This is a genomic window from Mesorhizobium sp. M0491 (genome assembly GCF_040321265.1).
In the GTDB taxonomy this organism is placed as follows: Bacteria; Pseudomonadota; Alphaproteobacteria; order Rhizobiales; family Rhizobiaceae; genus Mesorhizobium.
This window is the reverse complement of the sequence record NZ_JAMYRE010000020.1, coordinates 1-57,671: the sequence shown is the minus strand read 5'-3', so window position 1 is coordinate 57,671 and position 57,671 is coordinate 1. Positions and strand designations below refer to the sequence as shown.

Here is a 57,671-nt window from a genome sequence, read left to right as displayed (position 1 = left end):
TCGAGCAGCTCAAAGTCCAAGGCCGCACCCTTCCCATCTTCGGTGTCGAGCAGCATCGCTATGTTGTGGTGATGCCGCGAGAGATATTGCGGCGTCGGCGTTTCCTCGGGCCTGTGCGCCTCGGCATGGAGGGCGGTTATCTTTCCCATAAAGTCCGCCGAACCGACTGTGGAATCCGGATTCTCGAAGAAATCTGGAAAATCTTCCGCCGCATAGGAACGGGTCGTCTCTGTCGGTAGGCCATGGGTCGCCACGGGCGCCGAACTCGAGCTGAACCCTCGGAGTGGTGTTGGCCATGCCTTCGTACTCTACCGCGGCCGGCGCGGTCGGATAATGAAAGTTGATCGTCTGTAGATCGCCTGCGTCGATCTTAAGGGACCATTCGCCCTTCGTCGGCTCGCCGAGATGTCCGCCGATTGCTGCGCGCAGCGCCGGCAGCAGCTTCTCTGCGACGTGCATTTCGACATCGCCGACGAGCTCCTCGACAAGCCTGCCGGCCTGTTCTGCTGATCCCGTCCCGCTCGGGATCACGATCGCCGATATAGCCGAGCTCGGCGCGGTCGAACCACAGATCTATGTCCTCTGAGAATCTGCGATCGCGCCGTAAGCTTTGGATAAGGACGTTCCGCTTTTGAAGAGCAAGGTGGGCGTCCTCCTTTGGCACCTCGAAGAGTCGTCTCAAAGTCCCGCAGACCCAGAAGTCCTTCTCTAAGATAGTATTGCCAACGCCGCGGGTCGCGCCCGTTTCGCCGAACAGCGCGGAGCGTTCGTGTGCCGGCAAGAGGGCAACCTTATTCAACCAGGGCACCCACTGCGTTGTTGGCGATGGCGACGAGCGTGGCCGCATCCATGCGGGTGCCCGAATGGCGCCAGCGACAAGTGCTTTCTTGTCGCTCACCGATGGCTGGCGCGCGGCCACCTGCGCGACGTCATGCGCACGCATTGGACCCAGGTGGCGCAGAGCCTGCACGACGGTGCCAGCGGCGCTGCCCGGGGCGATCAGATGCTTCGGGGAGGCGTGACGCAGATCCACAACCCCCTTGCCGAGCACAACGCGGCGGGAAGGGCCATCGGTAAGGCAAGTGCTCCTGGCCGGAACTTGGGTGCAGAGGCCAAGCACGTGCGCAGCGCGAGCGCCCGCGATCTGCACCCGCGAGCCGATCTCGCGAGCGAGCGCCTAGGCGACGTCGCGAGAGCGGGCCCAACCCCAGGCGCGTTATTCCAAAGGAGCAGGGACAACTTGCGGGGGTATTGCCGACTTCCACGTTGGATACTGGCGGCATGGGTCCATTTGCATGTTGCCAACTGAATCACCAAGTGCCCGAGTTGCACGCGGCCAGTGGAATGAGCAAGCTGCGCCGTGTTCATGAATAGGTGGGGGCCGGTATTTTGCCGATGCTCTAATCGATTATAGTTGTGAAGAGCAGTTTCGGCCGTTTACTTGCCCCACAAGTCCCCATAAAAGGAGACAGCATCGATTCGATGTTATCCCTTGTCTTTCGCGTACTCGCGGTCCGTGGCGCCGAGTGGACGATTGAGGACCGCCAGCCCGCTCACCAGCAGGTCTGCACTGGCGGCTTGGGCCCGTTGGTAAGCCACAGGAGTAGGACAATGTCGAAGGATTCGGGCAAGGGCGAAAATCACGGCGGCGGCCCCGGGAAGATCGAGATGACGGTGGTGGTGAACGGCCAGCCCACACAGGTCGAAGCCAATCCCAACCAGCCGCTTCACGTCGTCCGCACCAAAGCGCTTGAAAATACGCAGAACGTCGCCCAACCGGCCGAGAATTGGGAATTCAAGGACGAGGCCGGCACCTTGCTCGACGTCGACAAAAAAGTTGACGATTTCGGTTTCGCGACCACTGTGACCCTGTTCCTCAGCCTGAAGGCGGGCGTCGCAGGTGCCTGAACTCCAAACTGTTGACCCGGAGGTGTCCCGAGCGAAGTTCGATCGTCAGATCGGCTGGTTCCAAACACAAGCAGGTATTTACCGGGCTCAGGGTTGTTTCCTGATCGAGGCGAGCTTCCCGACGGCCTTCTTCATCTTCGTACCGCCGAAGATAAAGCCACAGATCATCGGTGCAGCTGTCGAGATCGACTTCTCCAATTACGACCTCCGACCTCCGTCGGTGGTCTTCGTAGACCCCTTTATACGCCGGCCGATTGCCCGGAAAGATTTGCTGCTCAGGATGCTGAGACGACCGCATCTACCCGGAACCCCACCGGATATGATTTTGGTCCTCATGCAGCAGAACGCTCTGTCGCTGTCGGACTTCATCCAGGCCAACAGTGCGGAACACACGCCATTCCTGTGCATGTCAGGCGTCCGGGAATACCACGACAATCCAGCCCATTCAGGTGATTCATGGCTTCTCCACCGGGGTTCTGGCGAAGGCTGTTTGGCCTTCATCCTGGACAAGATCATCACGTACGGGACCGGTCCCGTGGAGCAGCTTCAGTATCAGTTCCAAATCTCAGTGGGAGCCATGATAGCACCCCTACCCGCCATTCCAGAATGACCGAGCTCAAGGATGTCGGGACAGTCGCTCTTCCCCGAGACTGTCTTTCAAGTGTCCAGGCGCACCTGCGCTCAGTTGGGCGACAGGGCCATGAGGGGATGGCGCTCTGGGTCGGCGTTCAGCAAGACCAACACTTTGGCGTAACAGAGACCGTTATCCCGGCACAGCGTCACATTCGGACGGGCGACGGCGTTTGCGTGATAGTTCCGGCCGAAGAACTACACCGGCTCAATGTCTGGCTCTACAAGAGCAGCCTTAAACTCTTCGCCCAGATCCATAGCCATCCGGGCCGAGCCTACCATTCGACGACCGACGACGCCTACGCGGTCGCTACCACGGTTGGGTGTCTGTCGCTGGTGGTGCCCAATTTCGCCCGCGAGCCTTTCGATCTTGCTCGGGTCGCCGCCTATCGACTTGACGCGAAGGCGAACTGGAATGAGGTCCCATCCGCGGCACTCAGGCGGATGATCGCGATAACGGGTTGAACGATGGCACTCGCTAACTTCATCGACCGCGCCGCCACGGCAGCTTCTCAGGTGCTGGCCGACTTTCATCTATGCGACTTCAAAGCAGCCCTCGAAAAGCAGGTCGTGGCTGTGGCCTTCGACAGCCAAGCCGCTTCGTGTACCGAGGGCCAGGCGACGCTTGACCTTACGGTCAGGTTGCTTGCCAGACTGTATCCGGTTCTGGCCATACTCCCGCTGGATATGGCCGCGAGCTCTCAAGCCCAAGCGCTCGAGCGCTTGGCAAAGTCGATCAATCCAAAAATCAGCATCCGGCGTTCCGGCAAGTATGCGACGGTCTGTGTAGCTGCAGGCGCGGTGCACCCATCACTTCGGTGCCCAACCTTTTTCATGGGATCGCAGGGTTGGGCGGCAAAGCTGTCGTGTACGGACCCGGTGGGCTCTGGCTCGAGCTTGCTGCCCTATGGAGCTGGCGCCGCAAGCTGCTTCGCCGCGGCCAACGTCTTTCGAACCATCTTTGCTTCCCAGCTGACCGGCGCCGAGCTGGACGAGAACATCGACCTCTCTTTATGCACGTACAACAAGAGCAACGCCGGCGATTCCAGCCCCTTAAATTTCCCTGTCGACCTTGGCGAAACGCACCTCGTTGGGCTCGGCGCGATAGGCCATGGCTCGCTCTGGGCGCTGGCGAGGCAATCCGGTCTGTCGGGGCGCCTGCATGTAGTTGATCACGAAGCTATCGAACTCTCAAACCTGCAGCGCTACGTGTTGGCAGGTCAGGCGGAGGTCGGCCTCTCTAAGGCGGCCCTAGCAACCCACGCCCTTCGGTCCACCGCCCTTGAGGTCGAGGCGCACCCTATGAAGTGGGCAGAATATGTTGCGCGCCGGGGCGACTGGGTATTCGACCGAGTGGGTGTGGCGCTTGACACCGCCGCCGACCGTCTAGCTGTCCAAGGTGCTCTGCCCCGATGGATCGCGAACGCCTGGACTCAGGAGCAAGATCTAGGCATCTCGCGGCATGGTTTCGATGACGGCCAGGCTTGCCTTTGCTGCATGTACATGCCGACCGGGAAATCCAAGGACGAACACCAACTGGTCGCGGAGGAACTCGGAATGCCGGAAGCACACGAGGAGGTAAAAGCGCTCCTTCAGACCAATACCGGAGTCCCCAATGAGTTCGTAGCTCGGGTGGCTACGGCGATGGCTGTGCCGTTTGAGCCGCTCGCCGCGTTTGTTGGCCAGCCCCTCCGTTCCTTTTATCAGCAGGTTATCTGCGGCGGCCTAGTGTTCCAGCTTAGCGATGGAAGTCGTCTCGTTCGAACTGTGGTTCCGATGGCCTTTCAATCAGCGCTTGCCGGGATCATGCTTGCCACAGACCTGGTCAAGCATAGTGCGGGTTTTCCGATGAGTCCGACGACCAGCACTCGCGTGAATCTACTGCGCGCCCTTGGTTCTCACCTCCATGATCCGAAAGCCAAAGATTCCAGCGGCCGCTGCATCTGCAGCGATGAGGATTTCGTTGCCGCCTACAGGCTGAAATACGGCTGTGCCGCTGAACAGCTGAGCAACGGGTCCGCCTAAAAAGATCTGAAGTCTTCGTTACCGCGGACGGCGCGCTGTCAAGCGCTCGCCGATGTTTTTGACCACGATCGATTGCCTGATGAGAGTGCGGGGCGGATACTATGACACGCTCGGCCCGCTGCTTTGTCAATGTTAGGCCCAGAACCCACGACAGAGATCCTTGAGCGACGGCTCGCCGTTTAACGTTTTTTGTACTGTTATCTACGTTCGACCATATTCGTCGTCGAAGCGAACGATATCATCCTCGGCGAGATAATCGCCGCTCTGCACTTCAATGATAACCAGGTCAATTCTGCCTGGGTTCTCGAGCCGATGCTTATGGCCGCAGGGGATGTAAGTAGATTCGTTTGTCCCCAGGAACAACTCCTGCTCGCCATTGACGATTTTGGCGGAGCCGCTGACCACGACCCAGTGCTCCGAACGATGATAGTGCATCTGCAGGCTCAACTGGCGACCGGGCTTCACCTCGATGCGTTTGATCTTGAAGCGCTCGCCTTCCTCCAGAACCGTATAGGTACCCCAGGGCCGGTGTACCGTGCTATGGACCAGATGAGCTTCATGTCCCGAAGCCTTGAGGCCCTCGAAGAGCTTCTTAACGTCCTGAACGCGGTCGCGGGATGTGACAAGCAAAGCGTCCGGGGAATCCACGATCACCAGATCGCTTACGCCCACCGTGCCGATGACGCGCTTGTCGGAGCTCACATAGGTGCCGGTCGTGTCGACCATGTGCACATCGCCGCGTATCCTGTTCCCGCTTTCGTCGGGGGCGATCAAATCGGCCATTGCGTTCCAAGATCCGATGTCGTTCCAATCCATGTCGCAGGGAATCACGGCAAGTCTGTTAGTCTTCTCCATGACAGCGTGGTCGAGCGAGATTCGCGGCGCGGAACCGAAATGCTCAGGCGCGAGTTCGATTTTGGCATAGCCTTGGCATTGACTGGCGCGGCCGTTCTCATAGCTGTCGGCGACGGCCTGGAGCACCTCGGGACAATGCAAAACCATCTCGTCGAGCATGGTTTGCGCACTGAAGCAGAAGATGCCGGCGTTCCAGAAGAAGCGTTGAGACGCGACATAGGCTTTGGCTGTCTCCAGATCCGGTTTTTCAACGAAACGGACGACGTTCTCACCATCTGCTTCGATGTAGCCGAATGCCGTGTCCGGTCTGGTTGGGGTGACGCCCAATGTGGCGATCCGCCCGAGCTTCGCATGTTCCATGGCCAGGCCCATGACGTCTAGAAACGCAGGCAGGTTGCTAATCAGGTGATCGGCCGGGAAGACGCACAGGATCGCGTCAGGGCCTTGCGTTGCCCTCGCATGGATCGCGGCTGCAGCCACGGCGGCGGCCGTATCCCGAGCTTCGGGCTCGAGCAGAAAGGTGCGTGGCAGGACCACGGAATCCAGTTCGTCAAATTCGTCCTTGGTCAGGAAGAGGTGGTCCCCGGATGTCACAGCGACGAGTTCCACGACACCTTCTATCGAAGCGGCGCGCAGCACAGTCTGCTGAATGAGAGAATATCCATCCGCCACTTTGAGGAAAGGTTTGGGGTGCGATTGCCTTGAGGCGGGCCATAGCCGCGATCCGGCTCCGCCGCTGATGATCACGGGAATGACTTTCATAACCAACCTCAATTTCGTCTCTGGAGTGATCGCCCGCGTTCTTTCGAGCGTCAGCGTCACGATCGCCGTCGCTCTGGCTTGTCTGCGGCCCCCGCGTAACAGCGAAGTTCTGGCGCGTTGCAGGCGGCGTCAGATGACGACGCTATCGGTAATGTACGACGCCTCCACTGGCGTCGGTGAGAAATGCGCATTCAACTATGCCTTTGGTTGCGTCTGCCGAATTGCGCAGGTGGCGGGTCTTAACTGAGATCAGAGACTTGGCTGCCTTCTATCAAAGTCAAACGACTTGGCTCTTTCAGATCGAATTCAATTACCCGTGGTGCGAAAAGGCGTGCATATCGTGTAAAGGCGCTCGTCGGGGGAAACCGAATTACGGTATCGCAGCGCCCGAGAAGATACATCTCAACGAGGGCGGAAATTCCGCCGTCAATCCCGAGTGCTGCAGTGTGTAAGGGGCCACCTTGATTGGATCCGAAGTGCTTCGGGACAGTGAGCAGATCGGGAAACCTGGCCGACAGAAGATCCAGTATCCGCGCGCTGTCCGTGCATAAGAACAGCCGCACAGGCCTGGGGTGCGGTAACGCCTTAGCCTTGTCAATTGCAGCGCACACTTGCCGAACGGCGAGCTCCGGATCGGCCCAGTAGGGCGCATGCTCCATGATGTCTTCACCGTTACCGTGCCGAACATGAATCCCGATGATGCTGTGCCCCTCAAAACATTCCTGATAAATGGCATCTATGCGCGCTTGAATTTCTGGCCGAGGCTTGACACTCTGGAACACCTGCCGCTCTGCATCCTCATCGCACCGCCACATCAGACAAGCGTCACACACTACTGTGTTCGCTTCGACATCGTGTTCGGCCTGAAAGAGCTCGCCCAACTCATCGCGCTCTTGGAAAATCTGCTCATCTGGCCGGTAAAGGCACTCGATCGCCGGCCTGTTCCACCACTCCGGGAAGAATGGACCAGGGAAGGAAAGGTCGTTGATCCGGTCGTCGGAAATAGCCGGCACGCCAGCGATGTCATTGATCGGCTGGAAGAACACCGGAAACGCATTTGTGAAGGGTTGGTCGAGGTAGCAGGCCCCCCGCCAGTCGATGACTAGAGTTCGTCCCGACCGCTGCGCGTAGCGCCAAGCGGCCGCCAATGACCACAGACAATCACCGAACCCCGTACGCCTCCGAGAGACGACGAACCGGCGCTTTTCCAATCCACTAACATGCATTTTCGGAAATCTCGTTCAGAGAGGAGGTTGCCCGGTTTGGTATCCTTAGTCGACACGTAGACCCTGACGCCGGGCGCTTGGCAGAGGCCGGGCCATAGGGCAGAAGAGCTCACTCAGCACTGCCCACTAATCCCGTGACGCTCGCACAGCTTGAAGCCGATGCCCTCGCTTCCGGTTCAGCCTTCTTTACTGGGCCTCCGCGGCATATGTAAAATCTATTGAGTGGATGCCGGCCATCCATGTGTTGGATGCCATGATGAAGGGCTCGGCTGACGCGGGCCCGGCCAATAGAGCCGAAACAGCCGGGAAACGCTGCGACACTGCCTGCCGAAGCAAATCATTCCGTCGACGCCGTACGCCAAGGTGCAAGGCTGCATACAGCAACCGGTACCGGGCGAGATGAGGTCGACGGCTCGACGCGCCTGGAGCCAGCTGATCGACAGAATCTGCAGTCGGCTCCCAAAGTTCTGCACGACCTGTGCCGGATGCTGTGGTGAGGGCTCGGGGCCACGAACTTTGTCCTCGCCCCGAACGGAAGCTCGCGCCTCCGACTCCGGGCCGGCGATGCGCTCTCGCTGCTCGGTCAGACCATCCATTCTGTGGATGCACTTTATCCAAACAATCGATTTCACTGATCCAAACAATTCCCATTAGAAGACGCTGAAGCAAGAAAGAAAGGCGTCCTCACTCGCTGATAGATGAGCAAATCAGCTGCAAGGTGCTTGGAGTACAGTCGCTCACGGCGTGAGCTGAGCGGCACTCTGACCGCATGTACGAATCCGTCAGGTTAGCGGCGCAACTCTATTTTGCTGTGACTCCAAGCAAGAGCAGGTGTGCTCGGCTGGCGGACTGTCAATGACGAGCCGCGCGCCGCATCTGTCGAAGTGCTCCATAGAGCACGGGGCGGGCCGCACATTGTGTCGGCGTGGCGAGCCGAAGCCGAAACTTTAAAACTTTAATAGAGCAGGAATAGAATGGGTGATAGCAGGAAAGTTGCTCTTATTACGGGCATAACTGGACAGGATGGTGCCTATCTTGCCCGTCTTCTTCTCAAAAAAGGCTACGTCGTTCATGGGATTAAGCGACGTTCCTCTTCCTTCAACACGGGTCGTATCGAAGACCTCTACCAAGACCCGCACGAATCCGATCCGCGCCTAGTCTTGCATTACGGTGATCTCACTGATTCGACTAACCTCATCCGCGTGGTTCAGGAATCTCAGCCAGATGAAATTTACAACTTGGCTGCTCAGAGCCATGTCCAGGTGTCGTTCGAAACACCTGAGTACACAGCGAACGCGGACGGTATCGGTACATTGCGACTTCTTGAGGCGATTCGCCTCCTCGGTCTGACGGACAAGACCCGCTTCTATCAAGCCTCGACTTCAGAGCTATACGGCCTCGTGCAGTCCGTACCGCAGAACGAAACGACGCCCTTTTATCCGCGCAGCCCTTACGCCGCCGCCAAGCTCTACGCCTACTGGATGGTCGTCAATTATCGCGAGGGCTATGGTATGCACGCTTCCAACGGCATTCTTTTTAATCACGAAAGCCCCCTTCGTGGCGAAACTTTTGTGACGCGCAAGATCACACGCGCTGCCGCTGCTATCTACCTGGGCAAGCAGGACAAGCTTTATCTCGGCAATCTCGATGCTCAACGCGATTGGGGCCATGCGCGTGAGTACGTGCGAGGTATGTGGATGATGATGCAGCAGGATCAACCGGATGATTACGTGCTGGCTACGGGTAAAACGACCCCTGTCCGCCAATTCGTCGAGTGGGTCTTCGAAGATGTCGGCGTCGAGATCGAATGGCGTGGCCAGGGAGTCGACGAAAAGGGCTATGATGTAGAGACCGGCAGATGCCTAGTCCAAGTAGACCCACGCTACTTCCGCCCCACGGAAGTCGATCTTCTCCTGGGTGACGCTACCAAGGCGAAGGAGAAGCTCGGTTGGGTGCATGAGACATCCGTGCGCGAGCTTGCCGCGGAAATGGTCCGGGAAGACCTAAAGGTCATGCAGACATCGGTAATAATGAAGGAAGCGTAATGTATGATCTGAAGGGAAAAACCGTGTGGGTCGCGGGCCACAAAGGTATGGTAGGCAGCGCTGTTGTACGCCGCCTCGCGTCTGAACACTGCAAAGTTGTGGCCGCCCCTCGGGAAGAGCTAGATCTCAAGCGACAGACTGAGGTCGAGAACTTCGTGGCAGTGACGAAACCGGACGCTATTGTCATGGCGGCGGCAAAGGTAGGCGGTATTCTCGCGAACTCTACCTATCCGGTCGACTTTCTTTACGACAATCTGGTGATCGAGTCCAATATCTTCGCGGCAGCCCACGATAACAATGTCGACCGCGTCCTCTTCCTCGGCTCGTCTTGCATCTATCCGAAGATGGCACCCCAGCCGATTCCTGAGAACGCGCTCTTGACCGGGCCACTAGAGCGAACCAACGAATGGTACGCCGTCGCCAAGATCACCGGCATCAAACTGGCTCAAGCCTATCGTCAGCAATATGGCCGCGACTACATCTCGGCTATGCCGACGAATCTCTACGGGCCAGGTGACAATTATGACTTGCAGTCAGGCCACGTCATTCCAGCGCTGATCCGGAAAGCGCATGAAGCTAAGCTCATAAGTGATAAGCAAATCACCATCTGGGGCACGGGCACACCACGCCGGGAATTCATGCACGTGGACGACTGCGCCGACGCATTAGTCTTCCTTCTGAAGAACTACTCTGGCCATGACCACGTCAATCTCGGCTACGGACAGGACATCACGATCCTAGAGCTGACCAGAATGATCTGCGGTGTAGTCGGATTTACTGGGGAGATCGTGCATGATAACTCTAAACCCGACGGCACACCGCGAAAGCTGATGAGCGTCGACAAGCTGCGCACTTTGGGATGGGCGGCAAAGATCAGTCTCATGGAAGGCATCGAGAGTGCCTATCATGCATTTCTGAACGGCAGCTACACCGAACGGCGATAGACAATGAGGATTTGCTGCATCTCAGGCCTGTGGCGCTTTTGCGACCCAGAGCATGAATTGGGACGGAGACAACTCGATTGGCGAGCATTCATGTGAGGCAGCGGCGAGGAGGCCCTGCCGGACCTCAGCGCCATCCGCCCGAATCGTCGCCGTGAATGTCACGGTGCGCTGCCCTTGCTGACGCCGACCGCATCAATCCTCACAAAAGCGTAGCCGTCGAGAACCGAACCCGTCAATGGTAACGAGATGTACTTCTGTTTTTATCGCAGGCATTTGTCGGTAGGCATTCCGAACAGGCCAAGGTTTGAGTAAAAACACGGTCAGCAACGTCGGACTAGGTATGAATTTCGGAACAAGTGGATTACGGGGCCTAGCGACAGAATTGGCAGGAGCCGCCTCTGCCCTATATGCAACGGCATTCGCGACATTCCTGTTGGAATCCGGCCTGGCCAGAATTGGCGACGAGATACTCATAGGGCGCGACTTTCGCGCCTCGAGTCCGGCCATCGCCGCCGTCTGTGCGGCGGCGCTGTCCGCGCTCGGCTTCATCGTGGTCGATTGCGGCGCAGTCCCCACCCCTGCCCTGGCACTGTATGCTCAGGCGCGTAAGAGTGGTTGTTTGATGATCACAGGCTCGCACATTCCGGCCGACCGTAATGGAATAAAATTCTATCGACCCGACGGTGAGATCGACAAAGGTGATGAGCGGGAGATAACGCGCATCGCCTTGCAGTTGGAGAAGCGCGGATACGTCCTTGAAGGTGCTGTTGCACGTCGGCAGCACCGGGAGGCCGAATGCAAGGCCTTGTTCATGGCGCGCAATCGAAAGCTTATGGAGATTAATGCTCTAAAGGGCTTAACGGTGGGCGTATATCAGCACAGCACAGTCGCGCGCGATCTCTTGGTTGACATTCTCTCATATCACTGTGCGACGGTCGTAACCCTGGGACGTTCGGAAGTTTTCATTCCTGTCGACACTGAAGCGGTCTCTGACGAGACTGCTCAACAGTTCAAGCTCTGGGCCAAAGAGCATCGGCTTGATGCGGTCGTCTCGGCAGATGGCGATGGTGACCGCCCACTGGTAGCTGACGACCACGGAGACCCCCTTCGCGGTGATTTGTTAGGCCTGATTACGGCGAACTTCCTGCAAGCGAAGGCAGTCGTCACGCCGGTCACATCAAACTCTGGTATCGAGACCGCAGGTTCTTTTAAAGTCGTGCGTACCAAGGTTGGATCGCCATTTGTTATTGCTGCCATGCTCGATTTGGTTGCGTCGGGTCACGAGCGCGTGGTTGGTTTCGAAGCAAACGGTGGTTTGTTGACCGGCACGGACTTTGACCCGAACGGAACTAAACTGCCAGCGCTACCTACACGCGACAGTTTTCTCCCCATCCTGGCGGCACTTTCCCTTGTTAATACAAGTGGGCAGCCACTGTCGGAGATTGGCAGTTCCTTTCAATTGCCGGCGGCGGCGGCGGATCGCTTGGAAAATTTTTCCGTCGAAAGCAGCACTCGCCTCATGACATACCTTCGTACAGCGGAAACTAACATCGCCGCCTTCGTCGGGTCGATTGGAGTGGTAAGCAAGGTTAGCGATGTTGACGGACTTCGTATCACTCTCGCGGATAAGCGTGTCTTGCATTTGCGACCATCCGGAAATGCCCCGGAAATGCGGTGCTACGTCGAAGCCGAAAATCGGGAGGACGCGGAGCTTTTGCTCCAGACTGGATTGAATCGAATTCGTAATTGGACGCAAGGCTAAATAAAAGCCGCCTCCCTGCGTATTCCAGGTGACCCTCGGGGTCGCACAAGCTACTCAAGCGCGATCAGAACGTCCACAGTGTCCCGGCCCCTGTCCGCTTTGAAGCGAACCGGAACGCCCGTGGAAACAGCCGATCCGTACCAGCCACGGAGCATCCGGTAGCTCATGGTCAAGGCAGCGCCTTCCGGTAGCGAACAGCCGGTCCCGCACTGACCGCCTGCGCCGCATGTACGATGGCGTTGGTGTCCAGGCCGTGGTGACGGTATAAGTCCGCAATAGTCCCCGTCTGGCCGAACTGCTCGACCCCGAGCGCCTTCACGCGATGCCCGTTAACCCCACCGAGCCACGCGAGCGTCGCCGGGTGGCCGTCGATCACGGTGACGATGCCGCAGTCACGCGATAGCGGCGCGAGCAGCCGCTCGATATGACTCAGGGCGCCGATCGCGCCACGCTGCCGGGCACGTTCCGCCGCCTGCCAGCCCGCATTAAGCCGGTCCGCGGAGGTGATCGCGAGCAGCCCGACATCGCGCCGGTCCTCCGCCAGAAGACCCGTCGCGGCAATCGCCTCCGGCGCGACGACGCCTTGATAAGCAATGACGACACTCGCGTTGGGCCCAGGCGGACGCAGCCAATAGGCGCCATTGACGATGTCCCGCGCGAGCGCCGGGTTCATGTCGCGCGGCGTCTGCTCGAGCGGCCGGGTTGACAGGCGAAGATAGACCGATCCTCCGGTCTGATCACGCAGCCACGTCGTCTCATCCGGATCCCCCTCGCCATTACGTTGCATGTAATCGAAGGCAAAGCGCATGATCACGGACAGTTCGTCGACGAAGGCCGGTTCGAAGGCGCAAAGCCCATCCTGCGCCATGCCGATCAATGGGGTGCCGATCGACTGGTGTGCTCCGCCCTCGGGCGCTAGCGTCACGCCCGAGGGCGTTGCGACCAGCATGAAGCGCGCATCCTGATAGCAGGCGTAGTTTAGCTGGTCGGCCGATCGGTAGATGAAGGGATCATAGACTGTCCCGATCGGCAGCAGGCGCACGCCATTGATCGAGTGCGAGAGACCGAGCGCCCCGAGCATGATCATCAGGTTCGACTCGGCGATCCCGAGCTCGAGGTGCTGCCCCTTCGGCCCAAATTCCCAGGTAAAGGTCGACGGAATGCGTTCGGCCTTGAAGGTGTCCGCCATGGTCTCCCGGGCGAAAAGGCCGCGCCGGTTGACCCAGCCACCGAGATTGGTCGAGACCGTCACATCGGGCGAGGTGGTGACAATGCGGTCGGCAAGCAGACTGCGCTCGCGTGCGATGTCGTTCAGGATCTGGCCGAACCCCATCTGGGTCGAGAGCGGCTTGCCGGGCTGCCCCGGTGACGGAAGGGTTTCAGGCACCGGCACCGACGGCGCAGACAGCCTCCTATGCCCCTCACTGAAGAACGGCGCCTTTGCGAAGAAGGCGTCAAGTTCCGCTTCCGGCAAGGTGGCGGCCGCCCATTTGTCCCACTCCTCACCCCGCTTTACGCCCATTTGCAGGCGGTAGTCTTCCATCTGCGTGGGCGTCATCTGCCCCGCGTGGTTGTCCTTGTGTCCGGCAAGCGGCAGACCGTAGCCCTTGATGGTGTAACAGATGAAGCAGACGGGACGGTCATGCCTGGACGCCGCCTCGAAGGCTTCGAGGAGGCTCGGCATGTCATGCCCGCCAAGGTTCGTCATCAACGCCTGCAACTCGTCGTCGGAGCGGCGTTCGATCAGAGTGGTGACCGGCCCTTGGTCTCCGATCTCGTCGAGCAGCCGCTTGCGCCAGGCAGCACCCCCTTGGAAGGTCAGCGCCGAATAGAGCTGGTTCGGACAGCGCTCTATCCACTCGAGCAGCTTCTCGCCCCCCGGCTCGGCAAAGGCAGCCTCTTGCAGAGCCCCGTGGCGCAGGACCATCACGTCCCAGCCGAAGTTGCGAAAAATCTGCTCGAAACGCTGCCAGAGGCCCTCCCGGATCACGGCGTCGAGCGACTGGCGATTGTAGTCGACCACCCACCAGCAGTTCCTGAGCCCGTGCTTCCAGCCTTCGATCAGGGCCTCGTAGATGTTGCCCTCATCCATCTCGGCGTCGCCGATCAGGCTGACCATTCGGCCCTCGGCACGCTCCTTCATCCAGCCGTGACCCGAGACGTAGTCCTGCACCAGCGACGAGAACAGCGTCTGAGCAACGCCGAGACCCACCGACCCGGTCGAGAAGTCGACATCGTCGACATCCTTCGTCCGCGAAGGGTAGCTCTGCGCGCCCTTGTAGCCGCGGAAGTTCATGAGCTTTTCGTGGGTCTGGTTGCCCGCCAGATACTGAAGTGCATGGAAGATCGGCGCCGCATGGGGTTTGACCGCCACCCGATCCTGCGGGCGCAGGACCGAACCGTAGAGCGCGGTCATGATGGTACTCAGCGACGCGGACGAGGCCTGATGCCCCCCGACCTTGATCTCATCGCCCTCGCGGACGTGGTTGGCGTGGTGGATCGTCCAGGCTGCGAGCCAGGAGACGCAGCGCTCGATCTCGTGCAGATATTCCAGTTTCCTCGTCATTCAGTTTCCCGCAAATCAGCTGCCGGTCTCACAGGACCCCCGCCCAAATGGTCAAAGATCGAGTTTCAACACACCTGTCGCGCGCGACACGCAGGGGATGAAGCGGTGGCCGCGTGCCTCCTTGGACAGGACGGCATCCTGATGGATCGGCTGTCCCGCCAGCATTGCGCATTCGCAGGTCCCGCACACCCCGTTCTCACACGAGGCCATCAACGGCACACCGGCCGCACGCAAGGCGGCCAGTGCCGTGGTCTCAGCCGAAACCTCAACCACCCTGCCCTCAGCCAGTTCTATGACGAATGGTTCCGGTGGCGCGCCATCAAACTCGGGAGGCTGGAAAGTTTCGAAATGAACAGTACCCTTGGGCCAGTGTTGAGCCGCGCGCCCCACAACCGCCATGAAGCCAGGCGGTCCGCAGTAGTATGTCTGCGCGTCGTCCGAACGGTTCGCCAGCAGCGCGGCGATGTTCTGCCGGGTCTGAGGCTCGTCGTCGAAATGGATCCGCACATTGCCGCCAGGAAGATCGCTCCCGATCGCCGCCAAGAGTGGCGTGAGCGCCCGGCTGCGGGTGAAATAGTGCAACTCGAAGGGCTTGGCCTGCCGGGTGAGCGCGCGCGCCATGGCCAGAATCGGGGTGATCCCGATTCCCCCTGCCAGCAGCAAAGTCGGCCCCTCGCCTGGCTTGAGCGCAAAATGGTTGCGTGGCGCGGAGACAGGCAGTGTGGAGCCGACGGCAATGGTTTCGTGGATCCACGCCGAGCCGCCACGGCCGTCATTCTCGCGCTTCACCGCGATGGTGTAGCGGCCAAGCTCGGTCGGGTCGCCGCAAAGTGAATACTGACGCACCTTCCCTTCAGGCAGATGGACGTCGACGTGAGAACCCGCTTCGAACGCCGGCAGCACAGGTTTGCGTGGGTGTTTCAGGTCGATGACCAGCACGTCGCCCGGCTCCTTGCGGGCGGCGGTCACGGTCAGCTTCATGATGATGCGCGGCGAGGCCATGGCGTTTCACTCGTCGATGGGCAAGATCAGATCACCGGGGCGGATCACGCCCCCGACCTCGATTGTGCAGTTCAGGCCGGAGCGGTTCAGAAGCCCCTCGTAGAGACCCGGAAGCCCGAGCAACTCCTCGATATACTTGCACGGCACATTCATCCGGGCGGCCCTGAGAATCGTTTCCCCGACCCGGAAGCGTTTGCCGACAAGATGGCTAAGCGGAACGCCTCGTGTCGTCAGATTGCGCCGGTGATCTTCGGGTGCGAGCTTGGCCTTGAAGCCCGGAATTCTGGGTTCGCCCTGCGCGATGGCGTCCAAGACTTCAGCTTCGATCAGCGTCACTTCGCGAACGTCAGGACGCGCGGAATAGGTCCCCGTCCCCAGGTAGTAGCGGTCTCCGACAATGCCTTGGCCGGCAATAAGCTGCGCCTGCGCCAGCTCCTCCATTTCATAGGAGGCGGCAGGCGCGATATGGACGTGAAGCAGCTTTCCTCGCCAGGTCATCATCGCTCTCGGAAATTCGTCTCGTGGAAACCTGCTGCATAACTGGCCTGATCAACAGCGCCAGTTGCATGGCATTTTCCCGGTCCAGTTGGCTGTTTGGAAAGAAATACGGGGGGCCCTCGGACCGTTTTCAGCGCCAGCTTTCGGCGTCGCCCCGTCTCAGTTGTTCCGCGCCGGCATCGCGTCTTGCACCTGCTTGACAACCTCTCGCAGGACCTCAACGCCCTTCCCGATCTGCCGAATGCTCAAGGCGGCATAGCCCATGACAAGTCCGACGCGATCGGTGCGGCCTTCGTCCGATGGCCGTTCGTAGAGCGGCGAGATCAAGTGTAGCCCCAGGCCAGCGTCGCGGGCGGATTCGACCAAGGCCGTTTCCCGCGATCGTGGCAGGTCATTGAACCAAACGGCGACGTGCAGTCCCGCATCAGCTCCCTGGACAGTGATGCGATCCCCGAAGCTGTGCTGCAAGGCACCCAACAACGTTTCCCGACGCTCGCCGTTCAGCCTGCGCACACGGCGCACATGGCTTTCGTAGCCGCCGCTCTCGATCAACGATGCCAGCGCTTCCTGTTCAGCGACCGGCGAATGCCGGTCTGCGAATTGTTTGGCGGTTGCGAAGACCTCCTGCAATTCGGGCGGGAGGACGAGGTAGCCGATGCGCAGCATCGGCGAGAGCGTTTTGGAGATCGTGCCGAGATAGATGACAGCCCCGTGGTCCTCGAGACTGTGCAGCGGAGGGACCGGATTGATGTCGTAGCGATATTCGCTGTCGTAGTCGTCCTCGATCACATAGGCGTTGTTGTGCTGCGCCCATTCCAGAAGCTGATGGCGGCGCGCGATCGGCATGACGCCGCCCAGCGGAAACTGATGCGACGGCGTCACATAAGCCAGTCGTGCTCCGATCCCCGCCAGCAACTCGGTCCTCATCCCGTCTTCGTCGACGATGACCGGGATGGGTGAAGCACCCGTACTGGCAAAGACCTGACGCGCCATCCTGTAGCACGGATCCTCGATGATGAAGCGGTCGGCGGGATCGAGAAGCAGGCGCGCGCACAGATCAAGGCCCTGCTGCGAACCGCTGACGATGATGATCTGGTCGAGGTCGCAGCTCAGGGTCCGGGCGCGCCAGAGATATCCCTGAAGCGCCTGGCGGAGCCGGCGCGAGCCGCGAGGATCGTCATAGGCAAGACGCAGCGGGCGCTGCCCCATCGCCTCGTTCATCGCGCGTTTCCAGACCAATGAAGGGAAATCCGACGGCGCCAGGTCGCCATAGCGGAACTCGACCTTCAGCCCAGTCGGCAGATAATCTGGCCAGGGTGACGTCGCGCGCAGCCGCTCGCCATATGCGGACAGGTGGATCGGGCCGACCCGTTGCGCGTGAGTGCGCCCCGTCCCATGGCCCATCAACGAAGACGCAACGCGAGGTCGTGCGCCTTGACGGACTTCGATGAAACCCTCCGCAGCCAGTTGCTCATAGGCGACCGTCACCGTGGTTCGCGAAACGCCGAGGTCATTTGCCAGGGCCCGGGAGGATGGCAACTGACTGCCGGTTTCGTAGACGCCGCCGAGGATTTGCTCGCGAAGGGCTTCGTATATCTGGCGTGCACCCATCGCGTGCGAGCGCGCTGCAGACCCGGCACTTGAAGACTGGACCATCTCTTTCATCGCCAACTGGATATTTCACATTGGCCAGGTTGCCGTCAATCTTTCGGAACCCCAAGAGAGATCGCAGAGGCCGAATGACCAGCTCCCATCAATCCGAAACCGATGCTCCCACGGGGTCGCTCAACCGCACCAGCCCCGGATTTGCCACCCGGGCGATCCATCATGGCTACGATCCGGCCGGCTTTTCCAATGCCGTCCAGCCGCCAGTGTTCCTGACGTCAACCTATGGGTTCGAAAGCGTGGCAGCAAACGATGCCGCCGCCGCCCTTGGTGGAAGGCTCTATGCGCGCGAATACAATCCCACGACCGAGATCCTCGAGCAGCGGCTCGCGAATCTGGAAGGAGCCGAGGCGGGGCTGGTTGTTGCCTCGGGGATGGCGGCCTTCGGCACTCTGATCCTGTCGCTCCTGTCCCAGGGCGATGAACTCATCGTCCACAAGACGCTTTATGCGAACACGCTTGCCATGGTCGAACAGGCGGTCCCCCGCTTCGGCATCAAGGTCGTCGCGGTCGATCTGTCAAATCCCCACAATCTCGATGCTGCGATCACCGAGCGGACGCGGCTGGTTTTCTTCGAGACGCCGGTGAATCCGCTGAGCCGCATCCTCGACATAGCGGCAATTGCCGAGCGCGCTCACGCGCGCGGTGTAAGGGTTGCAGTCGACAGCACCTTCGCCTCGCCCGCGCTCCAGCGACCGCTTGAGCACGGGGCGGACATCGTGCTCCATTCGATGACCAAGTACATCAATGGTCATGGCGATGCCCTTGGCGGGGCGCTTCTCGGCGACGCCCAAACGCTCCGTACGCTGCATGAAACGGGCCTGCGCTACATCACCGGCGCAGCGCTCTCGCCCATGTCAGCTTTCCTAATCCTGCGCGGTCTCAAGACGCTGACGCTGCGTATGGAACGGCACAGCGCCACAGCCCTTGCGGTGGCTCGGGCGCTGGAAGCGCACCCGGCGGTGGCATTTGTGAGTTATCCGTTCCTCGACTCGCACCCTGATCAGGTGACGGCGCGAAAACAGATGTCCAACGGATCGGGCATGTTGGCCTTTGGCCTCCACGCTGGATACGAAGGAGCGCGCCGGATGATGGACCGGCTCAACCTGATCATTCGCGCCGTCAGCCTCGGCGATGCCGACAGCCTCATCTATCATCCAGCAAGCCTCACCCGTGCTCGGCAGCCGATCCGCAAGGATGCCCATTTGGCCGATGGAGTCGGCGAGGATCTCATGCGTCTCTCGGTGGGGCTTGAAGACGCTGATGACCTGATCGCCGATCTGCGGCGGGCTTTGGACGTCTTGTAATGACCTGGCGTGCGGCCACCTCTGCGCTCACACATAGATCTGGAGCCTTGCCATGGCATTCCTGAGCGGTCTTTCCGCGTTCCCCATCACCCCGACCAATCGTGACGGCCGCGTCGATAGCGTTGCCCTGCGCAGGCTGATTGCTCGGCTTGGCATTGCTCAGGTCGATTCCATCGGTCTTCTCGGCAGCACCGGCACATACATCTATCTGTCGCGCGAGCAACGGCGGCGGGCGCTCTCCGAGACCTTGGACCAAACGGCGGGGCAAATGCCGGTCGTGGTGGGTGTGGGCGCGCTGCGCACCGATGAAGCCGTGGGGCTCGCGCAAGACGCCAAGGCCCTTGGAGCAGCTGCGGGGTTGCTTGCCGCCGCCTCCTACACCCCGCTTACTGATGACGAGGTGTTCGATCATTTCTCCACTGTGGCGCGCGAAAGTGGCCTGCCGATCGTCGTCTACGACAATCCAGGAACGACGCATTTCCATTTCAGTCCACCCCTTGTCAGCCGCCTGGCAAAGGTGGCTGGGATTGTCGCCATCAAGAATCCGACAGACAAAAGCGATGCGATCAAGAACCACCTGACCGCCCAGAGGCGCACACTGCCGGAAGGGTTCTCGATTGGTTACAGCGGCGACTGGAACGCCGCCGAGGCCATGATCGCCGGCGCCGACACATGGTACAGCGTCCTCGCGGGCATCCTGCCCGAGGTCTGCATGACGATCGTCACAGCGGCGCAACAGGGCGATGCGGCCGAAGCGCGACGGATCAATGCCGCGCTGGTCCCGATCTGGAGCCTCTTCAAGGAGTTCTCGAGCCTTCGCGTCGTCTATGCACTCGCTGAATTGCTCGACGTTTGCAGTGCCGAACCCCCGCGTCCCATCCTGCCTCTGCCCCCAGCAGCGAAGCGCCAGATCGCCGCCGCGTTGAAAGGTTTGCCATCGGATGCCAGCCGGTGAACAGCAAACCCCGTTCGGCAAGTGAAAGGAAGTGCATGTATTTACCCGCTCATTTCGAGAACTGATCGAAAACAACGCAGTCGGCGTGCTGATAGCCATGGCTGGAGCGGTCTCGACGCCAATCACACCCCCTTCGAACTCGACAATCGACTGCGGAGGTACAGACTGCGCAGGGCACTCCGCCCATGCCGCACCGTTCGCCTTCAAACTAGGAATCGGTGGTTTATCCATTGGAATGGCATCGAGCCGGCGCTTTACTTCCGGCCCGGTGCGCGCATTGAAGCCGGTGCCAATGCCGCCGGCGAACACCAGATTTCCGTCCTCGACATTCGCCAGAGCACGCTTCCCGACCGCCGTAACTGTTGCCGGGTTCGCAGCCGATGACGATGAACTCATCACTCAGCACGCATTTTGTCTCACCCATTCTTGGCGCCGGCCGGATCGATATGGACTGACACGCAGCTTGGAGACGATGCCGTCGAGGCCGAACTGGCAGACTTGCGCGAGAATGTCGCTGCCGCCGCTGATCTCGTCGCTCAGAACGATGCCGTTTGGGCGGCGTCTCAGCAGGTTAACTAGCGCTTTGCGCCGATCGACGAGTGGCCGATCGCGAAGACCCTCGCCGTCGATCTTGAGCAGGTCGAAGCCGGCAAGCATGGTCCTGACGTCTCCTGCCGCGGCCAAGAGCCCGCTGAAGACTGGGAATGCGCGACAAGCCTTCTGGTCAACGACGAACGCCTCACCGTCTATTATCGCGTCCGAGGCGCCGAGCTCGGCCACCGCCCGGGACGATAGCCGGAAACCTGAGGGTCCAGTCGTGGAGGTTGCGGGTCGAGGTAGGCCCCCATCGATAGTAGTCCCATTTCATTTCGTGTAGCCAATCAGGGCCCTGCCGGACGTGGCCGACCAGCGGTCGATGTTCGCGACGACCCGAATGTCCAGTCTCGTGTAACCCAGCCTAAAGCGGCCTGTCCGCCCCAAAAAATGACATTCAGTTGCCTCCAGCCTTTCGACACGACCCACTTCACGATCTCGTAACTCGCCAACCTAGCGGCTTGTTGCTTGAGCTGCGCGTTCCTAGGGTGTGGTCGCTAGGCCTCAGCAACAAGAGCTCGGTTGCCAGGCGGGCGGAGGCTCAACGAGATAGCCAGCTCAGGACAAGGAGAGCAAGCAATGGTCGCTTTTACCCTCAATGGCGAGGCGCGAACACTCGACGTCGATCCAGAGATGCCGCTGCTCTGGGCGGTCCGTGACGTCATCGGACTCACGGGAACGAAATTCGGTTGCGGGCTTGCCCAGTGCGGCGCTTGCACGGTTCACGTTAACGGCATGCCGACGCGCTCGTGCCAGACCGCAGTCGGCGACATCGAAGGAGCCTCGATCATCACCATTGAGGGTGTGTCGGGCAAGATAGGCGAAACGGTCCAGGCCGTGTGGGCCGAGTTCGACGTACCTCAATGCGGCTATTGCCAGTCTGGACAGATCATGTCGGCCGTGGCCCTCCTTACAGAAACGCCTAAGCCGACGGACGATGATATTGATTCGGCGATGAGCGGCAATCTCTGCCGCTGCGCCACCTATCATCGCATCCGCGCGGCCATCCACGAGACCGCCAACCGGCTGGAGACTTGAGGCATGTCGCAGTTTCTCTCGAAGCATAACTCCGTGCGGCCCACGCGCCGCCGGTTCCTCGTCGGCGCGGGCGTCACCACCGCTGGCCTCGCCGTGGGCTACCGGCTAGTGCTGGCGGCGTCCGACATCGCACAAACGACTACTGCAAAGGTTCAGGCGAACCCCTTCCAGACCTATGTCGAGATCACAAAGGAGAACCGAATCATCATCTACTCCTCGCAGTTCGAGATGGGACAAGGCTCCTATTTCGGCATCGCCACCCTGGTTATGGAAGAGCTCGACGGCGACTGGGCGCAGGTGGACGTGGTCGGCGGATATGGCAATACCGCGCTCTACGGCAATCTCGCCTGGGGCGGGGCCGCACAGGCAACTGGTGGCTCCACGTCGATGAGTTCGTCGTGGGAACGCTACCGCAAGGCGGGTGCTGCCGCACGGGCCTTGCTGGTGGCGGCCGCGGCGCAGCGGTGGGATGTGCCAGCCGGCGAGATCAAAGTCGCTTCCGGGGTCGTGTCGCACGCCTCAGGGATGCAGGCGCGCTACGGTGACCTGGCTGAAGCCGCAGCGGGAATGCCGGTTCCCGACGACGTGCCGCTAAAGCCGCGCGACAAGTGGGCCCAGATCGGATCGTACAGCCTCAAGCGCTACGATTCCGCCGGCAAGACCAACGGCGCGCAGACCTACACGATCGACCTCATGATGGAGGGACTCCAGACGGCCGTTATGATCCATCCGCCGAAGTTCGGCGCCGAGATCGAGAGCTTCGACGCAACCAAGGCCAAGGCACTCGACGGCATTGTCGATGTCGTCCAGACGCCGCGAGGCATTGCCGTGGTTGGCAGGGACACCTGGACGGCGCTCAAGGGCCGCGACCTCGTGGAGGTGACCTGGAACGAGGAGAAGGCCGAAGGGCGCGGCACGGCAGAGATCATGGCCGAATACAACAAGGCAGCAGACGATCTGGGCGCGGCCACCGCGCGCGACGACGGTAACACTCCCGCAGCGTTCGCCAGTGCTGAGAAAATCATCGAGGGGCACTACGAATTCCCCTATCTTGTCCATGCTTCGATCGAGCCACTCAACGCGGCCGCCCGAATCAACGAAGACGGCACCATCGACGTCTGGGGCGGACACCAGATGCCCGACCTCTATCAGGCGGCTGCCGCTCAGGTAGGCGGCACCACGCCGGACAAGGTGAGGCTGCACGTGATGAAGACCGGCGGCAGTTTCGGCCGCCGCGCGGTCTTGGATGCAGATGTCATTATCGAAGCTGTTTCCACAGCGCGTGCACTGGGACGCGGCAAGCCAGTGAAGGTGCAGTGGACCCGCGAGAATGACATGCGGGGTGGGCGGTACCGGCCGGCCTATGTGCACGCAGTCAAGGCGGGGCTCGACAAGAAAGGCAATGTCGTCGCTCTCCATGACCACATCGTGGGCCAATCGGTCTTGGGCGGTTCGACCTCTGCGGCGATGATCAAGAACGGCATCGATCCGACCTCCGTAGAGGGCGCCACCAACCTGCCCTATGCGATCCCGAACCTGAAGGTCGAGCTGACCACCACGGACGTGAACATCCCGGTGCTCTGGTGGCGTTCGGTAGGCTCCACCCACACCGCTTACGCGGTGGAAACCCTGATCGATGAGCTCGCCGCCGCTGCGAACCGTGATCCGGTCGACTTCCGCTTGTCAATGCTCGGTCACCATCCACGGCATGCCGCCGTGCTTAAAGTGGCTGCTGAGAAGGCAGGCTGGGACAAGCCTCTGCCGGAAGGCCGTTTCCGCGGCGTGGCCCTGCATGAAAGCCTCTCGACCTATGTCGCCGATGTGGTGGAGATCACCCTCAACGATGAAAATGGTTTCAAGGTCGACCGCGTCGTCTGCGCGGTAGATTGCGGCACCGCGATAAATCCTGACCAGATTCGCGCTCAGATGGAGGGCGGTATCGGCTTCGGGCTAGGCGCGATCCTCCAGGAGGAGCTGACCCTGAATGGCGGTGTCGTAGACCAAGAGAACTACGATACCTATACACCGCTCAGGATCGAGCAGATGCCGCGAGTCGAGGTGCACATTGTGCCGTCCGAGGAGCCGCCCACGGGAGTTGGTGAGCCAGGTGTGCCGCCGATCGGCCCGGCCGTCGCCAACGCGCTACGGGCGGCGACGGGCAAGACTATCCGCAAGCTGCCGATTATAAAGAACATGTCAGGAATGACACCATGAAACAGCCGCGATGAAGATCGCGCCGTTTTCGAACGCCTCCTGACAGGCGCTCATTTCCATGGGTCAAATTCCGGCGGCTGCCCGCTCCAATATCCGGTTTGGAGACGGCACCCCGTGTTCTGAACGACCACAGACGGGCCTTGGCGCCGGTTCCACTGAAGAACCGCTTTCGAGACGCAAATGCGTCCACTCCATTGAAGAGCACAACCGTATAGCACCAGGAATGCTAGCTACCTCCATCGCTTCGGAGACCCAGGAACCCTCAGAAAACCGAACCTCCCGAGCTCAGAGGCGCTCGTGATCACAATCGGGCTGGTGCGTGGATCATTGTTCAAGGGTTTGCCGATAGGCAGGCGAGATGGCCGATCGACATGATCTTCGCCCGATGCCCTACAAACACAATGCCAGCCGCTGTCACGGAGTCGCGAAGACGAAGGCAATGAGGGTCGACGCCGATACTCATCATTTAGTTGACAGAGCGCTTGGAATGCCATGCGCTTCACATCGGAGTAGCCATCCGGGAAGCCTGAAGCGCTTTGAAACGCATGTGCTGCGGCTACTATTCATAGCGTGGATGACTTTGATCAAAACAATCGATTTCATCACTCTTCCGGAATCGTGCATGGACAAAAAAAGAGCCTCACGCACCAATCACACGCTGCTCTATCGCGTGACGAAAGCTGCCTTAGGAATAATCCAAAGGAGAAAATCTTCGATGCGCCCTGACGTGCAGTGGAGGTCGTGCCGAGAAAGTGAGTTGCAACTGGCCGACAATGTCGGGCGGTGCGACCATGGTCGCTTCGGAGAATGAAATCGGGCCAGTTCACGGGGGCGGTACTGTTATTCGTCGACGGCCGCCCTTCCCAAGAACAGGCGGCATCGCAAGTTGGTTCTGCCGATGAAAACGACAGCGCCGGATACATGTCAGCAGCCGCTCAGGATTGGATGATCCAGCCAAGCTCTCGGCGTGATGGCACTGTAGGTGTCACAGTCGAAGCATCTCATTGATCGTTTATGAGGCTTTCTTCGATGCCGCTGATGCCTGACGGGCGGTCGCAGCTGCAGGCGACAACACGGCCTATTTAGTTGGAAACAGTCGAGGTAGGCCAATTTGGCTTCCCCGTTACTATTTGGAGAAAGAAATGCTGTGTCTAGGAATCAGCGGCGGACTTGACCAAGTCCATGAAAACCGATTCGAGCGTCCGAACGCCTTTATGCACGATGGCGCCGCGGTGCTCGTCCGAGACGGAAAGGTGATAGCCGCCGTAGAAGAGGAACGCCTCAATCGAATCAAGCACTCGAACAAGCTGCCAAGTGGTTCGATTCAATACTGTCTCTCGACGGCCGGGGTTCAGCTCAGCGACATTGATCGTGTCGCGGTCTACGCCAGCGAGCCCTATGCCAACGCCATGCTTGAAGGTATGTCCGCTTCCCAACCGGACATTCTCTCCACTCCGTTGGATGCTAAAATGTTGGTGCAGAACCTGTTAGCGCGTGAGTTCGGCACTAAGTTGGACAGTTCGCGTATTTCATTCGTAGGTCATCATCAGGCGCACGCCGTGAGCGCCTTTGCAATGTCGGGCTTCGAACAAAGTCTCATTCTAGCGATTGATGGCTGTGGTGATTTCCTGTCGGGCCTTGTGGCGGTAGGGTCTGGCACAGAAATTACGCAAATCGAGGCTTTCCCGGAGGACAATTCTCTTGGGCTGTTTTATCTCGAGACGATCCGCTGTCTCGGCTACGGCATGTTCGACGAGTATAAGGTAATGGGACTCGCGCCCTATGGCGACCCCGCTCCCTATCGCGAGCTCTTCGAGCAGTTCTACGAGCTCTCCGCCAACGGTGGCTACCGTGTTCACCTCGACCGCATCGGTCCGGCGTTGCTCCGCAACATCGAGATCAGGCGAAAGGGAATGCCTTTCACCCAGCAGCATCGAGATGTGAGTGCGTCACTGCAGGAAGCGCTTGAGCGGATCGTGTTCCACATTCTCCGGCACCACCGTGAGGCCACCGGCATGAAGCGGTTGTGTCTGGCGGGAGGGGTAGCCCACAACTGCACGATGAACGGCAAGCTGCTGTATTCAGGGCTTTTCGAAGACATCTTCGTGCAACCCGCGTCTCACGACGCTGGCTGCGCATTGGGAGCTGCGCTGATAGTCTCTAACGAGATGGGCCGCCCCGCGCCGCGTGAGCGACTGCAGGAGGTCTATTGGGGTCCTGATCTCGGGAGCGACCGCGCCGTGGAACAGGAACTGAATGCATGGTCCGGACATCTCGAGGTTGAACGCTCTTATGACGTAGCGAGCAGTGCAGCCCACTGGATCACCAACGGCGCCGTGATCGGCTGGGTGCAGGGTCGTTCGGAGTTTGGGCCACGTGCGCTGGGCAACCGCAGCATTCTTGCCGACCCTCGGCCCGCTGCAAACAAGGACCGGATCAATGCCATGGTCAAGAAGCGCGAAGGCTATAGGCCTTTCGCACCATCTGTGCTGGAAGAGGATGCGAGCGAATTTTTCGACCTCCCGGACGGTAAGCACGAATTTCCATTCATGAATTTCGTCGTTCGCGTGCGTGACTCAAAGCGCGCCTTGTTGGGTGCCATTACGCACGTCGACGGTACGGCTCGGCTGCAAACAGTATCGCGCGATGCCAACCCCGCTTACTGGGAGGTCATCAATGCGTTCAAGAAGCGGACAGGCACTCCAATTCTGCTCAATACGTCCTTTAACAACAATGCTGAACCGATCGTGGATACGGTTGCAGACGCGATTGCCACATTTTTGACGACAGAGCTGGATGGACTTGTGGTCGGGCCCTTCTTGGTAAAAAAACGGGCTGCAACGCTGCAGGATTGGACTGCGCTTGCGATTTCATTGCCTCCCTCAGTCTCCCTCCATCAAACCCGTGCTTACACAGCGCGAGATCATCAGGAGACTGTCTGCGAGATTATTCCGAACCACTCCAGCATTGACAGTGTGCGAATTTCAAACGACCTGTTTAATCTGCTGATGCGGATTGAGGGCGAAGCCGTGTTAAGCGATCACCTCAATATAATTGCGCCGGATCAGGCGAAGCATGAAGCTTTGCTGGAGGACCTGCGAAGACTGTGGGAGCAGCGCCTGGTTCGGCTGCATCCCTCACAAGCTGCTCGGATGGATCATGGGTCCGATAAAACGCCGGACCAGCCTAATAGGCTATCAATGTGATAGAGATGCCGCTCAAGCTCGACCCCGCCTGCGAGCTCACCGCTGTGATTAGGGGGGCCGAGGTCGCCCTGGTCAGTATGCTTAGGAATGCTATTGAATGGGTCGTGTGCCTGGGTTGGAAAGGCGGGTCTGGCCTCACCGGACTTCTGTGTCGAGAGGTCCAGCCCGCAAAACTTTAGAAACTGGCGATGATGACCTAAGCGGCGAAGGCCGCCGGCTTCGGCAATGACGGTCAATGCCTCGATCGGTCCGATGCCGGGATTTGTCGCAGGAGCTGATAATCCTGGCTGTGCCGCAGCAGATCGTCGGCCTGTGCTTCGATCTCATTATGTTGCCGGATCAGGCTGCGTGCTTCGTCAATGACCATCTGGAACATGCGAATGGCAGGCGCATCAAGTCATCCAGTGGCAGCGGCAATCCGATCGATGGGCGCGCCGTCTCGAAAATGTCCATCAGAATCTGTGTCTTGCTGACCTTGCGGCCGACGGCATCCCAAGCTGCTGCCACAAACTCCTCCTTCGTCAGCGCCGTGATGCTTGCTGGGGTCGGAAAGGCATGGAGGAAGGCAAAGAACCGATCGCTGCGGCTGTTCCCCCGGAAGCGATCGATCTCGGGAAAATACAGCGGCTGGTAGTGTGTCAGCATGCGGTGCTGGATCTCGGTCTTGGCCCTGGCGATCGCTTCATGTGTCTTCGACAGTTCATGCACTTCGTTGATGCCGGCTCGCAGCGGATCATGGTAGACCTGCGTCGCCTGTATCCTGAGCATGTGTAGGATCACCTGGGCATCGATCTTCTTGCCGAATATGACGCCGAAGGCCTTAAGAAGCCCAGGCATCGTTCGCTGACGAGAAGGTCACGTGTCGACAGCAGCACCCGCACGACACAGGTGCCGTGGCTCTTGATGCGAACCTGCTTAAACCATCCGGTCCGTCCGATCTGAGCAAGGCCCGCCGCTCGTGGCGGCCCGATTTGTCCGGCATCATCGAGAGGGCGGCGCTTGACACGATCGGAAGTCCGCGCTTCCTTAACTCGTTCCAGAGCCAGATCGCAAGCGGTCACGGCTCCATGCCGATCCGCTCCGTCTCCGCAGCTCCACAGTCCCGCCCGCATCTCCCAGTCGCGCCCGGGTAGCCATTGCGCTGCAAGGCGGGTCTGATCGCTACGGCGGCGCCGCCACCATCTCCATCAGTCGGTTCGGCGACAAAGCCAATCATCTCCCGTAAGAGAAGTGCTTTCGGGCAAGTTCCGCAGGTTCAAGGAGATCGTTGACGGGGCCGCACTTGGAGCTGCGTCGAGCGCATGGTCGAGCTTGCCGCCCAAGGTACGTGGCTTCGAAACGCGTGCGATTGCGCCTCATAAACCGCTGCGCGGCTGGTCGCGGACATACGAGGGGGCGCAGGCGCCTGAAACGAACCCGTCGATCACGACGGAGCAATCCTGCCGCCTGACCAGGCGCGTGGAAAAGTATCACAACGGTGACCACAGCGTCGCTTCAGGCCGTCAAAAGCTATTGCCGTGCGTCAAGGCGGGCTAGGTGACCCGTCGGAAGCCGGCACCAGCGGCTTTGTCGGGACAAGACACATGCTATTGGGATTTGGCCGCCGCAGCCGCGAGCATCGCTTCTCCCATCGCAATGGCCCCTTGGGCACGCAGCATTTCACCAGGGTTCTGAATGTCGCGCAAGTCTTTGTTCTGGCTGAGTTTTGATTTTCCAACCAGGCCGGTGATCTCGATCTCCAGGGCGACGATTGCCTTAACCATCGTGTCGATGAAGTCCTTCGGCGCGTCGCCCATCTTCCACGGGGCAGGCTGCGAGGCTTCTTGCATATGAGTGAGCTTCGCCACGTTACGGCGTACATATCGCTCATCATCCCGGACAGTGATGCGTCCGTGGGCGTGGACGACGAGATAGTTCCACGTCGGCACCTGCTTGTGGAGTTCGTGCTTGCTTGGATACCAGTTCGGCGAGATGTAAGCGTCGGCCGCACGGAAGATTACGAGAACCTCATCGCCATTGGCGACTTCCTCCCAGACTGGGTTCTTGCGAGCGACATGGCAATTGAGAACGCCCTTGTCTCCCTTCGAGCGGTCAAGCTCGAAGGGGAGGTGGTTCGCGTCCAGTGTGCCTTTGCTTTGGGTGACGAGGATACCAAGCGGGTGTTTCTCGATAAGCTCGAACAGGGCGTTCTGATCAGGGACGGCAAAATGAGGCGGAACGTACAACGGTTTATCTCCTGTCGCGAATGGCGGTTGCTAGTAATCGGCGGAGCCTTACGGAACGGGCTCCTGAATCTTCGCTGCCGTCGACGAGTGCCCCGGATCTCGGTGTCCACCACGCTCAAGCACCGCCATCGAGAAATGGGCGGGCACATCAGATGCCGCCGCGTATGAGTGCGGTTGGTCAGTGACAAGCCGCGCACTCTCGCCTTCGCTTAAAATGACCACATGGGCACCTACCACAACGCTCAGGGCACCCTGACTGACCGAGATCAGCTCGCGCGTATCCAGACTATGAGCGTCCGCGGAAAACACGTCGCCCGGCATCATGACCCAGCTCCACAATTCGAACATCGTGCGCCCCGAGGTCGATGAATGAAGTTGTGCAGAGCTTCCCTTGGCGCTTGTCCAAAGCCTCCTCGTCTCTGTCCGCTCAATAGGGAGGCGAACTATGGAAGGATCGTCATTCAGCAAATCGGCCACGGAGAGCGAAAACGCCGCCGCCAATCGGCAAAGTATGCCGATACTGGGGTTCGCCCTACCCTGCTCCAGCGCGACCACGGTTCCCTTGGACAGGCCGCTCAGTTTTGCCAGTCGATCCAGGGTCAGATTTTGGTCGCGCCTCAAGTCTCGGATTCGAACCGCTATCGCTTTGCCAAGCACCTGCTCGGAACCCATCGCTGTCGTAACATCGGTCATTATATTGACTTAGGACCTCGGCTCACCTATTGCGGTCAGTATAATGACCGGGGCGAAATTGCAACTGCCCGTTAGGAAGGAAATAACCGATGCGTTTTGAGACGAAGGCGATCCACTGCGGCCGAGGGGTCGACGCGTCCACGGGGGCCGTATCCATGCCGCTGCACACCAGCACGACGTTCGAACGCGGTGTCAACGGGTCATTTCCGTCCGGCTTCGAATACACAAGGGATGGAAATCCTACACGCAATGCGTTCGAGGCGGCCATGGCGACGCTTGAGGGAGGGGAAGACGGCATCGCCTTCGCTTCGGGCATGGCCGCAATCGCTGCAGTATTCGAGAGCCATCCGTCGGCGGGTCGGATCGTTCTGCCGGATGACATGTATTTCGGCATTCGTTCGCTGATCGAAGAGACCGACATTGGGTCTCGCTTCGACTTTGCCCCAGTCGACATGCGCGATTTGGACGCTTTGCGCGCCGCGGTGACATCGAAGCGGACTGGCCTCGTCTGGATCGAGACGCCGTCAAACCCGATGATCCGCGTTGTCGACATTGCGGCCATCTGCGCAATCGCGCACGAGGCAAACGCCTTGGCGGTGGTGGACAATACGTGGGCCACCCCAGTGCTTCAACTGCCACTCGAAATCGGGGCAGACGCGGTGATGCACTCGGCGACAAAGTACATTGGCGGCCACTCGGATTTGATGGCCGGTGTCGTCATTGTCCCAAACGCGTCACCCCTCGGTCGCCCATTGCGGATGGTCCAGAAACACAAGGGCAGCGTCGCAGCGCCCTTCGACTGTTGGCTGGCGTTGCGGGGTCTGCAGACATTGCCGGTCCGCATGCGCGCCCATTGCGAAGGCGCCCAGAAAGTGGCCGAGGCCCTGGCGTCTCATCCCCGCGTCGAAAAAGTGCTCTTTCCTGGTCTGCAAACTGATCCGGGACACGATCTTGCTACGCGGCAAATGAGCCATTACGGAGCGATGCTATCTTTTATCGTCGAGGGCGGAGCCGATGCTGCAATGGCCGTGGCCGGCCGCCTGAAGATTGTTGTCCGGGCGACAAGCCTTGGCGGGACGCATTCTCTGATTGAGCATCGCGCATCCGTTGAAGGTGCGAAGTCCAAAGCGCCAGGTGGATTGCTGCGAATTTCTGTAGGGCTTGAACATCCTCAGGACATTATCGATGACCTGATGCAGGCCCTAGGCGAAACCTGCAAAGCGGGAGTCCAATGACGGGTGCAAGACTCTGGCGCCGCTTTATGTGGCGGCTGGCGCAGCCGACGATCGGCAGAACAATGTTCCTGCTGAGTAGAACGCACGTCCTCTGGTGAACCGCTACCGCCGTGTCGCATCGTCTCGGGCGCGTGGTCGCATGGGTGATGAACGTCTTCGGGTTTCTGGACGATGGCCACGCGCCCGACCGGAAGCGGAAATACCCAGATTTTGCCGTTGACCTGCTGATGCTCAACCTCGTCGGAGATCGCGGTCAACAGATGGGATGGATGTGCTGGCACTACGGCAGTTTGACAAGCCGGCCATCGGGGCGCTAGCACCGTCCAAAGCCAAGAGTCGCAGGGCAGAACTGACCGCACCAAGCGGGCTGCGGGACCCATCAGCTAACGGCCAGGTTGGTACCTCAACGCGCATCAGCACCGTGGATGCCACATTGTCCTTGTTGCGAGCGCGATCTCGGAACTTCGTTGTGACGCAGTCAGTGCACAGAGCCGCACCGCTGCAAGCAAATGAGCGGAAGAACGACACCCAGTGGAGGCGAGAAGTGATGCGGCGTCAAGATCCTCCGCGCTTTGCGGCAAACACACTGATCCCTCTTCACAACCCGGTCTTTCGTTCTATCTGGACAGCCACGCAGATATCCAGCCTTGGCTGGCTGGTGCAGAGCGTGGCTATAAGCTGGCTCATGGCCACGATTTCAGCCTCCGATCTGATGGTTGCGCTCGTACAGGCTGCATCGACACTGCCCGCGTTCTTCTTGTCGATCCTTGCTGGAGCCATTGCAGACAGCTTCAGCCGCCGTGGCGTGATGCTTGCCGGACACTGCCTGATCGCACTGGCATCCACGGCGCTGGCACTCTCTGTGGGACTGGGCTTTGCTAGTCCATGGCTGATCCTGGGACTGAGTTTCTTGGCCGGATGCGGCTTTGCCTTGAACGATCCAGCCTGGCACGCCTCGGTCGGCGATATCCTGGAAAAGCGCGACATACCCGCTGCAGTGACGCTGATGTCGGTGGGGTACAACGTGGTTCGGAGCATAGGACCGGCGCTGGGCGGTGTAATCTTAGCTTTGCTGGGCCCCCTTACGGCTTTCGCCCTCGCTGCGCTAAGTGACCTGGTCCCGTTGAGCGCTGTTTTGCGCTCACAGTGGCAAGTTCGCTCTTCGCCTCTTCCGCGCGAGCGGATGACTACGGCCATTCATGATGGCATGCGATTCACGGCGATATCCTCAGAGATCAGAGTGGCGATCGTGCGTGCAACCCTGTTCGGGCTATCAAGCATCTCGATCCTTGCTTTGCTCCCCCTCCTGGTTCGCGACCAACTGGCGGGAGGGCCAATTGTGTACGGCGTGCTATTGGCCGGCTTCGGCACAGGCGCCTTCATCGCCGGCATTGGCAGCAGCTACTTGAGACGCATCACGTCCCAGAACCGATTGATCACGCTCGCATCCGTTGCTTGCGCAACGTGCTGCCTTTTGATGGCCCTCACATCGTCGGTGGCTGTGGCGGCGATCGCGCTTGCAATCGGTGGCGCTGGCTGGGTTGTCACCTGGACCGGAACCGACGTGTGTGTGCAGTTGGCAAGCCCAAGGTGGGTCGTTGGTCGCACTCTGTCCATCTATTACGCCCTGACCTACGGCGGCATGGCAGCGGGTAGCTGGATCTGGGGTGCTGTCGCGCAGTACTATTCGCTGACGTGGGCTTTGGAAGGTGCTGCAGCGGCACTGTTGCTGGTCGCGGCTGTGGGAAAGCTATTGCCGGTGCGGCTATGGGAGGAATCGGATCAAGCGGCCGTCGACTTCAGGCCACCAGAACTGGCCCTCCCTTTGAAGCCCAGGAGCGGTCCGATCGTGATCAAGATGGAGTACTCGATACTCGAGGAGAGTATCGATGAATTTCTGAGCTGCATGCGCGAAAGGCGGCGCGTTCAGAGCCGCGCCGGTGCGCGGGACTGGACCCTCCAGCGCGACCTTCAGAAGTCGACGCTTTGGACCGAGACATTCCGCACGCCGACATGGACGGACTATCTTCGTCTAAACCATCGACTAACGGTGAATGACAGGGACATAGGCGAGCGCCTTGCCGCTCTGCACATGGGTGATTCTCCGCCTCGCATCTCACTTTCAATCGAGCGGTCGACAAGCCCCGCCCCCGGCAGCCAAGTCCAGCCTGTGCCTTTTGTATCGCGCCCGTGAGAAAATCAAGACTTGTCTGGGCTTGGACACGGAACGAGCTACTCCTTAATTTGTTGAGCCTGCCCGGATTGCAAATCGTTCCGGCCGGTTAGGCGAGCATGAGGATTCGCGTGGCAATTATGTCCATCACGGGTCCCATGTTCAGCCCGAGACCCCCCTCTCTGCCGCCAGATCGGCTTGAGCACGGATTCAGGTCGCCTGTCCTTTGCATAGCGGCGGGCAACGAATAGCAAGGGGGCGGAGGGTATCCCCGTCTGCGAAGCGGGCAGAGGAGGAATCCGCAAGGCGGGTTGCTGGGGAGACGAGCCGCGCGCCTCTTTCCGCCTAGTTTTCTCCCTTACAAAGTCCCCCCGGGACGGACTGCCAGTTCACGCCAGGGCCAACAGCATGCTCGCACGGGCGACCGCCGCGTCTGCCGGTCCTGCGAGTAGAATAAGATCGGGAAGTGCGGCTTCATCCTCGATGCCAGAACTCGCGTCGCCGTACCGCGGCCGCCAGAGCCCCTTGCGCTGTCACGAGTCAGCCCACCTTTCTAGCTGGCAGCCCATCGGGAGCCGATCCGCAGCACCTGTCGGCGCGCCTTCCGTGTCAACGCAGAACATGATGCATATTCCCAGCGCTTTTTGACGGAGCGAACTACAAAATGCAGAACACTGACTCTCCGCCAAATGAATGCTGCGAGCAAGCAGCAGGCGGAGGAACTCCGTCTGGGCTGAGTATGTGTTTCAACGCGGACAAATAAATTATAGCCAGTTCACGAAACGCCGGGCCCGCTCCTCTGGCGTCCGATCGTCCAGGAAATCCCCTCGGCGCGCACCACGCCAGACACCTCCTTGCCGATATGATGCTCAAGCACCGGCCGCCAAGGCACCAGCGTGAACTCGCGCGATTTCTCGATGACACCGTATTTTCCGCCGGCGAGCTCGACGCAGCAGCGCAGCGTTCCGTCTATTCGATTGCCATGCTGCGCTTCAGAATACGAGAGCCCGAGTTCGTCCGAGAGCTGACTGGCAACACGGTTCAGCTCTCGTTGGCGCAGCATTGAAAGCATGTTGGCGCGATAGATGACCCGATCCTGCGCATCATGGGCAAGACCTTGCGCGATCAGCCACTGCTGTCGGCGGGCCTGGACCTGACGTACTTCGCGACCGAAGCCAGAGTCGCGCAAGGACTCAGGGTGGGCTGATACCAGCTCCTGGTCGATCCAGGTGGCGCCGTCGAAGCCTACTTGGCTCTCCAGCGGCATTGATGAGAGCTTGTCGACGACAACAGGCTGGGCCCTCGCTCGCTGACGCTCATAATCCGCGACGCGGTTGAGATGGTCGGGCGCGACTGTCCATGTGCCGTCCGGCTCGCGCTCGACGCCACCGGTCGCACGGCGGATCGCCTCCAGTCGCCGCACGTGCGTTTCGGCAAAGCGTTCAGTGGCCGAGGGGTCATGCTTGAGATGGATATCGATGCTGTAGCGCCCGTCGTTGACCGTGGCGATGCCGGCAATTGTGCGGTCGACTTTTCTTGGCCCGGTGTCCCTCGGCTTGACCCGCACTATGCAGCCCTCTGGTGTCGGTTGGGTGGCCTCGCCTTTGCCGATATCAAAATAGTGGCTTTTGCCGTCCACGCCGTCGACGACGAGGTAATGGCGGTCAGTGATTTCGTCGGCCAGCCCGCGCCCGACGACACGTCCGACCACGGTTTGAGCCGACCCGTCGCATCGATCGTGAATAAGATGGTCGGCGGCACTGCGGACGAGCCCCTTGCCGGTCAGCTCGCGATGGATGGTCTTGACGATGTCGCCGCGCGCACCGATGCGGCGTAGCGTGGCTTCGAGCTCATCCTCCAGGCGCCAGCGACCGGCAGGCATCTCCTCGGCGAGGCCCATCCGCTCGAGCTTGCGCAGGCGGCCCTGGTGCAGCGTCTGGCGAAAGGTGTCTCGGCCGGCCGGTGAGACACACCCCTCATCGTCGCGCATGCGCATCAGCTGCCGGTCGATGCTGGTGAAGCGTTCCTGATCCATCTCCTGGCGCAAGCGCTGCTCGATCTCGCGGTCGGTGCGCGGGCCAAGGTCGAGGCTAACCAGTTCGGCTGCGCGCTCGCGCAAGCCAGAGGAGATGTAGTCCCGCGCTATGACGAGGTTTTCGCCGTGATCATCCCTGCCGCGCACGATGATGTGGGTGTGAGGATGGCCGGTGTTGAAATGGTCGACGGCCACCCAGTCTAGCCTGGTGCCGAGGTCTTCTTCCATTTGCGCCATGAGGCGCCGGGTGAGCGGCTTCAGGTCATCATACTCGATTCCGTCTTCAGGGGCGACGATGAAGCGGAACTGATGACGGTCACCGTTCGAGCGATCGAGAAAGGCCCTGCCGTCCGCGTGGTCATTGTCGGCAGCGTAGAGCTCGCCACGCTCGCCTTCCCGGGTGACGCCGTCGCGCTGGAGGTAGCGGAGGTGCGCACGAGCCCCGTCTACTCCCTTGCCGGCCAGCTTGACGATGCGTGCCTTGACGACTGCGCGCCGCTGCCGAAACGCCGCGTGGCGGTCGCGCGCTCTAAGAACTGTCGCAGCAGCCCCGCCGCGCCCCACCCGGCTTCCGATGAAGCGGCTGCCGCGTCCGCTCCTGCCGCCTGCTCGGTTGACCGCGGCCTGCACCTGGCCAGCGTAGCGTTTGCCCGCCTTCGAGCCGCGCGACCCAATTTTGCCGAGCTTCGGCGTGAATTCGTCATCCTGCATGCGGCCTCCGATGAACGAGCAGCAATTTCAGAGGCTTGCGCGCCAGACCCTCCTGGACCCGGGGGCAACCTCCTGGGAAAAAGATGTGCAGACAAAGACTTGGCCGCCTCCAGGAGGCGCTGCCTTTATCTTGCCTTCCGCGCACCTGCCCCCCTGGCCCCCGCCCGGACCACGGTAGCCGCTGCCCTCACCTGCGATCCGGCCGGCCTGATCTTGCTCGCTCCGATCCGAGCGGCACCAGGAGTTGGCCATTCGGGCCGGTCACGGAAACACCGTTTCGGAGAAAAAACAGCGACTGCCCGGACGGGATTCCCGGCGCGCTTTTGGAACGGGATTTGCCGGTGAGCGCGTCCATATCGGCGGCCGAAATGCCCGCCGCCTTGATCTCTTCCAGATACGAAACCGTCTCGCTGGGCAGCGGTCGCCCGCGCTGCAAATGCTGCTCGTAGCGCTTCGGCCCGGCGTTATAGGCTGCAAACAGGCCTGGAAATCCGAAGCGGTCATACATGGCGCGCAGATAGGCAGTGCCTGCCAGAATGTTGTCGCGAGGGTCGTGTGGGACGGCTCCCAGGCCAAGCTCTGCGCGCAACTCCTCGTAGGTGGCTGGCATCACCTGCATGAGGCCAATGGCGCCGGCGCTCGACGTGACCGGCCGCCCATTGAGCGTCGTCTGCCCCCGGCTTTCGGCATCCATGACGGCATAAATCCAGGTCTGTGGAATGCTGAAACGCCGGCTTGCTTCGGCTACGAAGGGCTGCCATCTTGCAAGCTGCGGACTATGGGAGATGACGACCGGCTTCGTGTTGGTCGCGGCGGAACAGGAGCATGGTGCGAGACACGCCATGCTCAGCATAAGGAGGGTCACTCGGTCCATAGCGGCACGAGCCTCCCGATGATGTTTTCGGCCGGCACCGGCCCGAAATAGCGGCTGTCGAACGAGCGATCTTTATCGCTGCCGAGCAGGAAAACCTCGGCGGCGGCGAGTTTTCGGCATGCATTCCACCAAGGCAGCGGACGGTGCTGCGTGTCGGTTGCAAGCCGGCGCGCGGCTATCTCGCCGCCGATGATGATGGCGTCGCCAAAGGTGCAGACATGCTCGCCGGGCAGCGCCGCAAGGCGCTTAACCAGCGGCACGTTGCTGGGCAGATAGAAGCGTTCGGCGGCGAGATCGGCAACCGGTCTTGGTGGGCGGACGAGTACGAGATCACCACGAGCGGGCGATCTGGATGCGACGCGATAGAGGCCGACCGGCGCACTCGCCGAGGCGTTCCAGACCAGCCAGGGCGATGGTTTGCCGAAGGCGGCGAAGCCGATCAGGCCAAGGCCGATCGTGGCAACGACGATCGTCTTGCGGGCTCGAATGCGCCGCAGATGGTTGCCGATCAGACGGATGGTGGGACGCCGGCTCATGAGCGGCCTCCCTCACCGGCCGAGCCGGATTCGTGCGCGCCATCCTCGGGCGCGGTCTCCGGCGCGTGCCCCTTCGACCAGTCGTCGAGTTCGTCGATGTGATAGCGGACATAACGGCCGTGCTTGCGGAATTGTGGGCCACCGCCTTTGAGGCGCATCTTCTCCAGCGTGCGCTGGGACAGCCCGATATAGAAGGCCGCCTGCGCGGTGTTGAGAAACGGACTGCCCTTCTTGGCGCGGGCTGCGCGTTCGTTTTCGTCGTCCATGATGATCCTCGGTTCGTTACGGGCAAGCGAGGCGAGGATCGGCGAGCGAGATCGTTTTGGGGACGGGCGAAGAGTGGGGGGCGAGTTTTCGCCGCCCCTTCGGCGGCCTCACGGGTCCTGAGAGAGGCCCTGCGCCGGTTGGCGGCGCAGGGCTTTGCGGGTCGGCCGGTCAGTCGACCGGGTTCCAGATGATGGCGTAAGTGTCGTCGTCATCCTGGCCGGCGGCGCGGCCCAGATTGGCGTAGAGCTTGCGCGGGCCAAACTCGGGGGCCGCAATCGACAGGCTCACATAGTCCTTGCCGGAGGCCTCGCCGGTGCGGATCCAGGCCGCACCCACTTCGACCCCTTGCGTCAGCACCCGGAAGTCGGGATGGGTGTCGGCGCTCTTTGCCTGATTGGGCACGATGTCGATGTCGGCGCGGACGCTGAGCGTCTTGAGCTGGCCCTTGTAGCCGCCGTTCTCCTGTTTGGTGACGTATCCGATTGCGGTCATTTTCAGTCTCCTCTTGGTGCTCGCAGGGGACCATTCCCCTGCGATGGCGGACCGTGTTGGGCGCGTCCGGACCGCCGGAACCGGCACGGCCGCAGCGATAGCGGAGGACCCGAGCGGGGAGTTTTTTTGAAGCGAAGCGGCGCGAGGAAGCCGCCGCAGGCGGCGGGGAAAAAAGCTGCCGGCGAGGGTTTCGGGCGGGCCGGATCCGCCCATAGGTCGTCAAGCCAGGCGCAGGGGAATGGTCCCTGAGACACAATGGAGACAGGTTGCGCGATCGGGGGCACAACGAGCAGGCGGCAGTATGCGGGGGGCCGGCGGCGCGGGCTCTCTCGGCAATCGGATGTACAATTGGCGCCATGCGCCTGGCGCCTCAGCAAGCAATCCGGGGCGGTGCGGGCTGCCGAAATGGGGGCGAATTGGCGTTGGAATTTATCGCACGCGGCACTGGCTCGGCAAGACGATCAATCGGAGCCGGCGCGGCCCGGAGCGGCGCGCGCGTCCTTAGCGGCAGTACTCGAGAAAACGCCGCTCGGGCCCTGATCGACTATTCGCCACGAACAGCGACTGCTTCCTTGCGCACAGATCGGCGAATAGGAAGGCCACGCGGCTGGGCAGCTTTCGGCCGGGAATTTGATCCAGCGCGGCAGCCAGGCCTCAACTTGAGGCGGCGGCCATTCTCGCCACCAGGAAGCCGCGGACCTTCCAGGCGAAACTGCTGTCCGCGCCATGCTTACCGCCGATTTCGGCGAGCATCGAATCGGCGATTTCCTTGTCGCGCAAGCGATCGAAACGCCATTGTCCGGTTGCCGCCATATGCCGACGACGCGCACGATATTGTCGTCGCCAAGCGCCCACCTTGCGCGCGAACATGCCGGCGGCAGCAAGGGGTCGCGATTGCCGCTGGCCACCACCGGGCAGGCCAACAGCTTGTGCCGCATATTGCCGAATGCGGCGTCAGCCTTGCAGCCGGCAAGGCTGGCAGTCACTGTCTCGTTGGCTGCGCGCTGCGACCCGGGGCGCACCTTGGCGATGCAGATCGGCATAGTTCTGCATCGGGGCGGGTGAGTCCCGGGCGCCGTCGGGAATGGGCATCTCCTCGCTATCCGGCGTCGGCTCGGTCGTGGCCAGTTGAGCATCGGGCATCGTCATGCCGCAGTCCCTTCTTGCGCCTCGCCTTCCGCATCGGCCTGAAGGCCAAGCAGGAAATCGGCGGCCTTCGAAGCGAGGCTGGCGGCACGGAAAATGGCGCGGTTGTCCTCGCGCAGCACCTTCAGCCATGAGCCGATGTAATCGGCGTGACGCACGGTCGGCTCGATGCCGAGATTGCTGCAGACGAAGGCGGCAGTGATTTCGGCGACCAATTCTTCACGCGCGTAAGCCTTGGAGCCGAAGGAGCCGGAGAGGTCGCGAGCAAGCCGCGTCGGGTGGCCGGTCCAGTGGCCAAGCTCGTGAAAGCAGGTCCGGTAATAGTCGATCTGCTGATGGAACGCCGGCTGCGGCGGCACCTGAATGTGGTCGCTGCCCGGCATGTAGAAAGCGCGATCGCCGCCGACCCTGAAATCCGCACCACTGGCGCGAATCAGCGTTTCGGCCTGCGGCACGATCTCGCACTGAGGCAGCGGCTCGGCGGGGGCATGGAGGTGTTCCGGAAGATTGTCGCACTGCGCGACATTAAAGACGGTAAAGCGCTTCAGAAAAGGCACGGCCTGTGGTGCATCGCCCTCGTGGCGTGCGCGCTCCTTCTCGTCCTTGGGGACAAAGCGGTCGGCATGCACGATGGTCGTGCCGCGCTCGCCTTTCCTGACATTGCCGCCCAGGGCAAGCGCCTGCCGGAAGGTCAGCCAATTCTGGCTGGGATAGCTGCGCTCGATGACGGCGCCCCACAGGATGAGGATATTGATGCCGGAATAGCTGCGCCCCGTGGACGCATTCCTCGGCAGGCCGAGGCCTGCTTTTGCGCTGCCCCATGGCTTGACCCATGGCACGGTACCGCGCTCCAGCTCGGCAATGATGCGGTCGGTGATCTCCTGATAGAGGCTGGCGCCCGGGCGCCTGCCCTTGCCTGCGCCAGCCTCTCCGCTGGTGGTACGCTTGCTGTTTGCACGCATGTGTTATCCTCCGCTCACCAATCGCCGCGCCTTTCCCCGGAAGCGGGGTGGGCGGCGAGTCGCGACCGGAAGGGCCCGCCCAGTAGGCGGACCGCATCCGAAGGACCGGAACGAAGAGGAGGACCCTGAGCGGCACGCGAAGGGTTGCGGGCTGCCGCAGCGGGTCTAGAAGGGAGTGCCGCCCGCCCCGCGCCACCGGGAAAGGCCAACAGACAAACCGCGCCGCCCGCAAGGGCGGCGGCCGTCACAGCCCGAAGGGCTGCCCACGCCAAGGGGCGAAGCCGAATGGCCGAGACCGCCTGAGCTTGCCGAAGAAAAGCGGGCTCGGTTCACGAGCACCTGGTGCGCGTCGTCAGGCGCGCGGGCGCGCGCCAAGTTTTTTCGCACATGGTCAGGCGGCGCAGTTACGTCGAGAACCCAAAGGCACCGCCGCCGTGTGCGCGGCTTCCTCCGAAAACCAGCGCTCGCCTTCCAACAAATTGAGGCATTGTCCTAGACAATATTCCTGTCCGGATCATGATAGATGCGGCGCGCCCGCTAGGACCGGAGGCTGGACAGAATCTCGCACGGATCAGCGTCAATGGCCGCAGTTATGTCGAGAAACTCGATGACGTCGAGACGCCGCTCTGCGCCCTCGTACTTGGCCACGAAGGATTGGGGACGACCAAGCTTGTCAGCCAGTTGCTCCTGGGTCAGGCCTTTGGCCTTGCGCAGCGAAACCAGCTGGGCCAGAAACCGCTGGTGGCGGGGCGATCGAAGGGATTTGGGCATGGAGGCGAACCGGTCGGGTAAAGACCGGATCAGCGACTAATCCCGGTTTCGGATTATCCCATTTTGGGATATACTGCGTGCGCTCACAGGCGAGGTTCGCAGGCATGAATGGACCAATGGGAACAGATGAGACTCGAAGCTCAACTTTGAGCGATGAAGTCCCCTGGTCGGAGAACCTCACGAGCTACGACAGCGAGCATTTCACAATCTACCTGCGGATCCTGGATGCCTGCGCCGACAATGCCAGCGAAAAGGAGATGGCCGAGCGCATTCTCGGCATCGACCCGTCCATTGACCCGGTCCGCGCCCGCAAAGCTCTTCGCAGCCATATCGACCGTGCGAACTGGATGGTGACGACCGGCTACAAGGAACTGTTCGCCGGCTGATGCATAACGCCCACTGCCACGTGTTTCGAGCAGGCAAGTCTCTGTAGCCAAATTCGGCAGCGCACGGCCGCGACGGCCGGCGCGGCGGGAGCGGTCACAACTGGTTCGCGTGCTGTTTGACTGCCACTTCCAGTGCTTGCATCAAAGGCACAGCCTTGGAGAAGAGGAAGCCTTGAGCGGTTCGGCAGCCAAGCTTGTGCAGGGTTTGCCGATCCGCCTCTGTTTCGACGCCCTCGGCCATGACCTCGATCCCGAGCATGTCACCGAGTTCGATGACCGATTTGACAAGCAGTCGGTCCTCTCGGGACTTGGCCAAGCCGCGAATGAAGCCCTGGTCTATTTTCACCTTGCGTATCCGACGGTCCTTGAGAGATGCCAAGGTAGAAAAGCCGGTGCCGAAGTCATCGAGCGCGATGGAAATACCGGCATGTGAAAGCCGTCCGAGCTTTTCATCCACTCTGTCCGGGTCCACCGGCGATTCTTCGGTAATCTCGATTTCGAACATCGTCGCAGGCAGGCCTCTTGCCGCCAGACCCTCCAGAACCATGTCGTCGATATCGCCGGCTTCCAGTTCGCGAGGGGAAACATTCATCGCCACACGAATGTCACGACAGTCAGCTTTCACCAAGCCGTCGATAAAAGCACAACAGTCGGCGAATACGGTTTGCGTCAGCAGCTGAAGCATTCCGGTTTCGCGTGCGGCCGTGATGATTTCGGGTGGAGAGATGGCACCATGCGTCGGATGGGACCATCTCAGCAAGGCTTCAAAACCGACCACGGTCTCGGTTTCGAGTTTCACGATCGGCTGGAACCAAGGTTGCAATCTTCCCGTCTTTATCGCCGAATGAAGATCCCGTTCGATCGACTGGCGACGTTGCAGTTCCCTGTCGAGTTCGGCATCGAACAGGCAAAATTCGTTCCTGCCATGGCGCTTGGCCGTATACAGGGCGATATCCGCCCGCAACAACATTTCAGTCAGGCTCGGCGTCTGCGCCAAGTATATCCCTATCGATGCCCCGACCCGAACGGACGCGACCTCGATATAGGGGCGAGCAATTTTGGCTATGATATTGGAGGCGAGATCACTGGCAGAAAGCGAAGCTCTCGTTGAGGGAAAAACCAGCACGAATTCATCGCCGCCGATACGAGCGAGCGTTGAGCCTTCGGGTGCTTCCTGCTCTATGCGGCGGGCGATCATGACAAGCAGTTCATCACCGGTCCTGTGACCGTAGGTGTCGTTGACAGATTTGAAGCCGTCCAGATCAATCAGCATTGCCACGAAGGGGCCATCCGCGGTCTTGAACCGACCGATGGCGTGTTCAAGGCCCCGCCTGTTGAGAAGGGCGGTCAGATGGTCCTCCCTGGAGTTGCGCTCCATTTCCGACGCAAATCGCTCTGCCTCATGTCTCAGGCGGCTTGCTTCGCGGAAGCGCGCCTGCCCAACAAACGAAGCTCGGACCAAGCCGCCCATGAAGAGCAGAACGGTGAAAGCCAGAATGTAGCGTTCAAAATTGCCTTTCGCCAAAAGGCACGCCACCGTGATGAGGAGTGGAGGTGTGATGAAGCTGGTCGCCGCCGCGGCATACGAACTGCCATATGTAACCGCACCAGCTGAAATGCCCGCCAGTATGACCAGATGCATCGGTGCTTGTGGTGTTGTGTATCCAACAGTCAGCACGGCCGGGAAGGACCATGCAAACCCTGCCAGAAGGGCAAGGACGCCAAACATGCGAAGGCGCGGCAAAACGCCAAGCAAATCCTGATGGCGCCCCGTTTCCTTTAGCTGAAAACGGGCGAGTGCAAGCCGGGCGGCATTTAGCGCATTGACGACCAGGAACCAGCTGGCAGCGGCAAAGCCGCCGCCAGAAAGGGCCTGCACCGCGCAAATCAGGCCTGACAGGATCGCGCTTATCGGCATCGACACGAAGAGCCCGGCCCTCAGGTCAGCAAGCTGATCCTGACGGATTTTGGCCTCCAGCGATTCTTCTTCCTTTAGGGGTGCCATGAATGGACCAGCTTGCTTGCGTCGTTGTTCGCGAGGACCAAACCTATGCAAGCCCACTGAAGGACGGGTTAACTACCCAGCGAGGGTAACCAGTGCGCTCACCATGCTGCGGGTCACACCTTTGGCTTAGCATTGCCGAATCATCAAGGCTTCGCCCGCGCGCGTGCCTTGATCCGAATCATGCCATGATCGGCAACGTCACCAGGAGACAGCCTTGCCCCGCGACGACGCGCGCCAGCAAGACAAGGAAGCCTCGCCGAGACAGCGTTCCAGAGCGGCAGCGCTCTGTGCGATTCACCGCCTGAGCATGGCCGAAATGCCATGGCGGACAAAGGGAAGATGTTGGGCAAAGCGGAGCCCAGCATGTCTTGCAAGCCGTGCCGCCGGGTGCTCGCTTGAGTAGAGACCGACAAGCATGTTGGTGGCATGATAGAGCGGCCCCGCCGACAGCCGCAGCCGGCTTTCGTATCTGCCGAGCATGTCGGGATCGGCAATGTCGCGGCGGGCGCGACATGCTGTCAGTATTTTATGAGCGAGTTGCTTCTGGCCGCCGAGGCCGATGTTGAAGCCATGCGCGGTCACCGGGTGCATGCCGATGGCAGCATCGCCGATCAGTGCCGCACTCGGAGCCGAGAACTTGTGCGCCCAGGTCGTGACCAGCGGATAGGCATGGCGGGTGCTTGCCAGGGTCATCTGCCCGAGGCGTCCTCGACACCGGTTCATCAATTCCATGCGGAACAATTCGTCGTCGAGAGCAAACAGTCTGTCGGCCTCGCTTGAGCGCAAAGTCAGAAGCAGCGACGACACGCCTTGCATGAGCGGCAACATCGCTATGGTCTGATGGTGGTCGAACCATTCGACCGCGATCTGGTGATGGACGCGCTCGTGCCTCACTCGGCAAATCAGCATGGAGTGGCCAAGCGGATGGATGTTGGCGCCAATGCCGAGCAGGTCGCGCATCGGGGACAAACGCGAATCCGCTGCTACGAGCAGCCGAGCGGCCAATTGCCTGCCATCAGAAAGCGTTATGACCGCCTCGTCTTCGCTATTTGTTGCATTGACGACCGAGTTGCCGCACAGCAGCCGGGCATGATCCTGGAAGTGGACAATTTTGAACAGGGCATCGCGGATCCGACAATTTGGGACCAGAAATCCGAGTGGTTCCCCAGATCCGCTGGGAGCATCGAAGCTCAGGGCGAAAGGGCTGGATCCGTTGAGCACGCGCGCGCCATGAAGCGGTGATTTGTCCGATGCGGGGATGGCATCCCAGGCGCCGAGCTCGCGAAGGATTCTCACTGATGCGTGGGTCAGCGCGATCTCGCGACCGTCGAAAGCCGGATTCGCCAGGCTGTCGAGCGACTGCCGTTCAACCACTGCCACCTTGAGTCGGCTCCAGGCGAGCGATGCTGCGAAGGCAAGTCCGACCGGCCCAGCTCCGACGACAATGATGTCGAATGTGTCGACATAGCCGGCCATCAGCGTGCCGCCATAGCGGCTATCTTCGATACGAAGCGCTCTTGAAGCATCGCAATCACCCACGGTTTGCCGCTCATCTCCCCAACTCGATAGACATGCGTTCTCCGTTGGAAGCCTGGTCAATGAAACCATGCCGATGAAGAGATAACGCTGATCTGGATCAACCAGGCTCGACAAACCCGGCAGCGGCGGGTTCACGGTCGAGTGGTCGATTGCCGTGAAAACGTCTGCATGTCTGGGCATTCTGAATGGTCGGCTTCCCAATCGCGTGCCCCTCCTGGCCAAAGGTTCGGCAACGTATTGTGGCTGATCCGTTCTTCGCACGCGCGCCGATATCGGCATGACGCGGGCAATCGCCAGCAAAGATTCGGTCGACTGACGACCAGCATCCGCACAGTCGTTGGCGCCGCCAGCCGGTTCAGCCTCGCGGCTCTTCCCGATCGATAAGGACCCGCTCGGCGGAGCCGTCGAGATCTTCGTATTGGCCGCTCTTCAAGATCCACAGGAAGCCCCGGTCCAAGCCCCACCAAAACAGGCAGCGGCCACCGCATTTCCGTCTGGACGGGCGTCTTGCTGCCGACAGCATGCTCTCCTAACGCGCTAGACGCCGAAGGAACTCGCCGACGGCCTCATGTCCAAGTGATGTGGGAAGGGAGCAGAACCAAAGGGACTCTGCTTGGCGTCCCCGCTTTTTTCGCAGCTATGAAACCATCACTGAGAACGGATCCGTACTGAGGAGGAGGCGGTCCTTGACTTGCCCGACGCCGGCAACCTTCTCAGCCGCAACGATCGCTGCCTTCCGCTGACGCTCGTCGACAATCGCCCCCTTCAGTTCGACAAGGCCGTCGCTGACCCTCACATCGATCAAGTCACCACCGCTCCAGGTTTGTGGCTGCAGTTCGGCAAGGATAGCCTTGCGGATCAGTTCGTCATCGGGTGGCGTGGTTCCCTGTTTCGGCATGGCGGATCAGGACAAGCAGCAAATCAGTTCGCGTGATGATGCCGACGACCCTTTCCCGAATCGACAATCGGGACATTGTTGTGAGATGTTGCATCATCAGGTCGACAGGAGGCGCCGAGATGACGTGTGTGGTCATCACCTGATGGATGATCCGTCCATTCGAGCGCACACATAGTCATTGGCGGTTGTGCCCGGGCCAAGATCAAGCTCCAGCCAGCGCGGACGCACACGCTGGGTTCCGAGTTCCTCTCGGCGCAAGAAGTCGCTTTTGCTTACAATGCCAACCAAGGTGCCGTCGCTGGTCGTTACTGGCAGGCAGCTGACTTTGCTTGAAAGCATGACCGCTTCGGCGATCGTCGCGTTCGCATGCGTCGTGATGACTGGCTTTGTCATTAAGGATTCGGCTTGCATCCTCACCCTCCTGATCTTTCGTCGGACGACGATAGGACATCCCGACCCGCGGCGCGTTGATCTGAGTCACTTGGAACGAGTGGCATTCTCCGCGCCGTCGTCGCTGTCGATGAGAATGCGCTCCGCCGCGCCATCGAGATCCTCGTACTGGCCGCTTCTCAACGCCCAAAGGAAGCCGGACAGGCCGAGTGCGCCAAGCAATAGCGCTACGGGGATGAGGTAGACGAGCGTCGTCATGACGATTGAGCCAAGGCGCCGGCCCGCGCGGGCCTGTCTTGCCGCGCAATCGCGGACGACGCACCCGTTGCGAAGCCTTGCAGACGCATGGCATTTCCAACCACGAGCAATGACGAGGCTGACATCGCGACCGCGGCGATAAGAGGCGTAACATGGCCCAGAATGGCGATCGGCACGGCGATGGCGTTGTAGACGATCGCGATCACGATGTTCTGGCGAATCAGGCTTCCCGCCTTGCGCGAAACATCCAGCGCGAGAGGCACTGCCAGAAGGCTTTCGCGCAGGAATACGAAATCGGCCGCGTTGCGGCCAATGTCGGCGGCGGTGGCAGGAGCGATCGAGACATGCGCAGCGCTCAGCGCAGGCGTATCGTTGAGACCGTCGCCAACCATCAGAACCTTGTGCCCGTCTTTCGCCGCCGTCTCAATGCGTTCGACCTTGCCGGACGGCAGCAGGCACGGAACGAAATCATCGACACCAAGCCCGTCCGCAACCTCGGCGCAGGCGCCCGCGGTATCGCCCGACAGCATTTCCACGCACATACCAGCGTTGTGCAGTTGATCGATGGCCGCCCTGGCGTCGGCGCGCAGCGCGTCCTCAAAATCGAAGGTCGCGACAATGAACCCGTCTTTTGTCAGCACCGTTCCGCCATAGCCATGTTTGCCTTCGCCGCCGGTCCGGGCCTTCCATCCAGCCCATCCGCGCCGGCCCAGCCGCCAGGTGCTACCGGCGGCTGTGGCCTCGATCCCGAAACCCGGGTGCTCGGTGACGGCATCGAATTTGTGCTGCCCGCCAAGGCGGGCAAAACCGGCTATGGCCTTTGAAAACGGGTGACGCGAATGCGCAGCCATGTCTCCCGCGATTGCCAGCATGGCCGGATCAATCGAGTCCGCATTGACCAGCCGGGGCTGGCCGAGGGTGAGCGTTCCGGTCTTGTCGAACACCGCTCTATCAATCGTCGCCAGGCGCTCCATGGCCGAACCGTCCTTGACCATGATGCCGTTCTCGAACAGGCGCCGCGCCGCGACCACCTGGACGATCGGTACGGCGAGGCCGAGCGCGCACGGGCATGTGATGATGAGAACGGCAATGGCGATGGTTATCGCCCGGTGCCAGTCACCGGTCGCCGCCATCCAGCCAAGGAACGTCGCGAAGGCTGTGAGATGAACCACCGGGGCATAGAGCGCTGAAACACGATCGGCGATCCGGCGATAATGCGCGCGGCCGCCCTCTGCGGACTCCATCAGCCGAACCATTTCCGCCAGAAACGAATCTTTCGCGGCGGCGGTCGCCTCGATCGTCAGCGGGCCGGTTAGGTTGAGGACACCGGCCTGCACGGCTTCGCCTGCCGCTACGTTTCGAGGCGTGCTCTCGCCGGAAACCAACGAGCAGTCCAGATCCGAGGCCCCTTGAATGATCTTGCCGTCGACGGGGATTCTCTCGCCGGCAGCGATCAACAGCAGCATGCCAAGTTCGATCTCGCCAACCGGCAGATAGTCGCGTGCACCATCGCCGCGCAGCACCATGGCGCCACGTGCGGCCAACTGGGACAGGCCTTTCACGGCGGTCCGGGCACGTTCGCGCATGACGTGATCCAACGTGCGGCCGATCAACAGGAAGAACAGCAGCGACACCGATGCATCGAAATAAGCGTGGTCGCCATGGTTGATCGTCTCATAGAGGCTCATGGCGTAGGCTAGGGACACCCCGACCGCGATCGGCACATCCATGTTCATGCGGCCGTGACGCAGCGCATTCCAGGCCGAGCGGAAGAAGATGCCGCCGGAGAAGGCCAGTGGCGGGATGGCGATAAGCGCCGAGACCCAGTGGAACAGGTCGCGGGTAGCGCCTTCAGCACCGGACCAGACAGAGACCGAAAGCAGCATGAGGTTGCCCGCCGCAAAGCCGGCGACAGCAACGGCGCGGATCAGCTCCGAAAGCGTCTTGTCCTTGTTGTCGACCTCGGGGTCGAACAGATGCGCCTCGTAGCCCAGCCGTCCCAGCGCGGCGACGAATGGTGGTACCTGGTTTCCACGCCAGCGGACCGCGACCCGCTTCGTCGACAGGTTGACACGAGCGCTCTCCACTTGATCGAGCTTTCCCAGTGCTGTCTCGATCGCCTGGATGCAGGCCGCGCAATGAACCGTGGGGACCGAAAGATCGGTCTGGCGGAGATCATCGCCAAGCGATCGGCTCGCCAGCCTGATCTCCTGGCTGGACGGCAGGACCGATCCGGCGTTGACCAGATCAAGCGCCATTTCAGCACCCGGCGCACAACAGCTCATTGCAGCGCTCCATGGGAAATCATGATCCTGCGGACGTCGCGATACGGTTTATCCAGGCCGGCATCGGCGTCGACTTCGACGATCCAGACACCATCCTTCGGCAAATGCTGGGCGGCGAATTCCTGACCCGAGGCGAGGACGAGCTTGATGGATTCATCCTCTTTTTCGTAAGCGGGATGGCGAAACAGCGCCTTCACGCCATGCAAGGGAACCGGTTTGCCGGCGGCGTCGATGAGGCCGTAGCGGACTTCACCCGATGCGATGGTCAGCTTGCCGGTCCAGCCGAGGGCTGCCTGCGCCCGCCCTTCCTCGGCCTTCCTGTTGAACTGCTGGCTCGCCACATAGGTGTTTTCGACGACCAGGCCGGTCCAGCTCGTGTTGGCAAGCGTCGCCATGGTCAGATTGACCGCGATGACCACACCGAAGAAGGCAAGGATGGTGAACAGCATGTGCCTGCCGGTGAATTCGCGGGTTTTTTGTGTTCTGGCGCTCATCTGGCAGTCTCCGGCGCGTTGAAGGTGGCGGTGTATTCGTCCGACTCGAAGCTCGCCTTGTCCTCGACACGGAACTTGAAGGTCTGCGCTGTGTCCTGGATTTGACCCGCTGGCTGGCGCACGAAGACCTTCAGCATTTTCAGGCGGTCGGGTTCGACCGGAATGGCGAAGGAACGGCCTGCGGGGATGTCGTCGCCGACGACGACCATGTCAGCGCCTTCAAGGTCCTGCATGGTTACGACGATCGTCCTCGGCTCGGGGATCATGTTGAGCAGCTTGACGGTGTAGCCGTTGCGGATCGAGCCGTCGGAGAGCGTCACGAATTGTGGATTGCGGTCGTGCAGGACATTGATTTCGAGCCGGTCGCGCGTCAGCAGCGAGTAGAGGAGGCCCAGGCCGATCAGCGACCACATAGCCATGTAGACATAGGTGCGTGGCCGAAAGATCTTGCGGATGTGGAAATGCGCCACTCTGTCCGAAAACAGGCCGTCATCCGTCCTGACCAGCGCCGGATTGACTGAGCTGGACCCGCCCGCGGTCGCCAGAATCATGTTGGCGTTGTAATCGGAGAGCGTCGCATAGGCGATCAGCCCACGCTCCTTGCCGAGCTTGTCCATGACGCCGTCACAGGCGTCGATGCAGAGCGCGCAAGTGATGCATTCGAGCTGCTGGCCATCGCGAATGTCGATCCCCATCGGGCAGACCGCGACACAGGCATTGCAGTCGACGCAGTCGCCCACGAGCTGGCCTGCGGCCAGCACCTTCTTGGCGTGGCGCGAACGCGGTTCGCCGCGCCAGTCATTGTAGGTGACAGTGAGGGAATTTTCATCGAGCATGGCCGCCTGGATGCGGGGCCACGGGCACATATAGGTGCAGACCTGTTCGCGCATCAGACCGCCGAACGTGTAGGTGGTAGCCGCCAGAACCGCGACGGTGATGTAGGCGACAGGCGCTGCCGTGCCGGTGAAGAGTTCGCCGAGCAGCGTCGGCGCGTCAGCGAAATAGAAGATCCAGGCGCCGCCCGTCAGCGCGCCTATGGCCAGCCAGATGGCGTGTTTCGATACCCGCAGCACGAGTTTGCGGGGGGTCCAGAGACCGGCATCAAGCTTGATACGAGCGTTGCGGTCGCCCTCTATCGCGCGCTCGACGACCAGGAACAGGTCGACCCATACGGTCTGCGGGCATGTGTAGCCACACCAGGCACGGCCGACAGTCGACGTGATCAGGAAAAGACCGACGCCGGCCATGACCAGAAGGCCGGCGACATAGTAGAATTCCTGCGGCCATATCTCGATGAAGAAGAAATAGAAACGCCGGTTAGCGACATCGAGCAGCACGGCCTGGTCCGGCGCAAACGGGCCACGGTCCCAGCGCAGCCACGGGGTCAGATAGTAGATGCCGAGCGTGACCGCCATCACCAGCCATTTGAACTGGCGAAAGCTGCCCGAGGCCCGCTTTGGGAAGATCTTCTTGCGCGCGGCATACATTGGCTGACGCACCTTGGCGGAGTTGACCGGCGTGGGTTCGATCCTTTCTATTTGCGTGTTATCAAGCACGAGAAGCTCCAGTCACCAGCGACGATTTCGCCGGAAACCGACTCATCGGTTCTGGATGATGCCGAGGCCCGGCTTGCGCCGGGCCTCGTCGCTTGGCGGGAGGGGGAGGACGAGAATAGGCTTCTGCTCCTATTCTCCGCCGCCAAGCGAATGGATGTAGACCGCCAGTTCCTTGACCTTGGTCTCGCCGAGGCGCGCGCCCCAGGCCGGCATCACGCCCTGTTTCGGCGCGGTGACCTGGGCGGCGATGGCCGCTTCGCCTGACCCGTAGAGCCAGATGGCGTCGGTCAGATCTGGAGCGCCGAGTTCCTTGTTGCCTTTTGCATTGTCGCCGTGACAGGCCACGCAATTTTCGGCGAAGACCTTGGCGCCGGGCGCGACCAACGATTGATCGCCGACAGTGCCGGACAGGCTGGCAACGTAGGTGCTGACCTGTTTGATCTGATCGGCGGTGATGATGTCGCCAAAGGCCGGCATTTCCGACAGGCGCGTAGCCGGGTCGGAGGCGAAGCGGATGCCATGAGCGATCGTCTGCTGGATCTGGTCCACCTCGCCGCCCCACAGCCAGTCGTCGTCATTTAGGTTCGGAAAGCCCTTGGACCCCTGGGCGCCGGAACCGTGGCACTGCACGCAATTGACCTTGAACGCGGCGGCGCCGGCAGCGACGGCGAATTCGCGCAGCGTGTCATCCGCAGCAATCTCCGAAACACTTTTCGACTCTATTGCGGCGACATATTTGCCCTTTGCCGCTTCGGCCGCGGACAACTCGTTCTTGACTTCGTTGCGGCTGGAATAGCCAAGTACGCCCTTTGTCGCGGAGTGCAACAGCGGCCATGCCGGGTAGGCAATTGTGTAACCGATCGCCCAGACTATGGTCATGTAGAAGGTGATGACCCACCAGCGCGGGAGCGGGTTGTTGAGCTCGCGAATGCCGTCCCACTCATGACCGGTCGTCGAGATGCCGGAAACCTCGTCAATGTGATCGCTGCTCATGATCAGTCCTCCTTCAGAGGAATTTGAGCTGCTTCGCCGGCTTGCCTGCGGCTGCCGGGGCGAAGTGCAAAGGCAACGGATCCGATGAAGAAAAGAGCGATGGCAAGCAGGCCCCAGCTGTCAGCAAACTCCCGCATGAAATTGTACGTCATCGCCATTGTCCTCAGCGGTAGCCGGCGGTCTCATCGTAGTTCTTGAAATCGACAAGCGTGCCGAGCATCTGGAGATAGGAAACCAGGGCGTCCATTTCGGTGACTTGCTGCGGATCACCGTCGAAATCGCCGATCCTGGCCTTGGGGTAGCGGGCCTCGAGGCCGGACGTGTCGGCATTGGGATCAGCCTGCGCCATCAAATCAGCATTGGCGTTAGCGACCATGTCGTCGGAGTAGGGGACGCCGACGCGCCTGTTGGCAACCAGATGCGTCGAGAAATCCTTCACCGCGATCGGCCTATCCTTCAGAAAGCCATAGCTCGGCATGATGGATTCCGGCACCACGGAACGAGGGTCCGTGAGGTGCTCGACATGCCAAAGATTTGAGTAGCGATCGCCAACCCGAGCGAGGTCCGGTCCGGTGCGCTTCGATCCCCACTGGAAGGGATGATCATACATCGACTCGGCCGCCAGGCTGTAATGCCCATAGCGCTCGACCTCGTCACGGAACGGGCGGATCATCTGGCTATGGCATAGATAGCATCCCTCACGCACATAGATGTTGCGCCCGACGAGTTCGAGCGGCGAGTAGGGCCGCATGCCTTCGACCTTCTCGATCGTGTTGTCGAGATAGAAGAGCGGCGCGATCTCGACGATGCCGCCGATTGTCACGACCAGCAGCGACCCGAGGAGAAGAAGTGTAGCGTTCTTCTCGATGACCGCGTGTCTGTTCATCAACCTCATTTTCTGTCTCATCATCGCGCAAGCTGGAGGGCGGGAACGGAGCCGGGCATCGGATCCTCCTCGCGCCGGTAGCCAAGGATGGTCATGGCGATGTTCCACGCCATGATCAGGGCGCCGGAAAGGTACATGGCTCCGCCGATGGCGCGCATGATGTAGTAGGGGTGCATGGCGGCCACGGTTTCGGCGAAGGAGTAGACCAGGAAGCCCTGCTCGTCGTATTCGCGCCACATCAGGCCCTGCATGATGCCGGACACCCACATGACCGACGCGTAGACAACGATGCCAAGCGTCGCCAGCCAGAAGTGCCAGGTAACGAGGCGCAGCGAGTAGAGCCGTTCACGGTTCCACAGCTTCGGCACCATGTAATAAAGCGCGCCGAACGAGATCATGCCGACCCAGCCGAGTGCGCCCGAATGGACGTGTCCGATGGTCCAGTCGGTATAGTGCGACAGCGAGTTGACCGTCTTGATCGACATCATCGGGCCCTCGAAGGTGGACATGCCGTAGAAGGCGATGGCCATCACCATCATGCGGATGATCGGATCGGTGCGGAGCTTGTCCCAGGCGCCCGACAGCGTCATCAGGCCATTGATCATGCCGCCCCATGACGGCATCCACAGCATGATCGAGAACACCATGCCGAGCGTCTGCGCCCAATCGGGCAAGGCGGTGTAGTGCAAATGATGGGGTCCAGCCCAGATGTAGAGAAAGATGATTGCCCAGAAATGGACGATCGACAGCCGGTAGGAATAGACCGGCCGGTTCGCCTGCTTGGGTACGAAATAATACATCATGCCGAGAAAGCCGGCGGTCAGAAAGAAGCCCACGGCGTTGTGGCCATACCACCATTGCGTCAGAGCGTCCTGGACCCCGGAGAAAGCCGAATAGCTCTTCGAGCCCAGGAAGGAGGCGGGCATGGAGAGGTTGTTGACCACATGCAGCATCGCGATGGTGACGATGAAGGACAGGTAGAACCAGTTGGCGACGTAGATGTGGGGTTCCTTGCGCTTCAGGATCGTGCCGAGGAACAGGATGAGATAGGCGACCCAGACAATGGTCAGCCAGATGTCCACATACCATTCGGGCTCGGCGTATTCGCGGCTCTCGGTGATGCCGAGCAGGTATCCGGTTGCGGCCATGACGATGAAGAGCTGGTAGCCCCAGAACACGAACCAGCCGAGATCGCCGCCGAACAGCCGGGCGCGGCAGGTGCGTTGCACGACATAGAGAGACGTGCAAAGCAGCGCGTTGCCGCCGAAGGCGAAGACGACTCCCGACGTATGCAGTGGCCGCAAACGGCCAAAGTTGAACCAGGGCTGGATGTTGAGATCGGGATAGGCAAGCTGCAGCGCGATGACCACGCCGACAAGCATGCCGATGACACCCCAGAACATGGTGGCGATGGCGCCATAGCGGATTGGCCCGTCCATGTAAGCGGACGGGTCGATCGGCGCGGCAGGCCTGAACTCAGTGTTGCGCAACAGGATCGCAGTGAAGCCAGCCAAGGCGAAGAACAAGACCCACATATGCTGGCGAAAGGGTTCATCCACCCCAGCGCCAGCGGCCACCAAAGCCGCGAATGCGAACAGGCTTAGAAGCACGATTTCTTTGCCGAATTTCATCGCAAGCCCCGATTTCCAATTCCGGCGGATGCCAAACCGCGGTGCCTTATTGCGCAGCCGTCGCCTGCTCGCCCTGATCCATGTCAGAGCCGCACCATTTTGCTTCGAGCAGCATCGAGTTCGTTGCGATCAGACTGTGTCGAATGTGGAAGTGCAGCACCGGCCGACGGTTTATGGACAGGCCCGGCGTCCCCAGTCGGGGCCCGGGTAGGAGGCGACCGCGGGCGTGTGGGGAAGCGCACCTTGACGCTGGTAAGCAGGCCGATGCCTTACCGAACGTCGATCGTTTCAATGCCTTGGAACAGCCAGCGCCAGCGTAGCGCTGCCTTCGCGACATTTATAGTTTGGACGGCGATTTTCGCCTGAGTATGAGGCATATTGACTTCGGCCAAGTGTGGATGCTTCGCCGACGAGCCCAAACGCAACTGGCGTATACGATCGGAATTAGAACGGGCTGTCGCTACGCGATGTCTTCTGAGCCCAACGCGAGCATGCCCTGCCCCGAATGAAGTAAGTGGCGTGGGCCATGCAGCTTCGTGTCATTCAAACGGCTATTGCGCCTCGGCCGCCGCAGCGCCGTTCCAGCCGGCTCATGCTGTCCACGGTGACGCGGCGGTTGTTCTCGATCCGAATCACGCCGTCCATTCTCAGGCTGGTCAGCTGACGGCTCACGGTCTCGTTAGTGATTCCAAGGAAATCAGAGATGTCGGCACGCGTCATCGGCAGCTCGAAGCACGCCGACCTAGCCGCCGGGTCAACATTGGAGTCGATGTTCCGGGCAATCATGAGGAGAAAGCTCGCCACCTTCTCTGGTGCGGTCTTGCGCCCCAGAGTCACCATCCATTCGCGGGCCTCGTCAAGTTCGTTCAGCGCCTGCTTGAGCAGGCGATGCACAAATTCGGGTGACTGCTTCATCATCCGTTCGATGGCCGCTCTCGGAAACGAGCACAGCGAGACAGCTGTTGCCGCTTCCGCATTGATCGCACTTTTCATCTTGAAGGGCCGTCCCAGAAAATCCGGCGCGAACTGGAGACCGACGATCTGCTGGCGGCCGTCCGAAAGGCTCTTCGTGAGCTTCACCACGCCTGAAAGCACGTTTGAATAACAGTCGACCGCCTCGGCGTCGCCGATCAGTTCGACCCCCGGCTCGATATTGTGCCGCGACGACGTCTTGGCGAGCTGAGCCAAATCGTCTGGCTCGAGCGCGCCACAGACACCGCGGCGCCGTGCCTCGCAAGGCAAGCAAAGAACGGGAATGCCGGAACTGTGAATATCCTGCCGTAATGTCATTCGATCGCTCTACCGGTCCAGTGCGGGCAGGATAGCAATCCACGGTAGAAAAATCCTTGCGGCAGTTTGTCCGTGCTGAAGGTTGATCGAAATCAGGGCTTAGGCTCATCCAAGCATCCACAGTTCGGGCGACGCAAACACGGTGGACCACGACATGCGACAAAAGCTAGCTGCCAGACTGGGCGAGAACGTCCCGCGCTATACCAGTTATCCGACTGCGCCCCATTTCCATGCGGGCGTCGATGCCGTCGTTTACCGAGGCTGGTTGGAGGCGCTCGAAGGTGGTGACGAGATATCGCTTTACCTGCATATTCCCTATTGCGACAGGCTCTGCTGGTTCTGCGCGTGCCATACCAAACAGACCCGCCACTACGAGCCGGTGGCCGCTTATCTGCGCTCGCTGTATGCGGAGATCGCCACGGTTGGCGGCCTTGTTACCGGCAAGGGCCGAGTTCGCGCGGTTCATTTCGGCGGCGGTTCCCCGACGATGCTGGAACCTGAGGATATTGTGGCGCTGGGAAGCGTCCTGCGCAACAGCTTCGCCTTTCTTCCCGGCGCCAAGATCAGCGTTGAAATCGAACCCAATGATATGGACGATGCCCGCCTCGATGCGCTTGCCGAAATCGGCACGACCCGTGCGAGCCTCGGCGTCCAGGACTTCGATCCGAAGGTTCAGAAGGCAATCAACCGCGAGCAGAGCTTTTTGCAGACCAAAGCGGTAGTCGACGGTGTTCGTTCGCGCGGCGTCGAATCGGTCAATCTAGACCTGCTCTACGGCTTGCCGCACCAGACGAGGGAGAGCGTCTCCTCCACCGTCGCGCAGGCGCTGACCTTGGAACCCGACAGGATAGCGCTTTTTGGCTACGCCCATGTGCCGTGGTTCAAGAAACATCAGACCATGATAGACGAGGCATGGCTGCCCGGTCCCGCGGAGAGATTTGCTCAATTGCAACTGGCGGCGCGGGCGATCGTGGACCAGGGGTACGAAGCAATCGGCCTCGACCATTTCGCCAAACCCGGCGATGCCCTGGCCCTTGCCGCCCGCGCCGGAACACTGCACCGGAACTTTCAGGGTTACACCGACGATTGCTGCGAAACCTTGATTGGGCTAGGCCCATCGTCCATCAGCCAGTTTCGGCAGGGCTATGCGCAGAACATGCCTTCGACCAGCGAATATCGATGCACGGTTGATGACGGCGGGCTGGCCGCCGTCCGCGGTATCGCACTTTCCAACGACGACCGCGTTCGCGGCTGGATCATCGAACGTTTGATGTGCGACTTCGCCTTCTCGGCCATCGATCTGGTGGAACGCTTCGGCGAGGCCGGCCAGAGGCTCCTCCTTCAGTCAAGTTCCATGGCCCTCCACGATCCGGTTCGATTGCTTGAACTTGATGGCGACAGATTCGTTGTGCCGGCTGAAAGTCGCCCTTTCGTCCGAAGCATCGCGGCCAGGTTCGACAAATATTTCGAAACTGGAACGGCCAGGCACTCGGCGGCAGTCTGAGCACCGCAGAGGAACGGTCATGGCTCTCACTCGATCGTGAACCGATTGCGATCGTTTTCCACTGTTGACCGGCGACCGTCGGCCGAGACGGTTCGAAGCGGACCAGACGCGTCTTGGCATAGCGACGATATCGCCCGCTCATGCCCTGCCTGGTTGTGTGCGTCAAGTTCTGCAAAATGGGCGATCATGAAGCTGGTCATGCGGCTTGGCGTAGAGCGAGCTTCTTGTGCTCGC

The 57,671-nt window shown here is 60.7% G+C and carries 50 protein-coding genes and 2 pseudogenes (1 of these 52 running past the window's edge); 16 read left to right on the top strand and 36 right to left on the bottom strand.

Annotated features, from left to right (window positions below; translation table 11 throughout):
- Positions 1-254 carry the 5' portion of a hypothetical protein gene (locus NKI69_RS24205; RefSeq protein ID WP_352722650.1) on the bottom strand. The gene continues 250 nt to the left of window position 1, outside the view, so only the first 254 of its 504 coding nucleotides appear in the window; it begins with the start codon at positions 252-254; the stop codon falls past the left edge of the window.
- Positions 255-791: 537 nt separating this feature from the next.
- Positions 792-1,177 (bottom strand): annotated as a pseudogene (locus NKI69_RS24200) (DUF6088 family protein); the annotation flags it as partial.
- 434 nt (positions 1,178-1,611) lie between these two features.
- Between NKI69_RS24200 and NKI69_RS24195 the strand changes: the two are divergent.
- From NKI69_RS24195 to NKI69_RS24180, 4 genes are all read left to right on the top strand, one after another.
- Positions 1,612-1,908, top strand: coding sequence for a DUF2604 domain-containing protein (locus NKI69_RS24195; protein WP_352722649.1), 297 nt, complete (start codon positions 1,612-1,614; stop codon positions 1,906-1,908).
- Positions 1,901-2,518: a putative metal-binding protein gene (locus tag NKI69_RS24190; RefSeq protein WP_352582406.1), complete on the top strand. Its 618-nt coding sequence runs from the start codon at positions 1,901-1,903 to the stop codon at positions 2,516-2,518. The genes NKI69_RS24195 and NKI69_RS24190 overlap by 8 nt, the downstream gene beginning before the upstream one ends.
- 197 nt (positions 2,519-2,715) lie before the next feature.
- Positions 2,716-3,003: a hypothetical protein gene (locus tag NKI69_RS24185; protein WP_352722648.1), complete on the top strand. Its 288-nt coding sequence runs from the start codon at positions 2,716-2,718 to the stop codon at positions 3,001-3,003.
- A 3-nt stretch (positions 3,004-3,006) separates the two neighbouring features.
- Positions 3,007-4,563 carry an E2 ligase fold family C protein gene (locus NKI69_RS24180; RefSeq protein WP_352722647.1) on the top strand — a complete coding sequence of 519 codons (1,557 nt, stop codon included), beginning with the start codon at positions 3,007-3,009 and terminating at the stop codon, positions 4,561-4,563.
- 201 nt (positions 4,564-4,764) lie between these two features.
- On the opposite strand, the gene NKI69_RS24175 is transcribed toward NKI69_RS24180, so the two are convergent.
- Both NKI69_RS24175 and NKI69_RS24170 read right to left on the bottom strand, forming a co-directional pair.
- The gene (locus NKI69_RS24175; protein WP_352582454.1) at positions 4,765-6,180 is read right to left on the bottom strand and encodes a mannose-1-phosphate guanylyltransferase/mannose-6-phosphate isomerase; all 1,416 of its coding nucleotides are present in this window, start codon (positions 6,178-6,180) and stop codon (positions 4,765-4,767) included.
- A 239-nt stretch (positions 6,181-6,419) separates the two neighbouring features.
- Positions 6,420-7,406, bottom strand: a complete 987-nt coding sequence (locus NKI69_RS24170; RefSeq protein WP_352722646.1) for a nodulation protein NodZ — start codon at positions 7,404-7,406, stop codon at positions 6,420-6,422.
- Between the two features lie 974 nt (positions 7,407-8,380).
- Here NKI69_RS24170 and gmd point away from each other — a divergent pair.
- The 3 genes from gmd (at position 8,381) to NKI69_RS24155 (ending at position 12,157) form a co-directional block, all read left to right on the top strand.
- The gene (gmd, locus tag NKI69_RS24165) at positions 8,381-9,451 is read left to right on the top strand and encodes a GDP-mannose 4,6-dehydratase (protein ID WP_023783754.1); all 1,071 of its coding nucleotides are present in this window, start codon (positions 8,381-8,383) and stop codon (positions 9,449-9,451) included.
- On the top strand, positions 9,451-10,395 hold the full coding sequence (gene fcl / locus NKI69_RS24160; RefSeq protein WP_352722645.1) for a GDP-L-fucose synthase: 945 nt from the start codon (positions 9,451-9,453) through the stop codon (positions 10,393-10,395). Before gmd ends, fcl begins: the two co-directional genes overlap by 1 nt.
- A 340-nt stretch (positions 10,396-10,735) precedes the next feature.
- Positions 10,736-12,157, top strand: coding sequence for a phosphomannomutase (locus tag NKI69_RS24155; protein ID WP_352722644.1), 1,422 nt, complete (start codon positions 10,736-10,738; stop codon positions 12,155-12,157).
- Positions 12,158-12,326: 169 nt separating this feature from the next.
- On the opposite strand, the gene NKI69_RS24150 is transcribed toward NKI69_RS24155, so the two are convergent.
- The 4 genes from NKI69_RS24150 to pdxR all read right to left on the bottom strand — a co-directional run bounded on the left by NKI69_RS24150 (position 12,327) and on the right by pdxR (position 17,888).
- A complete protein-coding gene (locus NKI69_RS24150) occupies positions 12,327-14,723 on the bottom strand; it encodes a transketolase (RefSeq protein ID WP_352722643.1) in 2,397 nt (798 codons plus the stop codon).
- 51 nt (positions 14,724-14,774) lie between these two features.
- Positions 14,775-15,725, bottom strand: a complete 951-nt coding sequence (locus NKI69_RS24145; RefSeq protein ID WP_352722642.1) for a PDR/VanB family oxidoreductase — start codon at positions 15,723-15,725, stop codon at positions 14,775-14,777.
- A gap of 6 nt (positions 15,726-15,731) precedes the next feature.
- Positions 15,732-16,223 carry an MOSC domain-containing protein gene (locus tag NKI69_RS24140; protein ID WP_023758446.1) on the bottom strand — a complete coding sequence of 164 codons (492 nt, stop codon included), beginning with the start codon at positions 16,221-16,223 and terminating at the stop codon, positions 15,732-15,734.
- A gap of 159 nt (positions 16,224-16,382) precedes the next feature.
- On the bottom strand, positions 16,383-17,888 hold the full coding sequence (gene pdxR / locus NKI69_RS24135) for a MocR-like pyridoxine biosynthesis transcription factor PdxR (RefSeq protein WP_352722680.1): 1,506 nt from the start codon (positions 17,886-17,888) through the stop codon (positions 16,383-16,385).
- Positions 17,889-17,962: 74 nt separating this feature from the next.
- On the opposite strand from pdxR, the gene NKI69_RS24130 reads away from it, so the two are divergent.
- Both NKI69_RS24130 and NKI69_RS24125 read left to right on the top strand, forming a co-directional pair.
- Positions 17,963-19,195 carry a trans-sulfuration enzyme family protein gene (locus NKI69_RS24130; RefSeq protein ID WP_023697828.1) on the top strand — a complete coding sequence of 411 codons (1,233 nt, stop codon included), beginning with the start codon at positions 17,963-17,965 and terminating at the stop codon, positions 19,193-19,195.
- 52 nt (positions 19,196-19,247) lie between these two features.
- Positions 19,248-20,150, top strand: a complete 903-nt coding sequence (locus NKI69_RS24125) for a dihydrodipicolinate synthase family protein (RefSeq protein WP_023685525.1) — start codon at positions 19,248-19,250, stop codon at positions 20,148-20,150.
- A 399-nt stretch (positions 20,151-20,549) separates the two neighbouring features.
- On the opposite strand, the gene NKI69_RS24120 is transcribed toward NKI69_RS24125, so the two are convergent.
- Positions 20,550-20,930, bottom strand: coding sequence for an ATP-dependent DNA ligase (locus tag NKI69_RS24120; protein ID WP_352602282.1), 381 nt, complete (start codon positions 20,928-20,930; stop codon positions 20,550-20,552).
- Positions 20,931-21,323: 393 nt separating this feature from the next.
- Here NKI69_RS24120 and NKI69_RS24115 point away from each other — a divergent pair, with 393 nt between their 5' ends.
- From NKI69_RS24115 to NKI69_RS24105, 3 genes are all read left to right on the top strand, one after another.
- Positions 21,324-21,782, top strand: coding sequence for a (2Fe-2S)-binding protein (locus NKI69_RS24115; RefSeq protein ID WP_352602281.1), 459 nt, complete (start codon positions 21,324-21,326; stop codon positions 21,780-21,782).
- Positions 21,783-21,785: 3 nt separating this feature from the next.
- A complete protein-coding gene (locus NKI69_RS24110) occupies positions 21,786-23,996 on the top strand; it encodes a xanthine dehydrogenase family protein molybdopterin-binding subunit (RefSeq protein ID WP_352722641.1) in 2,211 nt (736 codons plus the stop codon).
- Positions 23,997-25,138: 1,142 nt separating this feature from the next.
- Entirely contained in the window at positions 25,139-27,202 is a 2,064-nt protein-coding gene (locus tag NKI69_RS24105) for a carbamoyltransferase family protein (protein WP_352596297.1), read from the top strand.
- 128 nt (positions 27,203-27,330) lie between these two features.
- Here the strand turns inward: NKI69_RS24105 and NKI69_RS24100 are convergent.
- The 3 genes and pseudogenes from NKI69_RS24100 to NKI69_RS24090 all read right to left on the bottom strand — a co-directional run.
- Positions 27,331-27,991: pseudogene (locus tag NKI69_RS24100) on the bottom strand (transposase); the annotation flags it as partial.
- A gap of 797 nt (positions 27,992-28,788) precedes the next feature.
- A complete protein-coding gene (locus NKI69_RS24095; protein WP_023783766.1) occupies positions 28,789-29,427 on the bottom strand; it encodes an FMN-binding negative transcriptional regulator in 639 nt (212 codons plus the stop codon).
- Positions 29,428-29,475: 48 nt separating this feature from the next.
- Entirely contained in the window at positions 29,476-30,120 is a 645-nt protein-coding gene (locus tag NKI69_RS24090) for a helix-turn-helix domain-containing protein (RefSeq protein ID WP_352722640.1), read from the bottom strand.
- An 89-nt stretch (positions 30,121-30,209) separates the two neighbouring features.
- Here NKI69_RS24090 and NKI69_RS24085 point away from each other — a divergent pair, with 89 nt between their 5' ends.
- Both NKI69_RS24085 and NKI69_RS24080 read left to right on the top strand, forming a co-directional pair.
- Positions 30,210-31,355 (top strand): trans-sulfuration enzyme family protein, encoded by a 1,146-nt coding sequence (locus NKI69_RS24085; RefSeq protein WP_023740430.1) that lies wholly within the window; start codon positions 30,210-30,212, stop codon positions 31,353-31,355.
- A gap of 547 nt (positions 31,356-31,902) precedes the next feature.
- Positions 31,903-33,549, top strand: a complete 1,647-nt coding sequence (locus NKI69_RS24080) for an MFS transporter (RefSeq protein ID WP_023809301.1) — start codon at positions 31,903-31,905, stop codon at positions 33,547-33,549.
- A 754-nt stretch (positions 33,550-34,303) separates the two neighbouring features.
- Here the strand turns inward: NKI69_RS24080 and rlxS are convergent.
- The 9 genes from rlxS to NKI69_RS24035 form a co-directional block, all read right to left on the bottom strand.
- The gene (rlxS, locus tag NKI69_RS24075; protein ID WP_352722639.1) at positions 34,304-36,274 is read right to left on the bottom strand and encodes a relaxase/mobilization nuclease RlxS; all 1,971 of its coding nucleotides are present in this window, start codon (positions 36,272-36,274) and stop codon (positions 34,304-34,306) included.
- Between the two features lie 187 nt (positions 36,275-36,461).
- Positions 36,462-37,118 carry a lytic transglycosylase domain-containing protein gene (locus NKI69_RS24070; RefSeq protein ID WP_488377371.1) on the bottom strand — a complete coding sequence of 219 codons (657 nt, stop codon included), beginning with the start codon at positions 37,116-37,118 and terminating at the stop codon, positions 36,462-36,464.
- Between the two features lie 17 nt (positions 37,119-37,135).
- Positions 37,136-37,684, bottom strand: a complete 549-nt coding sequence (locus tag NKI69_RS24065; protein ID WP_352722638.1) for a S26 family signal peptidase — start codon at positions 37,682-37,684, stop codon at positions 37,136-37,138.
- Positions 37,681-37,950: a helix-turn-helix transcriptional regulator gene (locus tag NKI69_RS24060; RefSeq protein WP_023740428.1), complete on the bottom strand. Its 270-nt coding sequence runs from the start codon at positions 37,948-37,950 to the stop codon at positions 37,681-37,683. Before NKI69_RS24060 ends, NKI69_RS24065 begins: the two co-directional genes overlap by 4 nt.
- Before the next feature lie 169 nt (positions 37,951-38,119).
- Positions 38,120-38,443 (bottom strand): DUF736 domain-containing protein, encoded by a 324-nt coding sequence (locus NKI69_RS24055; RefSeq protein WP_023776432.1) that lies wholly within the window; start codon positions 38,441-38,443, stop codon positions 38,120-38,122.
- 654 nt (positions 38,444-39,097) lie between these two features.
- Positions 39,098-39,313 carry a hypothetical protein gene (locus NKI69_RS24050; protein ID WP_352550302.1) on the bottom strand — a complete coding sequence of 72 codons (216 nt, stop codon included), beginning with the start codon at positions 39,311-39,313 and terminating at the stop codon, positions 39,098-39,100.
- Between the two features lie 84 nt (positions 39,314-39,397).
- Positions 39,398-39,592: a hypothetical protein gene (locus tag NKI69_RS24045; protein WP_031261320.1), complete on the bottom strand. Its 195-nt coding sequence runs from the start codon at positions 39,590-39,592 to the stop codon at positions 39,398-39,400.
- Positions 39,589-40,551, bottom strand: a complete 963-nt coding sequence (locus tag NKI69_RS24040) for an ArdC family protein (RefSeq protein ID WP_023776430.1) — start codon at positions 40,549-40,551, stop codon at positions 39,589-39,591. The genes NKI69_RS24045 and NKI69_RS24040 overlap by 4 nt, the downstream gene beginning before the upstream one ends.
- Before the next feature lie 537 nt (positions 40,552-41,088).
- Positions 41,089-41,322 (bottom strand): helix-turn-helix domain-containing protein, encoded by a 234-nt coding sequence (locus NKI69_RS24035; protein WP_023735803.1) that lies wholly within the window; start codon positions 41,320-41,322, stop codon positions 41,089-41,091.
- 104 nt (positions 41,323-41,426) lie between these two features.
- On the opposite strand from NKI69_RS24035, the gene NKI69_RS24030 reads away from it, so the two are divergent.
- Complete coding sequence (locus tag NKI69_RS24030) at positions 41,427-41,708, top strand: DNA -binding domain-containing protein (RefSeq protein WP_352722637.1); 282 nt, start codon at positions 41,427-41,429, stop codon at positions 41,706-41,708.
- Between the two features lie 94 nt (positions 41,709-41,802).
- On the opposite strand, the gene NKI69_RS24025 is transcribed toward NKI69_RS24030, so the two are convergent.
- The 14 genes from NKI69_RS24025 to NKI69_RS23960 form a co-directional block, all read right to left on the bottom strand.
- Positions 41,803-43,713 carry a putative bifunctional diguanylate cyclase/phosphodiesterase gene (locus tag NKI69_RS24025; protein WP_352722636.1) on the bottom strand — a complete coding sequence of 637 codons (1,911 nt, stop codon included), beginning with the start codon at positions 43,711-43,713 and terminating at the stop codon, positions 41,803-41,805.
- Between the two features lie 294 nt (positions 43,714-44,007).
- Positions 44,008-45,189 (bottom strand): 5-demethoxyubiquinol-8 5-hydroxylase UbiM, encoded by a 1,182-nt coding sequence (gene ubiM, locus NKI69_RS24020; protein WP_352722679.1) that lies wholly within the window; start codon positions 45,187-45,189, stop codon positions 44,008-44,010.
- 418 nt (positions 45,190-45,607) lie between these two features.
- The gene (ccoS, locus tag NKI69_RS24015; protein WP_084025756.1) at positions 45,608-45,724 is read right to left on the bottom strand and encodes a cbb3-type cytochrome oxidase assembly protein CcoS; all 117 of its coding nucleotides are present in this window, start codon (positions 45,722-45,724) and stop codon (positions 45,608-45,610) included.
- A gap of 165 nt (positions 45,725-45,889) precedes the next feature.
- Positions 45,890-46,150 (bottom strand): BON domain-containing protein, encoded by a 261-nt coding sequence (locus NKI69_RS24010; protein WP_023762791.1) that lies wholly within the window; start codon positions 46,148-46,150, stop codon positions 45,890-45,892.
- Positions 46,151-46,285: 135 nt separating this feature from the next.
- Positions 46,286-46,561 carry a CBS domain-containing protein gene (locus NKI69_RS24005; protein ID WP_245272648.1) on the bottom strand — a complete coding sequence of 92 codons (276 nt, stop codon included), beginning with the start codon at positions 46,559-46,561 and terminating at the stop codon, positions 46,286-46,288.
- 66 nt (positions 46,562-46,627) lie between these two features.
- Positions 46,628-46,798, bottom strand: a complete 171-nt coding sequence (gene ccoS / locus NKI69_RS24000) for a cbb3-type cytochrome oxidase assembly protein CcoS (RefSeq protein WP_352722635.1) — start codon at positions 46,796-46,798, stop codon at positions 46,628-46,630.
- The gene (locus tag NKI69_RS23995; protein ID WP_352722634.1) at positions 46,795-49,083 is read right to left on the bottom strand and encodes a heavy metal translocating P-type ATPase; all 2,289 of its coding nucleotides are present in this window, start codon (positions 49,081-49,083) and stop codon (positions 46,795-46,797) included. The genes ccoS (NKI69_RS24000) and NKI69_RS23995 overlap by 4 nt, the downstream gene beginning before the upstream one ends.
- Positions 49,080-49,577: a FixH family protein gene (locus NKI69_RS23990; protein ID WP_352722633.1), complete on the bottom strand. Its 498-nt coding sequence runs from the start codon at positions 49,575-49,577 to the stop codon at positions 49,080-49,082. Before NKI69_RS23990 ends, NKI69_RS23995 begins: the two co-directional genes overlap by 4 nt.
- Positions 49,574-51,133 (bottom strand): cytochrome c oxidase accessory protein CcoG, encoded by a 1,560-nt coding sequence (gene ccoG, locus NKI69_RS23985; RefSeq protein ID WP_352722632.1) that lies wholly within the window; start codon positions 51,131-51,133, stop codon positions 49,574-49,576. The genes NKI69_RS23990 and ccoG overlap by 4 nt, the downstream gene beginning before the upstream one ends.
- 129 nt (positions 51,134-51,262) lie before the next feature.
- Entirely contained in the window at positions 51,263-52,126 is an 864-nt protein-coding gene (ccoP, locus tag NKI69_RS23980; RefSeq protein ID WP_023809313.1) for a cytochrome-c oxidase, cbb3-type subunit III, read from the bottom strand.
- A 2-nt stretch (positions 52,127-52,128) separates the two neighbouring features.
- Positions 52,129-52,278: a CcoQ/FixQ family Cbb3-type cytochrome c oxidase assembly chaperone gene (locus NKI69_RS23975; RefSeq protein WP_023735812.1), complete on the bottom strand. Its 150-nt coding sequence runs from the start codon at positions 52,276-52,278 to the stop codon at positions 52,129-52,131.
- 11 nt (positions 52,279-52,289) lie between these two features.
- Positions 52,290-53,021, bottom strand: a complete 732-nt coding sequence (gene ccoO, locus NKI69_RS23970) for a cytochrome-c oxidase, cbb3-type subunit II (RefSeq protein WP_352722631.1) — start codon at positions 53,019-53,021, stop codon at positions 52,290-52,292.
- Positions 53,022-53,032: 11 nt separating this feature from the next.
- Positions 53,033-54,643 carry a cytochrome-c oxidase, cbb3-type subunit I gene (ccoN, locus tag NKI69_RS23965; protein WP_352722630.1) on the bottom strand — a complete coding sequence of 537 codons (1,611 nt, stop codon included), beginning with the start codon at positions 54,641-54,643 and terminating at the stop codon, positions 53,033-53,035.
- Positions 54,644-55,186: 543 nt separating this feature from the next.
- Positions 55,187-55,933: a Crp/Fnr family transcriptional regulator gene (locus tag NKI69_RS23960; RefSeq protein ID WP_023766606.1), complete on the bottom strand. Its 747-nt coding sequence runs from the start codon at positions 55,931-55,933 to the stop codon at positions 55,187-55,189.
- 154 nt (positions 55,934-56,087) lie between these two features.
- Between NKI69_RS23960 and hemN the strand changes: the two genes are divergently transcribed.
- Positions 56,088-57,437, top strand: coding sequence for an oxygen-independent coproporphyrinogen III oxidase (gene hemN / locus NKI69_RS23955; RefSeq protein WP_023766605.1), 1,350 nt, complete (start codon positions 56,088-56,090; stop codon positions 57,435-57,437).
- Positions 57,438-57,463: 26 nt separating this feature from the next.
- On the opposite strand, the gene NKI69_RS23950 is transcribed toward hemN, so the two are convergent.
- On the bottom strand, positions 57,464-57,671 hold a 208-nt coding region (locus NKI69_RS23950), incomplete at its 5' end, for a hypothetical protein (protein ID WP_352722629.1).

Coding starts and splice junctions, on each gene's coding strand:
- NKI69_RS24195 (WP_352722649.1), top strand. CDS start 1,612: ATGTCGAAGGATTCGGGCAAGGGCGAAAATCACGGCGGCGGCCCCGGG.
- NKI69_RS24180 (WP_352722647.1), top strand. CDS start 3,007: ATGGCACTCGCTAACTTCATCGACCGCGCCGCCACGGCAGCTTCTCAG.
- NKI69_RS24175 (WP_352582454.1), bottom strand. CDS start 6,180: ATGAAAGTCATTCCCGTGATCATCAGCGGCGGAGCCGGATCGCGGCTA.
- NKI69_RS24170 (WP_352722646.1), bottom strand. CDS start 7,406: ATGCATGTTAGTGGATTGGAAAAGCGCCGGTTCGTCGTCTCTCGGAGG.
- gmd (WP_023783754.1), top strand. CDS start 8,381: ATGGGTGATAGCAGGAAAGTTGCTCTTATTACGGGCATAACTGGACAG.
- fcl (WP_352722645.1), top strand. CDS start 9,451: ATGTATGATCTGAAGGGAAAAACCGTGTGGGTCGCGGGCCACAAAGGT.
- NKI69_RS24155 (WP_352722644.1), top strand. CDS start 10,736: ATGAATTTCGGAACAAGTGGATTACGGGGCCTAGCGACAGAATTGGCA.
- NKI69_RS24150 (WP_352722643.1), bottom strand. CDS start 14,723: ATGACGAGGAAACTGGAATATCTGCACGAGATCGAGCGCTGCGTCTCC.
- NKI69_RS24145 (WP_352722642.1), bottom strand. CDS start 15,725: ATGGCCTCGCCGCGCATCATCATGAAGCTGACCGTGACCGCCGCCCGC.
- NKI69_RS24140 (WP_023758446.1), bottom strand. CDS start 16,223: ATGACCTGGCGAGGAAAGCTGCTTCACGTCCATATCGCGCCTGCCGCC.
- pdxR (WP_352722680.1), bottom strand. CDS start 17,888: ATGAAAGAGATGGTCCAGTCTTCAAGTGCCGGGTCTGCAGCGCGCTCG.
- NKI69_RS24130 (WP_023697828.1), top strand. CDS start 17,963: ATGACCAGCTCCCATCAATCCGAAACCGATGCTCCCACGGGGTCGCTC.
- NKI69_RS24125 (WP_023685525.1), top strand. CDS start 19,248: ATGGCATTCCTGAGCGGTCTTTCCGCGTTCCCCATCACCCCGACCAAT.
- NKI69_RS24115 (WP_352602281.1), top strand. CDS start 21,324: ATGGTCGCTTTTACCCTCAATGGCGAGGCGCGAACACTCGACGTCGAT.
- NKI69_RS24110 (WP_352722641.1), top strand. CDS start 21,786: ATGTCGCAGTTTCTCTCGAAGCATAACTCCGTGCGGCCCACGCGCCGC.
- NKI69_RS24105 (WP_352596297.1), top strand. CDS start 25,139: ATGCTGTGTCTAGGAATCAGCGGCGGACTTGACCAAGTCCATGAAAAC.
- NKI69_RS24090 (WP_352722640.1), bottom strand. CDS start 30,120: ATGACCGATGTTACGACAGCGATGGGTTCCGAGCAGGTGCTTGGCAAA.
- NKI69_RS24085 (WP_023740430.1), top strand. CDS start 30,210: ATGCGTTTTGAGACGAAGGCGATCCACTGCGGCCGAGGGGTCGACGCG.
- NKI69_RS24080 (WP_023809301.1), top strand. CDS start 31,903: ATGCGGCGTCAAGATCCTCCGCGCTTTGCGGCAAACACACTGATCCCT.
- rlxS (WP_352722639.1), bottom strand. CDS start 36,274: ATGCAGGATGACGAATTCACGCCGAAGCTCGGCAAAATTGGGTCGCGC.
- NKI69_RS24070 (WP_488377371.1), bottom strand. CDS start 37,118: ATGGCGTGTCTCGCACCATGCTCCTGTTCCGCCGCGACCAACACGAAG.
- NKI69_RS24065 (WP_352722638.1), bottom strand. CDS start 37,684: ATGAGCCGGCGTCCCACCATCCGTCTGATCGGCAACCATCTGCGGCGC.
- NKI69_RS24060 (WP_023740428.1), bottom strand. CDS start 37,950: ATGGACGACGAAAACGAACGCGCAGCCCGCGCCAAGAAGGGCAGTCCG.
- NKI69_RS24055 (WP_023776432.1), bottom strand. CDS start 38,443: ATGACCGCAATCGGATACGTCACCAAACAGGAGAACGGCGGCTACAAG.
- NKI69_RS24050 (WP_352550302.1), bottom strand. CDS start 39,313: ATGTTCGCGCGCAAGGTGGGCGCTTGGCGACGACAATATCGTGCGCGT.
- NKI69_RS24045 (WP_031261320.1), bottom strand. CDS start 39,592: ATGACGATGCCCGATGCTCAACTGGCCACGACCGAGCCGACGCCGGAT.
- NKI69_RS24040 (WP_023776430.1), bottom strand. CDS start 40,551: ATGCGTGCAAACAGCAAGCGTACCACCAGCGGAGAGGCTGGCGCAGGC.
- NKI69_RS24035 (WP_023735803.1), bottom strand. CDS start 41,322: ATGCCCAAATCCCTTCGATCGCCCCGCCACCAGCGGTTTCTGGCCCAG.
- NKI69_RS24030 (WP_352722637.1), top strand. CDS start 41,427: ATGAATGGACCAATGGGAACAGATGAGACTCGAAGCTCAACTTTGAGC.
- NKI69_RS24025 (WP_352722636.1), bottom strand. CDS start 43,713: ATGGCACCCCTAAAGGAAGAAGAATCGCTGGAGGCCAAAATCCGTCAG.
- ubiM (WP_352722679.1), bottom strand. CDS start 45,189: ATGGCCGGCTATGTCGACACATTCGACATCATTGTCGTCGGAGCTGGG.
- NKI69_RS24010 (WP_023762791.1), bottom strand. CDS start 46,150: ATGCCGAAACAGGGAACCACGCCACCCGATGACGAACTGATCCGCAAG.
- NKI69_RS24005 (WP_245272648.1), bottom strand. CDS start 46,561: ATGCAAGCCGAATCCTTAATGACAAAGCCAGTCATCACGACGCATGCG.
- ccoS (WP_352722635.1), bottom strand. CDS start 46,798: ATGACGACGCTCGTCTACCTCATCCCCGTAGCGCTATTGCTTGGCGCA.
- NKI69_RS23995 (WP_352722634.1), bottom strand. CDS start 49,083: ATGAGCTGTTGTGCGCCGGGTGCTGAAATGGCGCTTGATCTGGTCAAC.
- NKI69_RS23990 (WP_352722633.1), bottom strand. CDS start 49,577: ATGAGCGCCAGAACACAAAAAACCCGCGAATTCACCGGCAGGCACATG.
- ccoP (WP_023809313.1), bottom strand. CDS start 52,126: ATGAGCAGCGATCACATTGACGAGGTTTCCGGCATCTCGACGACCGGT.
- NKI69_RS23975 (WP_023735812.1), bottom strand. CDS start 52,278: ATGACGTACAATTTCATGCGGGAGTTTGCTGACAGCTGGGGCCTGCTT.
- ccoO (WP_352722631.1), bottom strand. CDS start 53,021: ATGAGGTTGATGAACAGACACGCGGTCATCGAGAAGAACGCTACACTT.
- ccoN (WP_352722630.1), bottom strand. CDS start 54,643: ATGAAATTCGGCAAAGAAATCGTGCTTCTAAGCCTGTTCGCATTCGCG.
- NKI69_RS23960 (WP_023766606.1), bottom strand. CDS start 55,933: ATGACATTACGGCAGGATATTCACAGTTCCGGCATTCCCGTTCTTTGC.
- hemN (WP_023766605.1), top strand. CDS start 56,088: ATGCGACAAAAGCTAGCTGCCAGACTGGGCGAGAACGTCCCGCGCTAT.